Source organism: Halomonas sp. FeN2 (genome assembly GCF_020595105.1).
In the GTDB taxonomy this organism is placed as follows: domain Bacteria; phylum Pseudomonadota; class Gammaproteobacteria; order Pseudomonadales; family Halomonadaceae; genus Vreelandella; species Vreelandella neptunia.
This window is the reverse complement of the sequence record NZ_CP074200.1, coordinates 4,487,671-4,545,341: the sequence shown is the minus strand read 5'-3', so window position 1 is coordinate 4,545,341 and position 57,671 is coordinate 4,487,671. Positions and strand designations below refer to the sequence as shown.

Annotated in this window: 51 protein-coding genes and 1 pseudogene (1 of these 52 running past the window's edge); 23 read left to right on the top strand and 29 right to left on the bottom strand. The window is 53.4% G+C overall.

Features of this window, described 5'->3' with window-relative positions; genetic code table 11:
* Positions 1-4 precede the first annotated feature (4 nt).
* Together KF947_RS20885 and KF947_RS20880 are read left to right on the top strand one after the other, a co-directional pair.
* On the top strand, positions 5-313 hold the full coding sequence (locus KF947_RS20885; RefSeq protein ID WP_227404993.1) for a hypothetical protein: 309 nt from the start codon (positions 5-7) through the stop codon (positions 311-313).
* Positions 306-1,439: an SLC13 family permease gene (locus KF947_RS20880; RefSeq protein WP_264478616.1), complete on the top strand. Its 1,134-nt coding sequence runs from the start codon at positions 306-308 to the stop codon at positions 1,437-1,439. The genes KF947_RS20885 and KF947_RS20880 overlap by 8 nt, the downstream gene beginning before the upstream one ends.
* A gap of 74 nt (positions 1,440-1,513) precedes the next feature.
* On the opposite strand, the gene KF947_RS20875 is transcribed toward KF947_RS20880, so the two are convergent.
* Positions 1,514-2,416, bottom strand: coding sequence for a LysR family transcriptional regulator (locus tag KF947_RS20875; RefSeq protein WP_133730597.1), 903 nt, complete (start codon positions 2,414-2,416; stop codon positions 1,514-1,516).
* Positions 2,417-2,629: 213 nt separating this feature from the next.
* Here KF947_RS20875 and KF947_RS20870 point away from each other — a divergent pair, with 213 nt between their 5' ends.
* The 4 genes from KF947_RS20870 (at position 2,630) to KF947_RS20855 (ending at position 7,009) form a co-directional block, all read left to right on the top strand.
* Positions 2,630-4,081 (top strand): M20 family metallopeptidase, encoded by a 1,452-nt coding sequence (locus KF947_RS20870; protein ID WP_227404992.1) that lies wholly within the window; start codon positions 2,630-2,632, stop codon positions 4,079-4,081.
* A gap of 1 nt (position 4,082) precedes the next feature.
* Positions 4,083-4,919 (top strand): tryptophan 2,3-dioxygenase, encoded by an 837-nt coding sequence (kynA, locus tag KF947_RS20865; RefSeq protein WP_027959205.1) that lies wholly within the window; start codon positions 4,083-4,085, stop codon positions 4,917-4,919.
* An 83-nt stretch (positions 4,920-5,002) separates the two neighbouring features.
* Entirely contained in the window at positions 5,003-6,232 is a 1,230-nt protein-coding gene (kynU, locus tag KF947_RS20860; RefSeq protein ID WP_133730595.1) for a kynureninase, read from the top strand.
* A gap of 12 nt (positions 6,233-6,244) precedes the next feature.
* Entirely contained in the window at positions 6,245-7,009 is a 765-nt protein-coding gene (locus KF947_RS20855) for an alpha/beta hydrolase (protein ID WP_133730594.1), read from the top strand.
* Here the strand turns inward: KF947_RS20855 and KF947_RS20850 are convergent.
* The 16 genes and pseudogenes from KF947_RS20850 to KF947_RS20770 all read right to left on the bottom strand — a co-directional run bounded on the left by KF947_RS20850 (position 7,004) and on the right by KF947_RS20770 (position 21,914).
* Positions 7,004-8,152 (bottom strand): GGDEF domain-containing protein, encoded by a 1,149-nt coding sequence (locus tag KF947_RS20850; RefSeq protein WP_227404991.1) that lies wholly within the window; start codon positions 8,150-8,152, stop codon positions 7,004-7,006. The two genes, KF947_RS20855 and KF947_RS20850, sit on opposite strands and share 6 nt — an antisense overlap.
* Positions 8,153-8,345: 193 nt before the next feature.
* Positions 8,346-8,777: pseudogene (locus KF947_RS20845) on the bottom strand (VOC family protein); the annotation flags it as partial.
* Between the two features lie 110 nt (positions 8,778-8,887).
* Positions 8,888-9,127 (bottom strand): hypothetical protein, encoded by a 240-nt coding sequence (locus KF947_RS20840; protein WP_035578737.1) that lies wholly within the window; start codon positions 9,125-9,127, stop codon positions 8,888-8,890.
* A gap of 69 nt (positions 9,128-9,196) precedes the next feature.
* Positions 9,197-10,498, bottom strand: a complete 1,302-nt coding sequence (locus KF947_RS20835) for a S8 family serine peptidase (protein ID WP_227404990.1) — start codon at positions 10,496-10,498, stop codon at positions 9,197-9,199.
* Positions 10,499-10,696: 198 nt separating this feature from the next.
* Positions 10,697-11,488 carry a type I methionyl aminopeptidase gene (map, locus tag KF947_RS20830; protein WP_227404989.1) on the bottom strand — a complete coding sequence of 264 codons (792 nt, stop codon included), beginning with the start codon at positions 11,486-11,488 and terminating at the stop codon, positions 10,697-10,699.
* Positions 11,481-11,687 carry a ParD-like family protein gene (locus tag KF947_RS20825; protein ID WP_088701665.1) on the bottom strand — a complete coding sequence of 69 codons (207 nt, stop codon included), beginning with the start codon at positions 11,685-11,687 and terminating at the stop codon, positions 11,481-11,483. The genes map and KF947_RS20825 overlap by 8 nt, the downstream gene beginning before the upstream one ends.
* Positions 11,688-11,834: 147 nt before the next feature.
* Entirely contained in the window at positions 11,835-12,236 is a 402-nt protein-coding gene (locus KF947_RS20820) for a DUF2784 domain-containing protein (protein ID WP_227406330.1), read from the bottom strand.
* Positions 12,237-12,245: 9 nt separating this feature from the next.
* Positions 12,246-13,472 (bottom strand): GGDEF domain-containing protein, encoded by a 1,227-nt coding sequence (locus tag KF947_RS20815; RefSeq protein ID WP_227404988.1) that lies wholly within the window; start codon positions 13,470-13,472, stop codon positions 12,246-12,248.
* A gap of 66 nt (positions 13,473-13,538) precedes the next feature.
* Entirely contained in the window at positions 13,539-14,336 is a 798-nt protein-coding gene (locus KF947_RS20810) for a M48 family metallopeptidase (RefSeq protein ID WP_133730586.1), read from the bottom strand.
* A gap of 275 nt (positions 14,337-14,611) precedes the next feature.
* Positions 14,612-15,412 carry a hypothetical protein gene (locus tag KF947_RS20805; protein WP_227404987.1) on the bottom strand — a complete coding sequence of 267 codons (801 nt, stop codon included), beginning with the start codon at positions 15,410-15,412 and terminating at the stop codon, positions 14,612-14,614.
* A gap of 296 nt (positions 15,413-15,708) precedes the next feature.
* Positions 15,709-17,400: a methyl-accepting chemotaxis protein gene (locus KF947_RS22195; protein ID WP_287018697.1), complete on the bottom strand. Its 1,692-nt coding sequence runs from the start codon at positions 17,398-17,400 to the stop codon at positions 15,709-15,711.
* A 390-nt stretch (positions 17,401-17,790) separates the two neighbouring features.
* Positions 17,791-18,285, bottom strand: coding sequence for an arsinothricin resistance N-acetyltransferase ArsN1 family B (locus KF947_RS20790; protein WP_227404986.1), 495 nt, complete (start codon positions 18,283-18,285; stop codon positions 17,791-17,793).
* A 97-nt stretch (positions 18,286-18,382) separates the two neighbouring features.
* Positions 18,383-18,970 carry an O-methyltransferase gene (locus KF947_RS20785; protein WP_227404985.1) on the bottom strand — a complete coding sequence of 196 codons (588 nt, stop codon included), beginning with the start codon at positions 18,968-18,970 and terminating at the stop codon, positions 18,383-18,385.
* A gap of 53 nt (positions 18,971-19,023) precedes the next feature.
* Positions 19,024-19,650, bottom strand: a complete 627-nt coding sequence (locus tag KF947_RS20780; RefSeq protein WP_133730581.1) for a LysE family translocator — start codon at positions 19,648-19,650, stop codon at positions 19,024-19,026.
* A gap of 318 nt (positions 19,651-19,968) precedes the next feature.
* Positions 19,969-20,721, bottom strand: coding sequence for a Crp/Fnr family transcriptional regulator (locus KF947_RS20775; RefSeq protein WP_133730576.1), 753 nt, complete (start codon positions 20,719-20,721; stop codon positions 19,969-19,971).
* 314 nt (positions 20,722-21,035) lie between these two features.
* Positions 21,036-21,914 carry an MBL fold metallo-hydrolase gene (locus KF947_RS20770; protein WP_227404984.1) on the bottom strand — a complete coding sequence of 293 codons (879 nt, stop codon included), beginning with the start codon at positions 21,912-21,914 and terminating at the stop codon, positions 21,036-21,038.
* A 167-nt stretch (positions 21,915-22,081) separates the two neighbouring features.
* Between KF947_RS20770 and KF947_RS20765 the strand changes: the two genes are divergently transcribed.
* The 3 genes from KF947_RS20765 to KF947_RS20755 all read left to right on the top strand — a co-directional run bounded on the left by KF947_RS20765 (position 22,082) and on the right by KF947_RS20755 (position 25,607).
* Positions 22,082-23,029 (top strand): GlxA family transcriptional regulator, encoded by a 948-nt coding sequence (locus tag KF947_RS20765; RefSeq protein WP_227406329.1) that lies wholly within the window; start codon positions 22,082-22,084, stop codon positions 23,027-23,029.
* A 76-nt stretch (positions 23,030-23,105) separates the two neighbouring features.
* The gene (locus tag KF947_RS20760; RefSeq protein ID WP_227404983.1) at positions 23,106-23,861 is read left to right on the top strand and encodes a phosphatase PAP2 family protein; all 756 of its coding nucleotides are present in this window, start codon (positions 23,106-23,108) and stop codon (positions 23,859-23,861) included.
* Between the two features lie 1,200 nt (positions 23,862-25,061).
* Entirely contained in the window at positions 25,062-25,607 is a 546-nt protein-coding gene (locus tag KF947_RS20755) for an invasion associated locus B family protein (RefSeq protein ID WP_227404982.1), read from the top strand.
* Positions 25,608-25,817: 210 nt separating this feature from the next.
* Here the strand turns inward: KF947_RS20755 and KF947_RS20750 are convergent, their stop codons facing one another.
* On the bottom strand, positions 25,818-28,748 hold the full coding sequence (locus tag KF947_RS20750; protein WP_227404981.1) for a hypothetical protein: 2,931 nt from the start codon (positions 28,746-28,748) through the stop codon (positions 25,818-25,820).
* Positions 28,749-29,415: 667 nt separating this feature from the next.
* Between KF947_RS20750 and KF947_RS20745 the strand changes: the two genes are divergently transcribed.
* Together KF947_RS20745 and KF947_RS20740 are read left to right on the top strand one after the other, a co-directional pair.
* Positions 29,416-29,931: a metal-dependent hydrolase gene (locus KF947_RS20745; protein ID WP_227404980.1), complete on the top strand. Its 516-nt coding sequence runs from the start codon at positions 29,416-29,418 to the stop codon at positions 29,929-29,931.
* A 70-nt stretch (positions 29,932-30,001) separates the two neighbouring features.
* The gene (locus tag KF947_RS20740; protein WP_227404979.1) at positions 30,002-30,514 is read left to right on the top strand and encodes a hypothetical protein; all 513 of its coding nucleotides are present in this window, start codon (positions 30,002-30,004) and stop codon (positions 30,512-30,514) included.
* Between the two features lie 1,089 nt (positions 30,515-31,603).
* On the opposite strand, the gene KF947_RS20735 is transcribed toward KF947_RS20740, so the two are convergent.
* A complete protein-coding gene (locus KF947_RS20735) occupies positions 31,604-32,992 on the bottom strand; it encodes a hypothetical protein (RefSeq protein ID WP_227404978.1) in 1,389 nt (462 codons plus the stop codon).
* A gap of 319 nt (positions 32,993-33,311) precedes the next feature.
* Here KF947_RS20735 and KF947_RS20730 point away from each other — a divergent pair, with 319 nt between their 5' ends.
* Positions 33,312-34,232, top strand: coding sequence for a ketopantoate reductase family protein (locus tag KF947_RS20730; RefSeq protein WP_227406328.1), 921 nt, complete (start codon positions 33,312-33,314; stop codon positions 34,230-34,232).
* A 521-nt stretch (positions 34,233-34,753) separates the two neighbouring features.
* Here KF947_RS20730 and KF947_RS20725 read toward each other — a convergent pair.
* The 9 genes from KF947_RS20725 to KF947_RS20685 all read right to left on the bottom strand — a co-directional run bounded on the left by KF947_RS20725 (position 34,754) and on the right by KF947_RS20685 (position 43,951).
* Positions 34,754-35,380, bottom strand: coding sequence for a glutathione S-transferase family protein (locus tag KF947_RS20725; RefSeq protein WP_227404977.1), 627 nt, complete (start codon positions 35,378-35,380; stop codon positions 34,754-34,756).
* Positions 35,381-35,575: 195 nt separating this feature from the next.
* Positions 35,576-36,469: a 3-hydroxyisobutyrate dehydrogenase gene (gene mmsB, locus KF947_RS20720; protein WP_227404976.1), complete on the bottom strand. Its 894-nt coding sequence runs from the start codon at positions 36,467-36,469 to the stop codon at positions 35,576-35,578.
* Positions 36,470-36,506: 37 nt separating this feature from the next.
* The gene (locus KF947_RS20715; protein WP_227404975.1) at positions 36,507-37,622 is read right to left on the bottom strand and encodes an enoyl-CoA hydratase/isomerase family protein; all 1,116 of its coding nucleotides are present in this window, start codon (positions 37,620-37,622) and stop codon (positions 36,507-36,509) included.
* A 53-nt stretch (positions 37,623-37,675) separates the two neighbouring features.
* Positions 37,676-38,830: an acyl-CoA dehydrogenase family protein gene (locus tag KF947_RS20710; protein ID WP_133730561.1), complete on the bottom strand. Its 1,155-nt coding sequence runs from the start codon at positions 38,828-38,830 to the stop codon at positions 37,676-37,678.
* A 183-nt stretch (positions 38,831-39,013) separates the two neighbouring features.
* Complete coding sequence (locus KF947_RS20705) at positions 39,014-40,006, bottom strand: branched-chain amino acid ABC transporter permease (protein WP_035566049.1); 993 nt, start codon at positions 40,004-40,006, stop codon at positions 39,014-39,016.
* Positions 40,007-40,008: 2 nt separating this feature from the next.
* The gene (locus tag KF947_RS20700; RefSeq protein WP_133730559.1) at positions 40,009-40,896 is read right to left on the bottom strand and encodes a branched-chain amino acid ABC transporter permease; all 888 of its coding nucleotides are present in this window, start codon (positions 40,894-40,896) and stop codon (positions 40,009-40,011) included.
* Between the two features lie 101 nt (positions 40,897-40,997).
* Positions 40,998-42,221, bottom strand: a complete 1,224-nt coding sequence (locus tag KF947_RS20695) for an ABC transporter substrate-binding protein (RefSeq protein ID WP_133730558.1) — start codon at positions 42,219-42,221, stop codon at positions 40,998-41,000.
* 183 nt (positions 42,222-42,404) lie between these two features.
* Positions 42,405-43,148, bottom strand: a complete 744-nt coding sequence (locus KF947_RS20690; protein WP_227404974.1) for an ABC transporter ATP-binding protein — start codon at positions 43,146-43,148, stop codon at positions 42,405-42,407.
* Positions 43,145-43,951 carry an ABC transporter ATP-binding protein gene (locus tag KF947_RS20685; RefSeq protein ID WP_022523811.1) on the bottom strand — a complete coding sequence of 269 codons (807 nt, stop codon included), beginning with the start codon at positions 43,949-43,951 and terminating at the stop codon, positions 43,145-43,147. The genes KF947_RS20690 and KF947_RS20685 overlap by 4 nt, the downstream gene beginning before the upstream one ends.
* A gap of 326 nt (positions 43,952-44,277) precedes the next feature.
* Between KF947_RS20685 and KF947_RS20680 the strand changes: the two genes are divergently transcribed.
* The 9 genes from KF947_RS20680 to KF947_RS20640 all read left to right on the top strand — a co-directional run bounded on the left by KF947_RS20680 (position 44,278) and on the right by KF947_RS20640 (position 54,732).
* The gene (locus KF947_RS20680; protein ID WP_227404973.1) at positions 44,278-44,745 is read left to right on the top strand and encodes a MerR family transcriptional regulator; all 468 of its coding nucleotides are present in this window, start codon (positions 44,278-44,280) and stop codon (positions 44,743-44,745) included.
* A 103-nt stretch (positions 44,746-44,848) separates the two neighbouring features.
* Complete coding sequence (locus KF947_RS20675; protein ID WP_227404972.1) at positions 44,849-46,018, top strand: isovaleryl-CoA dehydrogenase; 1,170 nt, start codon at positions 44,849-44,851, stop codon at positions 46,016-46,018.
* A 23-nt stretch (positions 46,019-46,041) separates the two neighbouring features.
* Positions 46,042-47,649, top strand: a complete 1,608-nt coding sequence (locus KF947_RS20670; RefSeq protein WP_227404971.1) for a carboxyl transferase domain-containing protein — start codon at positions 46,042-46,044, stop codon at positions 47,647-47,649.
* A gap of 12 nt (positions 47,650-47,661) precedes the next feature.
* Positions 47,662-48,486 (top strand): enoyl-CoA hydratase/isomerase family protein, encoded by an 825-nt coding sequence (locus KF947_RS20665; protein ID WP_227404970.1) that lies wholly within the window; start codon positions 47,662-47,664, stop codon positions 48,484-48,486.
* The gene (locus tag KF947_RS20660) at positions 48,483-50,537 is read left to right on the top strand and encodes an acetyl/propionyl/methylcrotonyl-CoA carboxylase subunit alpha (protein ID WP_227404969.1); all 2,055 of its coding nucleotides are present in this window, start codon (positions 48,483-48,485) and stop codon (positions 50,535-50,537) included. Before KF947_RS20665 ends, KF947_RS20660 begins: the two co-directional genes overlap by 4 nt.
* Positions 50,538-50,546: 9 nt before the next feature.
* Positions 50,547-51,452 (top strand): hydroxymethylglutaryl-CoA lyase, encoded by a 906-nt coding sequence (locus KF947_RS20655; protein WP_227404968.1) that lies wholly within the window; start codon positions 50,547-50,549, stop codon positions 51,450-51,452.
* An 85-nt stretch (positions 51,453-51,537) separates the two neighbouring features.
* Positions 51,538-53,259 carry an AMP-binding protein gene (locus tag KF947_RS20650; RefSeq protein ID WP_227404967.1) on the top strand — a complete coding sequence of 574 codons (1,722 nt, stop codon included), beginning with the start codon at positions 51,538-51,540 and terminating at the stop codon, positions 53,257-53,259.
* A gap of 6 nt (positions 53,260-53,265) precedes the next feature.
* A complete protein-coding gene (locus KF947_RS20645; protein WP_133730549.1) occupies positions 53,266-54,090 on the top strand; it encodes a class I SAM-dependent methyltransferase in 825 nt (274 codons plus the stop codon).
* A 78-nt stretch (positions 54,091-54,168) separates the two neighbouring features.
* Positions 54,169-54,732: a hypothetical protein gene (locus KF947_RS20640; RefSeq protein WP_133730548.1), complete on the top strand. Its 564-nt coding sequence runs from the start codon at positions 54,169-54,171 to the stop codon at positions 54,730-54,732.
* On the opposite strand, the gene KF947_RS20635 is transcribed toward KF947_RS20640, so the two are convergent.
* The gene (locus KF947_RS20635) at positions 54,729-56,621 is read right to left on the bottom strand and encodes a monovalent cation:proton antiporter-2 (CPA2) family protein (protein ID WP_227404966.1); all 1,893 of its coding nucleotides are present in this window, start codon (positions 56,619-56,621) and stop codon (positions 54,729-54,731) included. The genes KF947_RS20640 and KF947_RS20635 overlap by 4 nt on opposite strands.
* Before the next feature lie 97 nt (positions 56,622-56,718).
* Here KF947_RS20635 and KF947_RS20630 point away from each other — a divergent pair, with 97 nt between their 5' ends.
* Together KF947_RS20630 and KF947_RS20625 are read left to right on the top strand one after the other, a co-directional pair.
* Positions 56,719-56,997: a Trp family transcriptional regulator gene (locus KF947_RS20630; protein ID WP_027959142.1), complete on the top strand. Its 279-nt coding sequence runs from the start codon at positions 56,719-56,721 to the stop codon at positions 56,995-56,997.
* Positions 56,994-57,671, top strand: partial view of an anthranilate synthase component I family protein gene (locus KF947_RS20625; RefSeq protein ID WP_227404965.1) — the beginning only. The gene runs 744 nt beyond the window's last position; the window shows 678 of its 1,422 coding nt (coding positions 1-678); its start codon is at positions 56,994-56,996; its stop codon lies beyond the right edge, outside the window. The genes KF947_RS20630 and KF947_RS20625 overlap by 4 nt, the downstream gene beginning before the upstream one ends.

The window sequence follows — 57,671 nt, the reverse complement described above, 5'->3', positions numbered from 1 at the left end:
GATAATGTCAACAAAAGCCCGTTCACATGAACGTAGCTCCGACAACATAGAGCGCAAGAAACTGCCGATGCCGGACGTATTCGTCATCTTATTCGGCTTCATGATCCTGATTGTACTGGCTTCTTATATTATCCCCGCCGGCAGCTACGAGAGGGTCATCAATAATGGGCTCACCCAGGTAGATACCGATAGCTTTCGTTATATAAGCGCGGAGCCGCTGGGCTTTTTGGATCTGTTCACTGCCATTCATAAAGGGCTGGTGGGGCGCATCGAGCATTATCTTTTTGATTTTGGTGGTTGGCGGTGTGCTTAAAGTTATCGAATCAACGGGCGCTATTAGCTCAGGCATACACCGCCTGATTAATCTTGCCAAGGGCAAACAGAACATCCTTATTTTGGTTTTCTGCACCACCTTTGCGGTACTTTCCTCTGTAGGCATTGCGCCAAATTTAGCGATTGCTTTTATACCCATTGGGCTTTTGCTTGCCCGGTCGCTGAACCTGGATCCCATCGTAGGCATGGCCATGATTTTCCTGGGTGCCTATGCGGGCTTTGCTGGCGGCGTATTCGACCCCGTGGTGACCGTTACGGGGCAAACGCTTGCCGAGCTACCGCTGTTTTCAGGTTTTGTTTATCGCGGCGTTATCTTCATTACATTCCTGGCCATTACCACCGCCTATATCTGTCGCTACGCCGCCAAAGTAAAAGACAACCACACAAATAGCTTTATGGGGCAACACACCTTTACGAGTAATGACGCAAACACTCCTCTTGAGGAGCCCTCGACGTTCACGCTTTCCCACAAGCTGGTGCTGGGCTTATTTGTCGGCTTTATTGGCTTTTTTCTCTATGGAGGCTTCAACCTGGGCTGGGGTATTACCGAACTTTCCGCCATCTTTCTTATACTCGGCGTCGTTACGGCCATTCTATGCAGAATCAACCCTAATGACTTCGTAAAGCGGCTGATGAGAGGCGCAAGCGAAGTGATGTATGGCGCACTGGTAGTGGGCGTTGCAGCGGCGGTTATCGTGCTACTCAAGCAAGCCCAACTGATCGATACGATTGTGCATAGCGTTGCCAGCTCTTTAGATGGCCACGGCCAAATAATGGCGATGCAGTTGCTGTACCTGTTCAACTTGACGTTTAACGGAATTATCACCTCGGGTACAGGCCAAGCGGCCATTGTAATGCCAATTATGGTGCCGATTGGCGATATGCTAGAGGTGACCCGTCAGTCTACCTTTATAACCTTCAAACTGGGTGATGCGGTGACGAACATTATCACCCCCCTTTCGGGCACGCTGATGGCCTGCTTGGCCATTGCACGTATCTCCTACGTAGAGTGGTTTAAATTTGTACTACCGCTGGTAATGATCTGGGTAGTGGTTGGCGGAGTATTTGTCGCTATTGCCGTCAGCATCAATTACGGCCCGTTTTAAGCCCACGGCTTGATGACAGAAACCCGCGTGTTCGTGAATGATGGTTCAATCGACCATGTCACAAGTACGCGGCTTTACTGAGCCGCGACTACCAATTGCTTCTCCAGAAACTCGACAAACGCTTCCAAGTGGGCAGGCAAATGACGCTCGGCCATCACTTGCACCTGAAGACTGCGAAGGGAGAGTTGAGACTCTTGAATCGGCTTCAGTACAAGGCCCTCTTGTTGAGTTTTACCGCTGACGGCCACGGCGCTGCACAGCCCAATCATATTAGGGTGCTCGCATACCATGGTGTAGGTTGCCCCCAGGGAATCACACGAGAAGCTAGGAAGCACTTTTATACCCGACAAACTACACGCCACATCAAATAAGTAGCGCATGGTCGAGCCATTTAGCGACATGGTTAATGGGTAGTGGCTTAAATCTTTTACCTGTAGGACATCTTTACTTGCCAGAGGATGACTCTTAGCCATCAGCGCACTGATCGCAGCATTATGGCTTGAGATCACCTTCACGCCGATATCCGGTGAAAGGCTAAAGGTTAAGGCAATATCGGCCTCGCCCTCTTTCACCAGCTCAGAGGCCCGGGTTGACTCGACCACGTGTAGATCAAATCGGGTATCAGGACATTGAACAATAAAGCTGGATATAACGCTGGGAAGGAAGTGCCAGGCCATACCATCCGGGCATGCCACGGTAATTTTGCGCATTTGCCGCGTCATTACGTCCTGCATTTCCGCAATCACACTGCTGACTTCCAGCTGATTACGCAATGCATAGGCCTGCAGCACCCTGCCCGCCTCCGTTAACTGCATCCCGCGCGGCTGTCGGTTAAACAGCTTGATAGCCAGCCGTTGTTCCAAATTGGTAATTTGGCGACTCACCGCTGAAACCGCAACGTGCAGTTCTTCCGCCGCGGCCGACAGAGAGCCCGTTTTAGCGACGCTTTGAAAGTAACGTAAATTGAGTTCCTGCATAGCGGCCTCTTTTTGCCCAACAACAAGTTTGAGCGAGTTACCTGCGCCACTTGATTGCGCCTGGTTTCTTATAATTAGAAAGATTATTTGAAATATTAATGATGGTTGCAAACATAGGCAAGGACTACTCTTTTTCTAACGACTTTCTTCCTACTATCTCCAAACACCATAGCTATCTCCAAACACCATAACGGTCAATAAAAAAGGCAGGCAATGGATACAACGCAGCTTTCAGGGCGTGAACTCGCTCTTCAACTGGCGAGCAACGAACTCTCCAGTGGCAACTTTTACCAGACGTTGGCAAGGCGCGTCGGCCTTAGAACGGTTAGCCAAGACCCTGAACACAGCGATACGCTACGTGACTACTTAACGGAAGAAATAGTCCCGCACCTCTCTAAATTAGGCTTCGACAGCCAAGTGATCGAAAACCCTAAATCCGATCACCCACCTTTATTGATCAGCCAACGTATTGAAGATCCCACGCTTTCTACACTGCTGCTTTACGGCCATGGAGATGTTACCGATGGGCAAGAAGATAAATGGTCTGACGGCATCGCCCCCTGGGAACTGACGTTTGTTGATGGCCGCGTTTATGGGCGCGGCACAGCTGATAACAAAGGCCAACACAGCATCAACCTGACAGCGCTGGAGGCCGTTATCAAAGCCCGCAAGGGTCAACTTGGCTATAACGTCAAGATCCTCTTTGAGATGAGCGAGGAAATAGACTCTCCTGGGTTAGAAGAAACCTGCAAAACTTATAAAGAAGCGCTTAAGTCCGATCTTTTCTTGGCATCTGACGGCCCTCGAATCCGCCATGACATGCCCACCCTGTTTCTCGGCTCTCGGGGCGTTGTTCAGCTCAAACTTGCTTTGAACACTGGCAATGGCGGCCGACATTCCGGCAACTGGGGTGGCATCATCACCAACCCCGCTGTAGTGCTGTGTAACGCGCTTAGTACGCTACTCTCCAGCGAGGGGAAAATTCTGGTCGACTTTCTTAAAGCACCCGCAATTCCTGACGAAGTAGCCCAATTGGTGCGCAATCTTCCGGTGGGCGGCGGCGACAATGACCCTGCCATCAATCCTGCCTGGGGTGAAAACCAACTAACCGACGGCGAGCGCCTATATGGCGCCAATACTTTGGAAATTCTGGGTTTGAGCGCAGGGAGAACCGACAAGCCGGTTGGCGCCATTCCTGAAAGTGCAGAAGCCATTTTGCAGCTTCGCTTCGTCAAAGGCACCGATTGGCAAGCGGTGGAAAAGAACCTGCGCCAGCATCTTAACGCCCATGGCTTTGAGGGTATTCAAATTCAGTTTATGGGTGGCTACGCCGCCACCCGGCTTGAACCCAGCCACCCTTGGGTTTCCTTTGTGGCCCAGTCGGCAGAGAACAGCTTGGGTCAGGCCGTGCATATCCTGCCCAACCTGGGCGGGACAATCCCCAACCACTGTTTTTCAGATGTACTCAACCTTCCCACGGTATGGTTGCCTCACTCCTATGCATCGTGCAATCAGCACGCCCCAGATGAACACCTGCTCGAAACGATTATCGAGCAGGGCTTGAAGCTCGCCGCCGGTATACTCTGGGACTTAGGTGAGCCTAAAGAACAGGCTTTCAAACAAACGACAACAACCACACATCGCACAGCCACCAAGGCAGAATAAAATGACGACTCCTGAAGAAAACAGCGTCGATAATGAAGCCATTCATTGGGATCAGGATATTAGCTACGGCCAGTACCTGGATCTGGAACCCTTGCTTGCTTGCCAAAATCCGGCTTCTGATGAACACGATGAATTACTCTTTATCGTTATCCATCAAGTATCGGAGCTATGGATCAAACTGTGCCTTCACGAAGCTCATGGCGCCGCAGCGCATATTCAAGAAGATAACCTGCGCCCTGCTTTCAAGATGCTATCGCGGGTTTCCAGAATTCAGGAACAGCTTATCAAGGCCTGGGAAGTGCTGGTCACCATGACCCCCGCCGACTATGCCAGCTTCCGAGACAGTCTTGGCCAAAGCTCTGGGTTTCAGTCCTATCAATATCGGGAAATGGAATTCCTGTTGGGTAACAAGAACGCCAAGCTAATCGAAGCCCACCGATCAAAGCCCAAACACTACCAAAAACTTCAGGAATCCCTCCACTCGCCCAGTCTTTACGATATCGTGCTGCAGCTGCTTGCCAAACGCGGTTTCAGCATTCCGGAAAGCAAAACCCAACGCGATTGGAGTATCCCCTACACCGCCAGTAGCGAGGTGGAAGCGGTCTGGACGGAAATCTACCGCAACAGCGAACAGCACTGGGATCTATACGAGCTTGCTGAAAAACTGGTGGATGTCGAATTCAACTTTCAGCGCTGGCGATTCAGCCATATGAAAACAGTCGAACGTATCATTGGTTATAGACGCGGCACTGGGGGTACGGCTGGGGTGAATTATCTGGTCAAAGCGCTGGATCTTCAGTTCTTCCCGGAACTGTGGAGTGTTCGGACGACGATATAAGCACTTGGCGCACTACTGCGCACCCAGTTTAACTACCGTCATGATATTCAAAACAGCGACATACAATTTTTCGGAGCAGCCATATGCCTGTAAGCCTGGATAGTGTTCGTGAGCGTGACCGCCAAGACCCATTGGCAGACTTTAAAAGCCATTTCGCCCTGCCCGAAGGCGTGCTCTATCTTGATGGGAACTCACTGGGCGCTCAACCGAAGGCCGCCAAACAGGCGGTCGATGAGACTCTGGATCAATGGCGCGATCAGTTGATCAAAGGCTGGAATCAGGGCTGGTTCGATGCTCCGGAACGATTGGGCAATCTACTAGCCCCGGTGATTGGTGCGCAACGCGGTGAGGTAAGCGTCACTGACAATATCACGCTAAATATCTTCAAGCTGCTGGGATATATCCTCGGCCAAGGCAAGGAGGGTCGCCAGGCGGTTCTTAGCGAAGGCGGCAACTTTCCGACCGATGGCTACATCGCCCAAGGCTATTGCCGGGTGAGTGGCGCCGAACACCGCTTCCTCCCCGAAGGAGGCAACTTGGCCGAACACCTCGACGGTGTAGCCGTGGTGGTACTGAGTCAGGTTAACTACCGTACTGGCAAATTACGCGATATGGCCACCACCACGAAACTGGTGCACGACCACGGCGCGGAAGTCATCTGGGATTTGGCCCATTCCGCAGGCGCACTGCCCATTGATCTAAACGGCTGCGGCGCTCGCTACGCCGTAGGCTGTACGTACAAGTACCTTAACGGCGGCCCTGGCGCACCAGCTTTTTTATACGTGCATAGCAATCACCAAGACAAAGGTTGGCAGCCGCTTTCCGGCTGGCACGGCCATGCATCGCCCTTCGCTTTTGAAGCGGACTACACCCCAGCGGGAGATATTTCCCGCTTTCGCACTGGCACCCATTCGGCACTGGCCTACGCCGCTCTGGAAGCCTCACTCGCCCTATGGAGCGAGGTGGACATGCAGGCGCTGAGAGCAAAAAGTCTGGCAATGAGCGACCTGTTTCGAGAGTGTTTAAGCGATATTTTTACCACTCATAATATTGACGATATAACCCCATCAGCCAGTGAGCGCGGCAGCCAGGTATCACTGGTGGATAGTCAAAACGGCTACGCTATCGTTCAAGCCTTGATTGCCCGAGGTGTAATCGGCGACTACCGGGAGCCCGGCTTAATGCGTTTTGGTTTTACCCCGCTATACCTCAGTTTTGAAGATGTTTGGCAGGCCGCCCAGCACTTCCGTGAGGTAATGGAAAGCGGTGAGTACCAGGATCCGCAGTTTCATGTGCGTGGTGCCGTTACCTAATAGAGGTACGTGATGACTGAAACACCCCTGAATCTCGCCTACTCGCCGAGCTATTTCGCTCGGGATTATGAAGCCACTTTAAGGCGCCAGGCAGCTTTAGGTATCGACCTGGTGGCACGCCACCAGCCGATTACCCTGCGCTACGGTGAAGATCCGGCGGCCCGCCTCAACCTGTTTGTTCCGGAAAATACCGCGGGCCCCTGGCCATTGATGCTATTTATTCACGGCGGTTACTGGCAGGCGCTTGATAACACCGCGACGGACTTTCTGGCTGAACGCTACCTGGCCCGAGGCATGGCATTCGCCTCACTGGGTTACGGCTTAGCACCGGAAACGTCCATTAACACCATGGTGAAGCAGTGCATTGAGGGGGTTGCGGCGGCATGCAACGCCCTCGCGGATAACGGTGGCGTCTGGTCGATTGTATTAGGCGGCCATAGCGCCGGTGCCCAGCTGGCTTACTGGGTAGCCGCCAGTGGTGATATACCCATTGATAAATTGATACTGGTGAGCGGCGTTTATGACCTAACCCCATTGGTGGATACCTACGTTAACGAAGCGCTGGAGCTCACCCCAACCCAAGCGCTTGCGTTAAGCCCTATATTTGCCGATTCGAGCAAACTACCCTCATGCCAAGTAGTGATCGCCGAAAATGATCCGCCCGCTTTTCGCCAACAAACACACGATTTCGTTGCAGCTTTAAAGACTAGCCATATCCAAGTCGAGCTCGTGGATATAGCTAACTGCGATCACTTTGATGTGTTAGATGCGTTATGAGTTTGAAGCAATTGCAGAAAACACCGTGCCCGATCTCTCGCCTGCCAGTACCGCACGGTTGCGGCCTTCTTGCTTAGCACGGTAAAGCGCCTTGTCGGCGCGGCTGATCACTTCGTCAATGCTCTCGGTCTGGCGGTGAAGCGCAACACCCAGGCTCAATGTAACCGCCAAGTTGCCTGCCGAGGTGGCAAAAGTCGGCTCAGCAACTGCTCGACGCACCTTTTCGGCGACGGCCATAGCGCTCTCAACGGTGGCGCTTGGAATCAGTAGCAAAAACTCCTCTCCACCCCAGCGGGCAACCCGATCACCACCGCGAAGCGTAGTGGTGAACCGAGTAGCAAGAATGGTGAGCACTTCATCACCCACTTCGTGGCCATACTGGTCATTAACTGCCTTGAAGCGATCCAAGTCGGCCATCAACACAGCAAAGCACTGTTCGCCGCGTTTAGCGCGGCTCCACTCTGACTGCAAGTGTGTATGCATCGAGCGCCGGTTGGGCAAGCCGGTCAGCGCATCGGTCAACGCACTATGCTCAAGTTGCTGGCTGGCAATAAAGGTGCGCTGGTGTTCCTGGTAAAGCATCGTAGCAATGACGACACCTATGCCCATCGCAGCGGGAATGAAGATCAAATGAATGGGGTTATCTGGAAAGGGGCTACCTGAAAACACAATAAAAGAGATTACTGCCATAAACGGCAAGCCGTATATCAAAACCAGATCTCTAACACCGTAGACGGTCGCTGTAGCCACAGCAATGATGGCCAAGGTGAGCCCTTGAGTGATGTAGAGAAGATGTCCACCCTGCTCCGAATAGTGCAATACGAACATGGCAGCCATCATTCCCACTATTGAAAGATTCAACGTCAGCAATAGCGGATAAGCCCATAAGCCTGGGTCTTTCTTACGATGGAGCAGCAAAAAAGTAATCGCCAGCATAGCGGCGGGCAGGCGAAGGAGAATATGTTTCCATACCGACTCCCCGTTAGAGTAGCCGACCAGCGTCGCATCCAAAATAGTGAAAACGGGTAACAACACCAACACCACGCCAGACAACAAGTAGCCAAGTCGGCGCGACCGCGAGTATTGATTAAGTAGAAAATCGGCCCACCATTCGGTGGGTATTGGCGCATGCTTTCTCATCATTACCTGTTTCCGGAACTGGATAGCTTTACACCACCCGCCACCTACCGGGAAACACCGGTTAGATCAGGATCTTCTGACGTGGCTAATGGGCAATTACATATTGTAACATATTGAGTTTCAATGCTCATCATGCCCAGGTTAAGCCGGTTTTCGAAATATTCTTACTTTAAACGAAGAGTCAACCAATCTTATCTCAACCGTGAAGCGCCGCCTCAATGTCCGCGATGTTGATTTTTCTCATCTGCATCATTGCGTCGAATGCTCGCTTTGCGACGGCAGGGTCAGGGTTGGTAACGGCGTTAATCAGCACAGCAGGCGTTATCTGCCACGATATTCCCCATTTATCCTTGCACCAGCCACAGGCGCTTTCCTCGCCACCATTGCTAACAATGGCATTCCAATAGCGATCCGTTTCGGCTTGGTCATGCGTTGAAACCTGAAAAGAGAACGACTCATTGTGCGTAACCCCAGGCCCGCCGTTGAGCCCAAGGCACGGAATGCCCATCACGGTAAACTCGACGGTCAATACATCCCCCTGCTTACCCGATGGAAAGTCTCCCGGTGCGTGATGAACCGCACTGACAAACGAATCAGGAAAGGTATCAGCGTAAAAGCGCGCTGCTTCTTTTGCACCACCATCCTACCAAAGGCAAACAGTGTTCTTTGCGGGGGTTGCCATATCACATCTCCACTAAAACCATAGCATCATCAAGCCCAGTGAAATATTTACCAAGCTTACCAAGTCTCCTCAGAGCCCGGTGGCCCCATATCGATCTGCATGTCAGGCGCTATATCCACTACGCCTTTGATCTTTTTCAGCCGTTCCGCCGTGGCATCGTCAGCCGAGCCGGTAATACAGCCGATCTCCTCCAGCACCTCCTGGATGGTTAACCCTTCAGCGCTGAGGCGCGTGGCCATCTCATTTATCGGTTGATCGCTGGAAATAGTGATCAACCATAGCGCTACCGTTGGCATCTGGCATATCTCCATAGTAAGAGCACTGGGCGGCCAGAAAGGAGCGCCTGCCCAGCGCGTCGTCTAACATTAGGGCGCCTGCACCAACCCTGCTCCCACGTCGGATTCAGGCAACGGCAGCTCTTGCACCGAAGCCACCAGCTGCTCCCATAGTTTCCTTCCCCGCAATGAGGCATCCGACTGCGCCCACAGTGCCGCGCAGCCTGCCACATGTGGCGCCGCCATGCTGGTGCCACTGATCGTCTTATGGCGAGTGGGCCGGGGCCACGAGGAGAAGATATCGCGCCCAGGCGCGGCAATCTCGATCTTGCCATGATTGGAAAAGCTGGAGGGCTGCAGGTTCGTATCGAGAGATGCCACCGATATTACGGTAGGCGAGTTAGCAGGCGCCCCTGTATTAGTTGCTGAATTACCCGCCGCAGCGATAACGAGGCACCCATTACGCAGTGCCGCTTCACCAGCATGGGTGTAAGCAGCCTGTACAGGGCTCTGGCTGCCAAGCGACATCGAGATCACCTCACAGCGGTTGGCGATGGCCCAGTTCAGACCAGCGAGCACGCCCGCCCCGGTACTGCTGCCCGAGTTGGTCAGTACCTTGCCGACGAAGACCTGCGCTTCATACGCGACCCCGTAACGGGGCGTGTTGCCGCCGGGTGATTGGGGGCCACAGGCCGTGCCGATACAGTGTGTTCCGTGCCCGTTGATATCCTGAACCGGCTCCCCGACGAATGAGCGGGTTACGAGCTCCCTTCCCTCAAAATCCGGGTGACCTAGATCCATCCCGGTATCCAGCACGGCAACTTTTATACCCGCACCGCTCCAGCTACTTTGCGGCACCTTACAGCGGTTTAGCCCCCAAGTTGGCCGAAGGGCGTCCTCTTCAAGGTTCTCTTCGCCCTCATCCAGCTCAACGCCCAGATCACGGGCGATGGTGCTGGCTGCCCGCAAAAAACCCCGTAGATATTCAGAATTTTCAGAAAAGGCGAAATACTCTGGCTCAATAAATTCGATGGGACTATCCGCAGTGACCTTACCCAGCGCACTCATGCCATGCTGCTGTAGGGCATCGCCGCCTACCAGTGCCACTCCAAGCTCCGGAAATACCATTGCCTCAGCATCTCCGGCATCTTCCAGGCTAACGGCTTGATCGGTGAAATCCCGCGCATCAGCGACCCGAAATTTTTGGGCCTTTAGCGCTCTGATCCCCTCTTCAACTCTTCCTTCACGGTAACTGATCAGGAAACGCCCAGTTTCAAGGCAGCTACCGCCCCGCTCTAAGGCTGCCAATAACAGTTGTTCGATTCCGCATGAAACAGTGGAGAGTGGCTCACCCTCTGGCGTGTTTCCGTTACCTGTCGGTTTTTTCGCCATCGTAGACATCCTTTTCGTTTAGCTGTTAAGCGATATGATGAGGTGCCTTACATAGACTCCATGTGATTGAAAACATGACTGTCTATACAGCGCCTATCATTTCAGCTTAACGCACCTGAGATGCTTCGCCAGATGAATTTCAGACTACGGTTCTTAAACAAATAAAGCGCTTAAACTAAGAAGGAGGGAGTACGATTGTTATTCGTTAATATCAGTTGGGGTACGCTCTTCATCACGCAGCGTTAATACTTCGAAACCGGAGGATGTGACGGCAATCGTATGCTCCCACTGAGCAGACAGTTTCTTGTCACTGGTCACTACTGTCCAGCCGTCCCGCTTGGTTTTTATTTTGGCCCTGCCCTGATTAATCATGGGCTCGATGGTAAAAACCATCCCTTCTTTTAAAACCAAGCCCCTGCCTTTCTTTCCGTAATGCAAAACCTGGGGCTCTTCATGCATTTCTCGGCCTATTCCATGGCCGCAATACTCACGTACAACAGAGTAGCCGTACTTTTCGGCATATTGCTGAATTGCGTAGCCTACATCACCCAACGTGGCACCGGGCTTAACCGCTTGTATCCCTTGCCATAGAGCCTCGTAGGTTTTATCCACCAACCGTTTGGCATAGGGAGTCACATCGCCGATTAGATACATCTTGCTGGAGTCAGCAATAAAGCCGTCTTTCTCCAGGGTAATATCGACATTGACGATATCGCCTATTTTGAGTATTTGCTTGTCGGATGGAATGCCATGGCACACCACGTGGTTGACTGAGGCATTCAATACGTACTGGTAATCGTATTGCCCCTTACTGGCCGGGCGAGCCTGCAATTGATCGACGATATAACGCTCGGCCCAATCGTTAATAGCCATGGTGGATACGCCGGGCGCTATCCGTTGGTCGAGATGACTGAACACCAATCCGAGTAGCCGTCCGGCTTCCCGCATCAAACGCAACTCCTCCTCGCTTTTTAGCGTCAGCTCACTCACCGACCACCTTCCTTACTTCAACGTCGGCTTGCTTCATTTGCTCACGCATGATGTCAGAGAAGGTCATGCCTGGATTGGCCTCGGCAAGCATGCCCACCTTTATCCAGTACTCAGCCTGGGCATTGATAGAACGCACCATCACAGAACTGGCTTTGCGGATGTCTTCATGCAACTGATCATTGATTTTTACGATACCCATCACATCACCAATATATGAAACGAATACATACCATATACGAATCATATATAAACTGTGGTTGGGCTACAAGCCTGCACTCCAGTCGCATAGAGCCCCAGGCCAAGCAAAGTGCCTACTCAAATAACGTTCTGAGAAGATAGAAAGTAATCAGCTAGCACGCTTATACGGCTTCACCACAAACCAACTGGCCAACACCAAGCCACCGAATAGTGTGTACACCACCACAAACACCCACTCAGGCAAGGTATAATAGAGCAGGCTATGCAGCCAGTACTGAATAAATGAGCCCGAATAGGTAGCGGCGCCCGCCTCTGCTCTCAGCGCCATTTCCCAGTTAGTTAATGGACAAACCACCCCGAGCCAAGCCTGAACCACCACATAGCCAATGGCGCAAAGATGTACGATGCGCAAGGTTTTATTGCGAACCCACCGCCAGTTGAAGAAATAGCCTGCGTAAATTGTGACCAGACCTAACACCACGAAGGCCACAAACAACACGTGGAGAATTAGAAGGGTGTCGGCGAGCATTAGCAGCAGTGATGGGGGCAGAGGAAAGCGCTACTTGTTGCCAACGGGTGAATCTGGTGTTTCGACGACATCGCTGCAGACGACGACTTGGTTCCTCCCCCCACGCTTGCCAACATAAAGCATCTCATCCGCTCGTTTAATCAAAGACTCCAGATCGGCTTTCTCTGAATCGGTAGCCGCCACGCCAACGGTGACGCTTGGGCGCAGCTTGCCCATCTCTTCTGTTAATGAAAGCTCAGCTACCTTCTTTTTCAAACGCTCTGCGACCAGTTGCGCATCGCCCGAGCTGGTGTCCGGGAGGGCGACGACAAACTCTTCACCACCAAAACGTCCTATCACATCCGTTGGGCGCAGCGACTCTGCACAGACTTCGGCAATTTTGGTTAGCACCCAATCCCCGTGGCTATGCCCCCAGGTGTCGTTAATGTGTTTGAAGTGATCCACATCGATCATAAACAGGCTAAATGGCACCTTGTGGGACTGCGAGTGCTGCAACAGATCCTTAGCCAGTTTTATAAAATGGCCGCGATTATTCAGGCTGGTTAGCGCGTCCTGCTCAGCGACTACCCTCAGCTGTTCTTCCAGTGATTTTCGGTGCGCGATCTCTTTGTGTAATTGGTGGTTATTCTCTCGCTCTTCTTGAAGCAGTGCATATTGCTTACGCTGCAGGCATTCCAAGCGCAGCAGGGCGAAAAAACCTACAACGCTTCCCATAATCAGCAACAGTGCGACCAGTAGCGTCGCTATCGGGGCAAGACTTGCGAACAGCACCGCAGCCACTAAAAAACCAATATTCAAATAGAGGCTGGCCGCTGTCACGACTGTTAACGGATTGGGAATCAGAAGATAAAACGCCATGGTAGCCACCACCACCGCGGTGATTTGAGTGGGGAGGCTTTCGGGTCGTAGGGGGACAATCAATATAATGCCCGTGGCAAATACCCACAGTGGTAAGGCGTGCAACCAAGCACGATAATCATTGCCACCCCAGCGCCGTACAACGAGTGCCACCAACAGGCAAATGCTCACCACCACTATTCGCATGGTAAGCAGCAGATAGAACTCCCTGGTAAGGCCCAGCAGGTAGTAATCCGCAATCGCGAACATGCCAAAGACACATGCCGCAACGCTCACAGCAAAGCTAAATTCAAGCCGCACGCTTTCCTGGATAGAGCGGCGATACATCAACTCACGGCTGGTATCGCAAAACTGCCCGGTTAACCTATGCACCTGATACTGTTGTTTCTGTAATGGCACAGCCCCACACTCCCGACGCCACGTGGCAATTTTTCTTATTTTATCAATACCGCGATACCACTCACCTCAACATTCAGCAGGCGTAACCGCACGATAGCTGGCCGTGGCTTTTTCCAGCCCTTGTTGTAGTGCCCGAATGCGCGATTCATGGGCAGGATGCGTAGAAAGAAATTCAGGGGGCTGACCACCACCGCTAGCAGCCATGTTGCGCCACAGGGCCACGCTCTGCTGCGGGTCAAACCCCGCGCGGGCCATAATTTCCAAGCCCATCAAATCGGCTTCCTCCTCATGGGTGCGGCTGAAAGGCAGGCTAATACCCAACTGGGCACCAATACCCAAGGCCTGCATCAATTGCTGGTTGCCAAATTCCTCTTCCCCTAATAACCCCACCACCAATAACACGGCTTTAATGCCAAGCTGCTGGGTAAGCCGCTCATTGCCATGATCCGCCAACACATGCCCCACCTCGTGCCCAATCACCGCCGCTAGCTGGGCTGGCGTCTCAGCCACTCGCAGTAGCCCGCTGTGCACCCCGATGCGTCCCCCCGGCAGAGCAAACGCATTGGGGGAAGCATCCTCAAATACCACCACTTCCCAGCGTTCAGGGAAAGCAAGCCCTGGGTAGCTCGCCTCAGCGCCAGCCACCACTTTTTCGGCCACGCACTGCACCAATTGATTAGCCTGCGTATCGCGATTGATCGGCTGGCTATTGCGTAGCTGATTAAAAGCGTCTTCCCCCATGTCAGCCATTAACGCGTTCGGTACTAACGCCAATTGGGAGCGCCCAGTGGGCGTTTCCCCGCAGCCAGCCAAAGAGGCCATCAGCCCCAAGAGAAAAACAGGTAATAGAAATCGCCGATGCATCGGATGGTGTCGCCTGGATTAAGAAACGTGCAGTAGAGTGTAAAGTGCTTCGCAGGCGTGGCGCTCGTCGCGTTCATCAACGCTACCCAGCCCAAGGTACCGGTCGTAATCGTAGGCCACAAATAGGCGGACATAATCCAACTCGGTATGAAGCTCTAGCGAACCTACCACTCCTTGGCGGAGCAGTAGATATCGTCTAGAACCTCCCCGTTAAAGTAACGGGGAGACACGTCTAGAGTTCTTCGCTGCGAGGTATTATTGGTTAAGGCTGTAAATCACTCAGGCGTTTGCGCTTCGTCGCGCATCACTTCGAGGGAAGTGATTTCAACGGTGAGTGCATCACGCGTTGTTTCTAACTCACTTACCTGCTCACCGACCGCTGAAAGTTGGTTATTGGCCTCTTCTATCTGAGTATTTAGCGCTTCAAGGTCAGCTTCAACCTGACTGCGGGCATCTTCTGCCTCTTGACGAGCCTGTTGCGCGGTATCGCTGGCGGCTTCGGCTTCTTCAATCTCTGTGTTGAGCGCTTCAAGATCTGCTTCAGCCTCGCTGCGAGCGTCTTCGGCGTCTTGACGAGACTGTTGAGCGGCATCGCGGGCGGCTTCAGCTTCTTCTTTCTCTTTTTCTACCTCGGCGTAGATCTCATTCAGCTCTTCAAGGCTGCTCTTCCGGTCTTCGAGCTGCTCATTGAGAGTCTCCACTTCTTCTTCGCGGGTTTCACGCTCGCCCCGTAAAGCGGTCAAATCTTCTTCAGCATTGGCGATATCTGCGCGCGTTGAAGCAAGGGCGGCTTCAGCTTCGGCTTGCTCAACCTCAAGGCCGCTCATTCTCTGCTGCAGTGTTGCCAAGTCCAGCTCCGCGGCTTCAACTTCAGACATCTCCGCCTGAATCTGCTGATGCTCTCGCTCAGTTGCAGCCAGCTGCGCTTCGAGCGCTTCCATACTGTCTTCCCGCGACCCAGCAATGGTATGCGCCACAATAGCCCAGACCACCGCGATAATCGCGATGACCAAGAGCACCTTTACCCGGTTATCGCTCAACAATGCTGTCGTTGATGGTTTATTAGTCCCTGTCATTGGTGCAATCCTCTCGCTTAGCGGCTATCGCTAATATGGTAGCTAACGTTTGCAAGTCAGCAAGGTATCATCTGTCCCGATGTTAATATGGAGGAAAGTTACTCGTTGAGCTAGCAGCTGTCATTCATAAAAAATTTGATCTTAAAACACGTGTGTTTGTATTAAACGCTACTTCACGATGATCACCATGGATCCACTCTTCTAGGTGTCCCGTTTTTTATAAGGCGAAACCCGGTCACAGCGACCGGGTTCACATCACGGTAGAACAATGACTAAAGCCTGAAATAAGCGTTTAATCAGAACTCCTCCCATTCATCTTCTGCTACGCTGGATCTAGCAACCCTTCCACTTGCAGGCCGAACCTGTTTTATAGAGGCAACAGCCTTTGGCACAGAATTACCAATTGGAAGAGCACTTCGACGCTCCCCCTCAGCCAATTTGAAGGTTGCCACAGCTAATTCTAGTTGGGCGGCCTGCTCTTCGAGTGAAGCAGCAGCTGTAGCAGCTTCTTGTACGAGGGCTGCGTTCTGCTGGGTTACCTCATCCATCTGCGAGACCGCTTGATTGACCTGTTCGATACCGTCACTTTGCTCCGAGGAAGCAGCGGAGATTTCATCCATAATATCGGCAACACGCTTCACGGAAGCCATTATCTCTTCCATTGTTCGGCCAGCCCCTTCCACAAGATTAGAGCCCTGCTGAACCTGGCCCGCTGATGTTTCAATTAATGCTCTAATCTCCTTGGCTGCATCGGCGCTACGGCTCGCAAGATTGCGCACTTCTGTCGCCACAACGGCAAAGCCTCGACCCTGCTCCCCAGCACGGGCAGCCTCAACAGATGCATTAAGTGCCAGAATATTAGTCTGAAAGGCAATCGAATCGATCACACCGATGATGTCGCTAATCTTTTTAGAGCTTTCCGCTATACCGTGCATTGTCGCAACCACTTGACCTACGGCTTCCCCACCACGTGCTGCCGTTGTAGACGCGTCACTCGCTAGAGTGCTGCCCTGCCGCGCATTATCTGAGTTTTGCTTCACGGTTGCCGTGAGCTGTTCCATGCTGGCAGCTGTCTCTTGTAGTGAAGCGGCCTGTTGCTCTGTACGCGATGAGAGATCAGCATTGCCTCCGGAAATTTCTCTCGAACCAATATGGATGGAACCACTGCTATCCCGCACGGATGAGACAGTTTTTGAAAGACCTGTCTGCATATATTTCATAGCCGCGAACAGCTGGCCAATTTCGTTCCGTCCCCGATCTGCGATTTTATGCGACAAGTCACCTTGGGCAATGCGCTCAAAATGATGGACGGCTTCCTCAATAGGACGAATGACAACTCGCATCATGCCCATTCGAACGAAAGCGACACAAAGGAAAACCAGAATCAGTGCAGCCAATCCTACATAACCAGATGTTGTCATGGTCGATTGGTAATCGGCCATCAAATTTTGACCACGTGTGCTGGCATAGTCGTTGAAGGCTACATTCGCCTGAATATAGGCTAGGTTCAACTGGTCACCTTCACGTTTGGCTGTACGAAAGGCACTTTCATTATTATTCAGTAGGGCCTCGTATTGTGGTTCTAAACCACGGGACACAAGTTGAGTAAAGGCGGTTTCTATCGCATCTGCAAAGGGTTTTCCTTGCTCAGACTTTGGTGCCGATGCAAATGCTTCAAACTGCTGCTGAGCCCTTTGCAGCATTTGTCCTGCTTTTTCTAGATGGGCTTCTGCCAACGCCTGCTCCCCTTCGTTCAATGCGTCGAGGTGATTTAGGAAAAACAGCTGGGTATCAGCGATATTTACTTGGGCACGGTTAAGCGCGTTCAGTTGCTGAACATTAATACGATTAAGTTCATCTATCGAACTTGCTCCAAGACTACTGGATTGGTAGCCCAACGCCGCGACAAGAAGGATCAAAGCTGTAAACAAGCCCAAAACAGCCGTTAAGCTTGCCTTAACAGTTAGGTTTTTCAATAGGTTATTCATCTTTTTCTCTTGTATACAGGATCAGTCGATAATGAATGAATCCAGCCGTAGGGAAGGTCTCACCCTATAACAAGCAAGCAAAGTGCGTATTATGAGGAAGTGTCCTAAACTATCGGCAGCAGTAACCCATCTTTTAGGTCGTTAAAAAATATAATTTTAAACTCTTGATCCAGGTCAGTTTATTAATTGACCCTGCTGAGAGTGACGATGGCTCTGGTTTAGCAACAATCAAAGACTTAACAAATCAATAGCGTGCTAAATAAATATCTCCCGCCATCAAACATTAAGCTAAAAGGTTGATATTAATAATAAACAAAGTTTTAGAAATGAGAAAAAATATAGTTATTTTGTCTAAACTATTATTCGATGCTGGTTATTCGTGGTGAGTGATCATTCGTTATCCAAACTTAACTGCCAGTAGCCAACGTCGTGCCACTGATCGAACTTAAACCCTACCTTTTCAAAATGGGCCACTTTTTTCATGCCCATTTTTTCATGCAGTGCAACGCTGGCAAGGTTGGGAAGCGTTATGCCGCCCATCACCGCATGAATCCCGCCCTCTTTGAGCGTGGAAAAGAGTGTTTCGTACAGTTTTGCACCCAAGCCCCTACCGTGAGACTGGTTGGAAAGGTAGACGCTGACTTCGACTGAAAAGCGATAGGCGCTTCTCTCTTTCCATTTGGTAGCGTAGGCATAGCCCACCACAGCACACTCTTCCACTGCTACCAACCAAGGCAAACCTGCCCCCTGAACGTTTTCAATCCGACCTTGGATGTCTGAACCCAATACTGGCTTTTCTTCAAATGAAATAGCGGTATTTTCGATGTAGTGGTTATAAATGTGCGCTATGGCTTCCGAATCACCCTTTACGGCATCTCTGATCATCATCTATTCCATTGATATTCTGACTGTTTAGGTCACTGATTAAAAAATCGCCTTCCGCTTTCTGGGTCAGCTAGGGCGTCTTTACGCTAAGCAGGCGTTACATGAGCCGCGTTGCCAGAAACTCGCCATTGCCAACAGGTACGGTGCACGTGGTGAAACCGGGATCTGCCGATACCAGCGCCATAAAATCAGCCATTTCATCTGCATGAGAAGTGGCGTTATCCACCACAAGCAGTCCGCCCTTGCGTAAAACTCGCTGGATATTCGGCCACCACTGCACGTAATCAGAGCGCTTTGAGTCTAAAAAGAGCAGGTCGAAACAGGCATCGTCCAGCCTCTCAAGAAAACCACCCGCCTCCCCTCGATGCTGAGTGATGACATCAGAGAGGCCTGAGCGCTCAAAATTTCTCAAGGCCATCTCCAGCTTGAATTCGGAGAGCTCAACGGTGGTAACGTGCCCACCAATCCTCTGCACTGCCTGAGCCAGCCATAAGGTGGAGTACCCATTGGAAGTGCCAATTTCCAGCACTCGTTGGGCATTGGTTGCTTGAACTAATACCGATAGGAACTCCCCCGTATCGCGGGTGATATTGAGCATTCGTCTTGGGCGCTCAGAAATGGCAGCATCGTTTTGTTGGCCAAATTGCTCAAGTTCCGTTAGCAATTCTTGAAGGGTTTCACTCACAGTTGTCTCCCGCTAGGCACAGCATTTTCATCATCAAATTTCCTGGCCTTTGCTTACGCAGGCCGCTTGGCAAGCAGCGCCCAGACACCCGCTGAAGAGAGTAACGCTCCGCCAACCAAGTTGAAGCGACGCTGGGCACGACGCGATGCCAGCATCTTGCGCACCGACGTTGCGAATACGGCATAGAGAGTGGCATTCAGCGTTGCCAACACCACGAACGTGATCGCAAGTATCCATAGCTGCTGCCCCGCATCAGCATTAGGGTTGACGAACTGCGGCAAAAAGGCGACGAAGAAGATAATGCCTTTCGGGTTAAGCGCAGAAACGAGATAGGTATTGGTGAAGAGCTTCCAGCGCGAACCCGATACCGCCGGTGTTACTGGCTGCACCGACGATATACCGGCTCGCAACAGCTTGATGCCCATATAGAGCAAGTATAAACCGCCGATCCACTTGATCACGGTGAACCAGAATGCCGAGGTGGCTAACACCGCTCCCAAGCCAAGCAGTGAAAAGAGCAGCGCCGTTGAGTCACCCAATGCTACCGCAGCGACAAGCGGAATATTGGCGCGCCTGCCTTGTGCAATGGAGTAGCTAACCACGGTCAAAATCGTTGGCCCAGGGATAGCGAGCAACGCCACCGACGCAAGAGCAAAGGCGAACCAGATTTCAATAGACATGAAAAGCTACCTCACAGGTTGTTAATGCTAAGTTAGCATAAGCTCAACAATGATTGGAGTGCTCTGCTAGAAGCTAAGCGGCTCTGTCTATCACGCTTGCACAAGCCCAGCTGAACAGCGATCCAGCGCCCCGGTGCCAGAGTAGTGGCCCAGCGTGCGCCCTGGCACACATTGCGACTTGGACAACGCCTTACCGAAACCTGGGTGGAATGGGTCGATGATGTGATGGAGGAAGATTAACTTTTGGTGAAACCAGCTTCTCTTGGAAGCTGGGGGCTTGGTGGGGGCTGTGATCAGCCAATAGAGGCTGCCAGCGCTTTACGGGCTTGCTTTTAAAAGTTCAGAAAACGAGGGAGGTAGGAACTCATCGATATAGCTATCATTGAATTCGACAAATCGCGCCAACGCTTCGGGGTCGGGCAGCTTCACGTGTTGGCGGTTGCGGATCACCAGCCCTTCCTCACGCAGCATCGAGAAAGTCCGGCTCACGTGTACCGGGCTCATCCCCAGCGCGTCGCTAATCAACTCCTGAGTGAGCGGCATGAGAAAGCTATTGTCCTCAACGGCATTGATCCGTTTCAGTCGCAGATAGATTTCGTAGAGAAAGTGCGCCAGCTGCTCGTGGGCTGAGTACTTGCCGAGGTAGATCAGCCGCTCGGAGAGTTGCGCCTGCTGACGCATCGCAGTCGCCATGATACCGACGGCTAGGTTTGAACGCCCAAAAAGTTCAAAAAGCTGCTGATAGGAGAACGGATAGATCACACCTTCATTAATCATCGCCGCACTTGCCAGGCGTCGAGTGAAGCCAAAATCGCGAATGCCGATGATATCACCAGGAAGGTAGAACTTGAGGATCTGCTTTGAGCCATTTTTCAAGTTGCGATAAGAGTATGCCCACCCTTCCTTAACCACGCAGAACAGATCAGCATCCGCGCTCTCAAGCCATAGCACCTCGCCTGCAGGCATGGATCGAGGGCTAATCTCAAGGCCCAGTAATAGCGCTTTGTCTTCAGGCGACAGAGCACCTTGGGTACTTAGGCCCCGCATCACCACTGTGTCGATGAGAGCCACTACGCTACCTCGCAGGCAAATGATTTATTAACAGCATTCTAAAACATATGCTTACATTTCTAACTTAACATATGTTATGAATAATCCGCATTATCAATCAGTTGCGTCAATCTTTACTGATTTCTGTCAAAAAGAACCGTGTTGGATCGCATTCGGCAAAAGGGATCTCTGGATCTGCAGACTCATGCTGCATATAAACGACGATCTCGTTTGCCGATAGAGCATACTCAATGACTTTGGCTGCATTCGTTACTGCCTTTTCGATACCTACTACTAGCGGCAGCGGGCCGTCACAAAAGAAGCGGCCCTAGGAATTAAAAGGAGATGACTTCGCCATCGGAAGGAATCAATACGTGATCTTGAATTCCATCTTCCCGCACGTAATCGGCGAGCTCATCACGGCTTAACGTTATATGATTCACAGCATCCATATGCACCGCGATGATAGTGGCATCTGGGGCCGCCCGATGAGCTCGCAGCGTGTCTTCCTTACCCATAATAATGGGGTCACCTTCAAAGCCGGTGACCTCGGCAGCACCTGTATTCAACACGATCACCTGCGGATTATATTGCTCCAGGGCCCGCTCGACCTCGTCACGCCATACGCTATCGCCGACCACATAGGTAGTATTTTCTCCTGGCACTTCAAAGACCACGCCCATGACGTCACCTAGCAATTGCGCCAATTCAGGAACCGCATAGAGGGTATCGGAGCCATGCTGGCCGCCTGTCCTGTGAAGCTTCACTCCGCCGAACTCAGCGCTACCATCAAGGATGCGCACATCGCTGAAACCCTGTGAGCGAATCAGCTCGGCATCGGCGGCATTCTGAACAAACAGGGGGATATCCTTCGGTAGCAACGCTTGAGCGGCATCGTCCCAGTGATCAAGATGAGTGTGAGTGACGATGACGGCGTCAGTACCGTCGATCACCGCCTCTGCCGACATGGGTAATCCAACCAGGGGATTACGTAGCTCGCTACGGTAGGTACCCTCAAAGCCCGGATAAGCTCCCTGTTCGGCCAGCATAGGATCGATCAAAAAGGTGGTGTCGCCATAGGTGATCTTCACCGTAGCGTTACGAATTTGCTGCACCTGATGCGTTGCTTCTTGAGCGTTCGAAGCCGCAGAGGCGCTACCGGTAACAAGTGCAGTGGTAAGACCAAGGGAACTGGCTAAGGTTTTAAATAGCATCTACCTACTCCTTAAATACAGTGTTGGGTTGATAGCAAGCAGTGTAGAGGGCTTCAAATCACTAAAAAATTGGCCTGAAAGCCATAGATCGATACTTTTGGGCCAACATTTTTTGGGGCAGCATAGTAGTATTGAGCGAAGAAAACGTTAGGAGCCAAGCCTTGTCCGTGCCCCGTGTCGGAGTAATTCTCCACCCCCGCATCACTCCCTTCCATTTCTCGGTGCCTTATACGGTGTTCGGTATGGCCTTACCCGAGCACCCTTTGTTCGATCTTTCCATCGTAGCAATGCCGGGGGAACCGCCGGAAAGCGAGCAAGTAGTGACGGTAAGACCCGACGGCGGTCTGGAACTGCTGGATAGCGTGGATATTGCGGTGGTGCCTGGCTGGCATGACCTGAACGAAGCCCCGCCGCCCGAGTTGGTTGAAGCGCTCGTTCGCTGTCATGAACGGGGCGCCCATGTGGTGGGGCTCTGTTACGGCACCTATGCCCTAGCCTATGCCGGGCTGCTTGATGGCAGGCGGGCATCAACGCACTGGATTGCTGAGCAGGACTTCATTGCCCGCTTCCCCAAGGTCAAGCTGGACACCAATGCGCTCTACGTGGAGGAGGATCGGCTGGTGACCTCGGCGGGCACGGCCGCTGGCCTGGATTGCTGCTTGTTCCTGGTGCGCAAGTATTACGGCGCGCAGATCGCCAACAAGATTGCCCGCGTCATGGTGGTTCCACCGCATCGGGAAGGTGGGCAGGCGCAGTTCATTGAACAGCCGGTTGCCGTCTCCACCCAGGATGCCCATATCAATCGCCTGCTCGACTACCTGCGCGAACATCTGGCGTCATCGCACACTATCGACGAACTCGCCGCCCGAACGGCCATGAGTCGGCGAACCTTCACGCGCCATTTTCATAAGGCCACCGGCATGACGGTCGTGGAGTGGCTGGTAAACGAGCGCTTGCGACGCGGACGCGAGCTGTTGGAAACCACCTCCTTGTCGGTAGAAGCCATTGCGGAAAAGAGCGGCTTTCACACGGCGACTTCGTTTCGGCAACATTTCAGGCAGCGCCATCAGGTCAGCCCCCGGGACTGGCGCAAGACCTTCGGCGACAATGCCTGACTATCCTGCCAAACTGCTCGTGTCAAAACGTCAGAATTGGCGCTGCGTACCCCTTCTCAAAGCAAAGGAGTTGCAAATGAAGCACCATGAAAAACTTGGACAAGTTGGGCGCAAAAGCTTTTCCCTACTGGCTAGGCTCGGCCGCTACGAACTGGCGATGCTGCTATGCGTCGCGGTACTTTCCGGTGGGGTTTGGGGGTTCGTCGCGCTGGCCGAAGAAGTTATCGAGGGGGACACCCATAGCATCGATGAGAGCCTGCTGCTCGCCCTTCGCAACCCCGCAGATCTTAGCGACCCAATCGGGCCGGGCTGGGTTGAGGAAATGGGCCGGGACTTCACTGCTCTGGGCGGTGTCGGCGTGCTGGTACTCATCACATTGGGCGCCCTGGGCTACCTCTTACTTGCCAGACACTATCGCGCGGCCCTCTTCGCCTCAATCGCGGTGCCCGGTGGCATACTTCTCAGCACCGTGATGAAGCTGGGCTTTGACCGCCCTCGCCCCGATCTCGTGCCTCATGAAGCAATGGTCTACACCGCAAGCTTTCCCAGCGGCCACTCAATGATGTCTGCCGTGACCTACCTCACCCTGGCAGCGCTACTCATTCGCGTACAGCCCGCGCTGAGGCTAAAGGCTTACCTGCTGATATTGGCGATATTGTTGACCCTGCTGGTGGGCATAAGCCGCGTTTACCTTGGGGTTCATTGGCCGACCGATGTACTTGCCGGCTGGACGGCCGGGGCAAGCTGGGCAGCACTGTGTTGGATTGTGATGCGCTGGATGCAGCGGCATGGGCAGTTAGAGCCGGAAGAAAGCAGCTCCGGCACCGAATAACGTGGCTCAAGCAGCGCTGGGCAACACAGTGGATGTTGCCCAGCCACCTGGAAGAACGAATATTTAGCTTGAAGCGAAACAAGGTGCGGTCTGCCAGTCACCTTGCTACTTCTTGAAGATTCCATAAGGCCAGGGTGAGGCCAGCTTTTACGTTTTAGTAGGGTATTAACTATATACAATGCGCGTCGACACTTTATGCGCTAACATCAGCTCACGGAAGCTGGTTTCATACAGCTTAACGGGTCACTAATGGATTAATAGAGGCAAATAGCATGAGCAAAGGAAAAGACAGTAAAAAAGACACTAAAAAGAAACCCCTTCTAACAGCCAAAGAAAAGAAAGCTGCTAAATCATCAAAGAAAAGCGAAACCAACGTACTAGGTAACTAAGCCAACCTAACTAAGCACTACCGCCTCCTGCTAAGACTAATAGCAAAATGCAGTAGTGTTAGGCTTAGCTTATGATAGAACGAAACTTCCTTACCTTACATAATTTCAAATAGCCCCTTCACACTCTTGCCTTTCACTTTTAATTGACCACTACACAAACCAAGCCAATAAAAACTGCAAAGGTAAGCGAGCATATAAATATAGCCTGGGTATATCAGAATATTGCTCAGGGTATAGTGCCAGATTTATATCGGCAGGATATCTGACGGTGCTTTTTAGCTTAGGGAGACCCAGCAGCAGTTGCACCGCTACACGCCTGCCTAGCGCCCGGTGTAAGCCTTAATCGCCACTCCGGAGCTCACCTAGATAGCGAATGATTTCACACATAAAAATCTGGCTCTTCGTCATTCGGTATGGAATTATTTCTGACAGTCTGACAGTTAACCTGTGGGAGGTAGCTTTAGCTCGCGACCGTTTAGGCTGCCACCCTAACAATACCGGGGTACCTTCGGTACCCTTCGCCGAAGCGTCGGACCACCGCTGGAAGCGGCCTCCCACAACAGACAGTTGGCTTGGCGGTTTGTGTCTGAACCGTGAGAAATATGCCGGTTAATACTAAATCCACAGTAGATGACGAATAACCAAAAATCTACATTTACCTTAAACACTTAAGCGCTCAGGAAAACTGGGTGGAAAGGAAGATAAAACGCCCAACCACGCTCTCGTAAATCAAGGGCTCGACCTCAAGCGAACAAGCAGGCATGGTGAGTATTATTATCCACCATCAGCGAACCAACAGGAGGTTACGCCAATGCCGCACTCTCTTACTCAAAACCTGTCTCAAAACCTATGCAGGATGGGGCTATTATCGCTCTTGGCGTTATCCCCCAATGCCTTCAGCCAACAACAACCTGGGGCAGCCTCCGGTAATGATATCACCACTGAGTCGTTCCAGGACTGGGAAGTCCGTTGCCAGAGTAATGCCGAGGGCCCGAGCCCTTGTGCGATGTCGCAATTGATCACTCAACCTGACAGCGACCAGCCCTTGATGCAGGTAATTCTCGACTACCCGCCCCAGATCGATGCTCCGGTGATGAGCTTCTTCGTGCCACTGGGGGTACGTCTGGCCCCGGGCTTGCAATTCAGTGTGGATAACGGTGAGCCAGTCCAATTCCCCTATCAGGTCTGCCAGGAGCAAGGGTGCCGTGCTGACGTGCCCATTGAGTCGTCGATGTTGCAGCAACTCCGCAGTGGCAATACGGCAACCCTCAGCATGATTAGTCCACGCGGTGAACGCATGGACATAGATATTTCTCTGATCGGCTTTACCGCTGCCAGTACCCGCATCGCTCCCTGATCTTAGGGGCCTTGCACGACAAAGCCGGCTTAAAAGGGTCGGCAAGCCTACTCAGCCGTTGCCAGCAGGCATATGTTTACGCCTGTTGCCTCGGGGCCATGCAAAACTGCGCTCTAGCACTTAGCATTTTAGCCACATGGAGCGACGCGCCGAGGAAATCGATAAGTGCTCAATAAAGCCGCGTAATGGATAGAGCATCAGCCTCATGAATCAAGGTGTTCCGATTGCTCTGCAATGGTCAAGCAGCGGCGCAAGTGTCGTGTTGACGCGTCCCCCGTCGACTCCAGCATCCAGATGATAATTCCCATTTGGCATTGGCACTGCGCTGATGAAATTGGATGTCGGTCGAAGTCCTGCAAAGGTGCTTTCGTCGACGGCCATCCGCCCACGGAACCGTGCGAAGGTAAATCCCTCATCGCCATTGATCTGGCTCTCCAGGCGAACGGGAAGCGTCCACTCCCCATCCATTCCGTAGGCGCTATAGGTCATTACATAGGTCGCATCCGGATCGAGATCGTTGGGCTGTGTGCTGGACAAAAACTGACTGACGTCGAGCTCTCCGTTTTCGGCGCAGGTCATCATCAATCGCACAATGCGGCCTGGAACTCGTTCGCCGGGCTTTAAGCCGAAATAGCTGGAGTCGAAAACAACAGCCGGCATGTCGTCGATAAGGAGGAGATTCAACTCTCCCGGCGACCTGTCGGCGTTATCCGGCATGTCGTGAAGAAGCGACAGCCTGGGATCGATCCCTTTGGCAGCCTCCTCTATCAGCATCACGGTTGCATCGGCATCGGCGTAGACGTATGCACTCTCTCCCGTGCCAACGGATTGATCACTGGAGCTGAAAAGCCGTTCGTTTTCTGGGCTGACCCAGGCGGGGCCCCCACCACTATTGAAGGCGATCATATTGGCTTCGAGATGCTTTCGCATCTCGGAAGCGCATGAAAGCTCCTCAATTGCGCCATCGACAAGGTCACGTGAGTAGATGCCGGGCGTGATATCCTCGGCTTGATCTACGATATGATAAAAGGCAGCTGGAACCGTTACTTGCTCGTTGTAGCGTCCGATTTCCCGGGACATGATTTCGGTGCCATAGCCGTTGCGTGTCGTCTCGGTTTCGATATAGGTGCGTGAGATGGGGATCAATCGATCTCCGCAGGAGCCCAGAACCTGAACCCGACGGATGATGTAGGACGTGATTAAGGCATTCATCGGGCTGAAGTTGTCGCTGGTTCTGAAGCCCCATTCGTAGAAATCTGCGACCGGGTTGAAGCCCGACGGCCCCATCGCCCGAATTTGCCTTACCGCTTCGTCGGCCGACTTGCGATGCTCTCGGCGTGCAGCGCCGAAGTCTCCGCGGGCGATGTATGACAGCATCCTGCCGCCATAATCGCTCCCCAGAGGAAACAACCCGGCATCAGAGCTGCTAACAACTCTCGACCTTTGCATGCTGTCCGGATCGTAGGGTGCGTCGAGCATCACATTCATACTTCGCGCGCCGGTGACGCCCTGGAAATAGATCGAAACGGTGGTTTCACCCTCACTGATCGTCATCTGGGGAAGATGCTCAGACAATGCAGCGCGAAGCGCTCCAGCCAGTTCAGAGCGGCATCCTTCGCGCGCAAGGATCTCGGCGAAGGCGGCCTCGTTCTCCTCATCGGTCTGAGTACGGATCGCGTAAACCTCAGGAACGGCAGCGTTCGGATCCCTGCTCCCGAAATCCTTTATTGGATCCTCCTCATACTCTGCAATAACAACCGGCACCAACGACGAAGCGGCAAGATAGAACTCCTCGAATTCCGAAGGAGAGAGCCTAATTTTCTCCTCCTCGCGAAGAGCAAGGCGGTCACTTTCGCGCGTGAAAGTATATTCCTCCCAATCATCCGTCATCTCTGCATGACAGGTTGCGTCGTATGCCCGGTGAAATGCGATATAGATACCAATCTTGTTGGCAGCCGAATTGCCGGTCGATTTGTCACCTTCAATTATCCGCGTAAAGTAGCGCCTCTGGCTACGAGGCAGATAGCCTAGCTCCGGCCCCGCCTCTGCTACCACCAAGACAGCGTCTTCTGAATCAACCGAGGCAGGCGCCTCAGTGGCAGCCACCTGTCCAGGAAACTGCGTCGCCATCACCTCAAGCGCCAAGCCGAGCGTCTCTGGACAAGCGTTGACGGGCGGCCCGATGACAAGTAAGGGATGCAACCCTGACTCCGGCACCTGAAATGCACGCAGTGCTTCAGGCCCGATTGCCGCGGGAACAGCGCCAGACCAGAATGCAAGGTTAATGCTCCGCGAAGATGTGAGGTAATCCCGGTCGTCAGCCGGAGCGGCAGAATATTGATCATATATACATCGAAGCACCGGGGGAGCCTCCGCGATCGCCGCCATCACAGGATCAGTGAAGAGCCTCGCGTACCGACTTTCTTCATAGAGAACGTTTTGCCAAGCCTGGTTTAATGCCCCACCCTGCGGTGCATCAGAGGGGTCGAGAAGCGTGGCGACCGGTTTAAAAAAATTCCTTAAGAAGACAGCAGGATTCGTCAGCGACACTTCTTGTACGAACGAGTTTTTGGCGTCATAAACGAAGTTGTAAAACCGGTAGTCACTAATGATCGACCTCTTGCCAGAGGGCGGCTCTTCGAGCGCCGGAAAACTCAGAGGGACACGGCCTACAAGCTGAGGAACCTCGGTGAGCGCTCCGTGAGCATTGATGAGATGATAGCCTCGGGTTGCCAAGTAATCTAATGCACGCTCCCGGCTGTGTGAATTTCCGGCTGCGGCACTAATGTAATGTGCGTCATCCCGCGAAAGCTCTCCTGGCGGCAGACCGAACATGTTCTGCACACACGCTATAGAATCGTCTGCATCGTGCAAGTCGCCGTCTATCTTCGGCACAGCACACCCTAACAGCGTCAGACCATATTCCAGGTAAATCCGGTTTTGTAGGGCCGCTTGATAATGGAAACTGGCGGGTGTGCCGTTTTCATTCAAACATGTCAGTTTACTTTCTTCGCCCTGCACCTCCACACTGCAAGTAAAAGCTGTCTCTTGTGACAAGGCGGGAAATCCCAAGAGAGCACCCGTCATCATAAATGCAATGGTTGCGCCTAATCGCAAATAATTTATTGAGACATTATTCACTGCACCACTCCTCACGCCAATTTATTAGAAAACAGTCATTTAGAGATCTTAATTTTTTAGATCATCGCATCTCAGCATGAAGCTACTTATGGGAGGGCGCAGTTCAGCAATCTGACTCTGCCGCGAGTATAACGGTGCGTTGCAAAAGCTATTTCTAGTCTTCTAGTCGCAAATATATTGATAAGGTTCGTTTATTTAAATGCTGAGTCAATATGAAAAACCTCATCAATTAAAGCTGAGATTTATAATTCAGCACCGACATCACCTCCAGATCGAAGCGCTATACTTTAGAACCTGATCTTATGGGTAAGGAGATTGAACATGAAAAAGCGTTTGAGTGAAGAACAGATTATTGGCTTCCTGGGCGAAGCCGAGAATGTATACTAGAAAAGCTGCTCACCGAATCACTACTAGAAATAGAGGTCACTCACCAGGCCAATTAGAAAAAACGGGGGTAGTGGTCATGCGTTTCGCTAACAAGCGCCCCCTGATAGCAAAGGCTCTGAGTGATCGCATTGCTGCCTTGGCACATCGGTGTCGTCGCAATGGTGCTGGCATAATCTAACTGAAACTGCATAATGCGCACTGCTACGCAGCCAACGTGCAATCGTAGGAGGCTCGTAAACTTCCGCACGTGCACGCAACGATAACATTACACGGAGAGTGTATGCCATTCACTCCTTTTCACATGGGACCAGGAGTAGTGGTTAAATCTCTGCTCCAAGGTAGTTTCAGCTTAATGATTTTTGGCTGGGCACAGATTGTAATGGATATTCAGCCCTTGATCGTCTTAATCTCCGGCGACGGGCATCTCCACGGCTTTACTCATACGTATGTCGGAGCCACAATCTTGGCTATATTTTCAGCCTTGTCAGGGAAATACCTGGCTGAAACCGGCTTGTTTTTATTAGGTTTAAACAGCAAGTGGCAGGTCAATATCAAATGGTGGGTATGCTTTTTCTCAGCATTCATAGGCACATTTAGCCATGTGCTATTAGATAGTATAATGCATGCTGATGTTGCCCCATTCTTTCCATTCGCAGCAGAAAACTCGTTACTTTCATTAATATCTGTTAAATCACTACATAAAGCTTGTTTGTATAGCTTTTTAATCGGGAGTGTACTTTATTTTGTGGTTATTTCAGTTATGAGATCTTACAAACCAAAAAACTTAGAGTCTTAACTGCCATCAGAATCCAGCACTATAAAAGCAATATTCGCAACTCAATCCTCAAGAAATCAATAGGCACACCATGAAATATATCATCACATTGATACTTATATCATTTTCTCAATCCACAATGGCTGACAACACATTAAGATTTTCTGACTACACAAGCAATCTTCGCGTTATAGAAATAGACAACACCCAAAGCGTGGTTCGCTTTTCTGGAGAAGTCGAAGTTTCTGGAACAATAGTGTTTAGATTGGATATGTTGTCAGAAACAGAATATGGCGAACCATTATTTGTAGATTTTATTCCTGCCCCAAATCAGACATCTTTATTTCCAGAGGTGATTTCTGGATTTTACGCTGGAAGCTTAAAACAGATATCCTTACTAAATACAGATGAATTATATACACGCCTGTTTGGTTCTGAAAGTGAACACAAAAGCAGAGAGCTGCGTATAGCAGGAACCCTTAGACTCAATTCATTTTCTACACGTGTTGAGTGTGACTCACGTCAATACTCTGCGAACTTAGTGAGTTTTAGTCAAAATGAGTCGATGTCCGCTATAAATCGTCAGCCCATTTATGGCTGCTAAGAGCTACCTTCATGCCGAGCTTTAGTTCTTTGAAATCAAGTCATAAGCACAGCATTTGCAGTGTTTAAGGCTCCTGAATGTTCGGACGCCAGCCTTCGCGGCGAGTGTATCGTAACTGCGATCACGACCGTGTTCGAGCATGTTAACATGCCAAAAATAATCGTCGAATTACTCTGGTTACTATGTTCACCTTCATCAACCAAGATACGTTTAGGTTATGCAAAGCCGCATCTGACATCCTGAAAGCTGACCTTGAAGATAATGAACACCCGCAACCCGAAAACCACTTTCAACAACCAGTTTATGTGAAAGGATTTAACGAAAAATGTATACATCCAGCTCCGTGGTGAAAGGAAAGTGGTATCAAACTTTAACAGGCAATGTAGCCTGCCTGCTTTTGAGTCATTTACTTCCAGCTCCTATCCATCAGCGCCGCCTAAAATTCAGCATCTGGGCAAGAGCGGATGTTAAAGAGTTTTCAGATTAATGATGTTCACAACATCTATTCCACGCCCCCTTCTCTAAAACGCGGAGCGTGGCGGGCTGGGAATGTCAGTTTCCGTCCTTGAATTTTGCTTTACAATTGCCGCTCATGCACATAGTACAGTAGTGCTCTCTATCCTCATGCTGGGTACCCTCAGCGATGATAATGCCGCAGCCGTTGCAAAACAGGGTGCCAATCCCGTCTTCGAATTTCACAATTGCATGTTCGTAGTCCATAAAGTTCTCCGCGATGACCCAATCCTGCAAGAACGGGTAGTAATAGCTTGTCAGCAAAAGCCGACCTTTATCTGATATATCCTTCGATGGCGCTATCAGGCGTCAGTTCAATTTCCTCTCGACCATCAGGTTGATACAGATAATGACAACACACCTAAACAGCACAGGCTAAGCAATTCTCTCCCTGGTAACAGATGCATTCAGTGCCATGATTCTCGGATATGCAACTCTGCATCACCAAAGTTGGCTTGGCCGCTATCGGCCAGGAGCGGTCTTTGAGGTAGTGCTGATATAACGTCGGAGCGCACCGGCACACGTAAGTGTGTCCGAGTGACGCGATTAGGCCCCGTTGCGCCATATGCCTCGAATTTAGCTTGCTGCATCAAATACATATTTTTTGACGTTCTCTACGTAACCACGTTGCAACCACTCGTCCCTTCCAGAGTGCAATTCGTCGCCGGAAATTTTGAGTCCTAGAATACAGTGCACAAGTCGCTCGTTTAACAACGATAAGTGGAGAGTCGCAACGGCTAGCCCTTGGTGATGGACCCGCCCGGGACCTCGGTGAGCTAACTTATTCCTGATATTTACAAGGCCTTTGCTTCCACTGACCTCCCAAAGATCAGAGCTATAAACAGTATATTTTTGAAACAAACTGCAAATGTTCTCGGTTACAGGTGGAACTCCTCCCTCCACTTTTTTAGCAAAGCCGTTGATACGCTCCGACATCTCGGAACAACCCTCTTTTAAAGAGTCTGCCAGGTGGCGCAACTCATCTACCGCTCTAGTTTCGCCCTGACTAAGTGGTTGCGGGGATGCGGATTTACCAGCGATCGATTCGAGGTCTCTGAACATCGCCATAAACCACTCACCATCACCGATTTTGGTGACTGGACGAAGGCTATAGCTCAAATCATCGACAAATTTCCGCTCCAGATCATCTAGTTCGTGGTACGCCGCGAGCGCAGCCTCCATCCGCTCGGACAGAGAGCTGATGCTAACCAAGTACCGCTTTGGCTCGACGCTGACGTAATTCGTTCGAGACGGCTCCAATGGATATTGCCAAAATCGCTCTTGCTCCCCCTCGTGAAGGGATTCCCACCCAAGAACCATGATTTTCTGACGGAAAAACACGGATATCAATTCCAAGACGGAATCGATGCCTCCCAAGATGTCCTGCGGAGCTAACTTGCCACTTGACGGTGTGGCCTCAAGCAAAAACCCCGTTCTCGATAATAAACCTTCTGTCCCGTTAAGACCGGCTGACGCCCAATAGCGTTTTAATCGGATAAGCCCAAGCTTCGGGCAACGAAAAACCGCCAATTCATCGAGCATTTCCTCACTGGGCTTCCAACTACCAACATTTTTCAACATGTCCGGACTAGAGATGTAAATGTTGAAGAGACTCGTGGACTGTGAAAATTCTCTCACAACCCGCATGCTCGAAATATGCGTCAGTTTGATTGGCGCTGCCCCGTGAAGCCTTGAGGGATATACCGAAGTGGGTAAATTCCGATACCAGAGATCACTGAGTTTGACTCTGAACACAGGATCGCTGCAGACTAGGTTTAGTTCGCAGGGGTTCTCAAAACCTCTGATTGGCATCACGGAATGAGGGACGGCTACTTCAATATCAGCCTTATCCCCCCATATCGTTGGCAACACAACCTTGCAGTCAACAGATATTTTTCTGCCATCCGAATCCGTCATATCAGCATCGAAAGAAAATGTTTCTTTGTGGTGGCTTAGGTCTTTCATTGATTTTGGGTCCGAGGCCTAACATAGATTATCGTGCCAGCTACATAACACGTCTGAGTCAGCATGCCGCTTTCGCCGTAAGGGCCGCTTTGGGTCGAAAGCAGCCATCTAATAATGCCTCATGACAACATCAGGCATAACACGCCGTCACACATTGACAACTTCATCCACCAAATTCACTTAGCCTCAAACTTATCAAACATTGTTTACCACCGTCACTAGCCATTAGTCCCCTTTGCTCGTGCTTTTTTCACCTTCGCGCCTCTAAAACAAACGCGGTAAGCTTGGCGGCAACGACGCTGCTGAGTACATGCTTGATATGACAACTCACTGGATACTCGGCCCGGGTGCCATTGGCCGCCTACTGGCCCATTCGCTTTCACCTATAGCGGCCACCACGCTAGTTGGTCGCCGTGCGCTGCCTGCGTGGCAGATGCTGACCACACCGGAAGGCGAACAGCGTGTGGTGCCGTTAAACTCGTTAACGATAGCTCATCTTGCATCAAACACGCCTGAATCGCCCGCCTTTGTGCATATCACTACCAAGGCCATGGTGGCTGAGTCGGCGCTGGCTGGCATTACTGACTGTATTTCCCCTGCTACCCCGCTGGTGCTGTGGCAGAACGGTTTTTTGGCGCAGCCGCGTATTACCCAGGCGTGGCCGGGGCCGGTGTTGTGCGCGACAACAACTGAGGGCGCTTATCTAACCGGTGATGATGGCGTGGTGCATGCGGGGAGTGGGCATACCTTTGTGGGTGATTTGCATAACCAGCACGGTGCGCTGGCAGAAGAACTGGCGCAAACATTAACTCAGGCAGGGCTCGCCGCTACAAAGGTGTGTGATATTCGCCAGCGCTTGTGGCAGAAGCTGGCGGTGAACGCGGCGATTAATCCGCTGGTGGCGTTGAACGGTGTGCGTAACGGGGAGTTGCGGGGTGAAGCTTATGCAGGCCGTATGGTGGCGGTGGTAAAGGAAGTCGCGGCGATTATGTTAGCCGAGGGCATTGCGCCGCCCAATGATGGCAACGGTGAAGGTGCGTGGTTGGCGCTGGTGTGGCAGGTAGTGGAGAACACCGCGAACAATAAGGCTTCGATGTTGCAGGATGTAGAGGCCAAACGCCCCACCGAGCGTGGGGCGATATTGGAGCCGTTGGTTGGGAGTGCTCAGCGCCATGGGTTAGCGTGCGAGGTGTTGAAGGGGTTGGATGATGAGATGGCGGAGCTAGAGGCTAGTTTTTAGGCAGCTTCGCTGCCTATTCGCGCGCTGAAGCGCCCTCCCACAATAGTGATAAATCACTGTGGAATATTCAGGTGCTAACCCAGTCGAACGGTTACCAGTTATTTATAAATGATAGCCGTTTGTCTGGATTGAGTTCCGCATGATGCCAATGCCAGCGTCGCTGCCTATTCGCGCGCTGAAGCGCCCTCCCACAATAGTGATAAACCACTGTGGAATATTCAGGTGCTAACCCAGTCAAACGGTTACCAGTTATTTATAAATGGTGGCCGTTTGTCTGGATTGAGTTTCGCATGATGCCAATGCCAGCGTCGCTGCTCGCGCGCTGAAGCGCCCTCCCACAATAGTGATAAACCACTGTGGAATATTAAGGTGCTAACCCAGTTAAACTGTTACCAGTTATCTATAAATGGTGGCCGTTTGCCTGGATTGAGTTTCGTGCATGATGCCAAGGCCAGCGTCGCTGCCTATTCGCGCGCTGAAGCGCCCTCCCACAAAATGCATGAGTGAGATCAGTGCATCTTTCACGTTACAGGAATCACGACCACTTTTTGGTAGGCGGGGCGTTCAGCGATTTGTTGGTACCAGCGCTCTAAATGGGGGCGTGGCTGCCAGGTTAAGCCGATATGCCATAAGTTGTAGATAAAGGGGGCAACGGCAATATCACCCAGGCCAAACTCATTGCCCGAGAAGAACGCTTGCTTGGCCAGCACCTTATCCATCAACTCAAACAGCTCTTCACACGCCTGCATACCCGCTTCAAGGGCAGCATTATCGCGTTTTTCGGGTGTGGTTCTGACGTAGCCCATCAGGATCGTGCGGTGCCTGGGTGACAGGGTGCTGTTCGACCAATCCATCCACTTTTCAGCCTGCGCCCGTTCGGCGGGGGCTTCGATCCATAGCTTGCTTTGCCCGTACTGCGCGGCAAGGTAGCGAATAATCGTATTGGACTCCCACAGCACGCTGTTGGTGGCGTCATCTTTGAGTAGCGGCACTAGCCCGGTGGGGTTCATGGCCAGGTATTCCGGCGTATTGTTAACCCCGTGCTCAAGCCCCGCCTGGATCTGTTCGAACGGTAGTTCCAGCTCTTCTAGCACCCAGCGCACTTTTTTGACGTTGGTGGAGTTATTGCGGCCCCAAAGCGTGATCATGGTAGTCCTTGTATATGAGCAAGAGAGAAAGTTGAGTTTGCATCGCACAGGTTGGGGTGGCAAGTTGGGATAGGCACCGATCAGAGGTCGCGAGCTAAAGCTGCCCCCACTAAACCAGTGCCTACCAAAACAGATCGCGAGCTAAAGCTTCCTCCCACAAAACCAGGCTTTATTTGGCATCACACACCTCACCGCTCACTCTTTATCCTGATAGAACTGCATCAGGCTTGAGAAGTCGAGTTTACCGTTGCCTTTGGCTTTATGCAGGGTGAACAGTGAGCGGGCGGCGGAGCCCATGGGGACTGCGGAGGCGCTTTGCTGACTGACATCCATGGCGAGGCCTAAGTCTTTGATCATCAGGTCGACCTGGAAGCCGCCCTGGTAGTTTTTGGAGGCCGGTGCGTTTTCCATGACGCCTGGGTAGGGATTGTAAACATTTAGCGCCCAGTTACCGCCGGAGCTCTGCTTCATGATTTCCGAAAGCACCGCGGGATCCAGGCCGTTTTTGACGCCCATATTGATCGCTTCGCAGGTGCCTGCCATCAGGATAGAGAGCAGCATGTTGTTGCACACTTTGGCCACCTGCCCTGCGCCATGGTCACCGGCGTGGAAGATGTTTTTGCCCATGGCTTCCAGCACCGGCTTGGCCTGCCTGAACTCGGCCTCGCTGCCGCCCACGATAAAGGTCAAGGTACCCGCTTGAGCGCCGCCCACGCCACCGGAAACTGGTGCATCGACAAAGCCAATCCCCAACTTCTCGCCCTCTTCTGCAACGCCTCGGGCAGTGGCCCCGTCAATGGTAGAGCAGTCGATGACCAGCGCCCCCTGCTTGATCACTTCAAATAGCGGCGCGTCGTCTTCAATATATAGCCCGCGTACATGCTTTCCTGCGGGCAACATTGAAATGATAAAGTCGGCATCAGTGGCGGCTTCCTGGGCCGAAAAAGCCACTTCGCAGCCGTTGGATTTGGCGATCTCCAGCGCGTCTTCTGAAAGGTCAAAAGCGCGAACGCTGAAGCCTGCTTTGGCTAGATTGGCGGCCATCGGGCCACCCATATTGCCCAGGCCGATAAATGCGATGGTGTTCATTTTATTATCCTTATTAGCCGGTAATGGGAAGATTATATTAGCGTAGATCCGCCAGCGGATTTTGCGACCATGCGGAAGATAGTAGCTCGTTGATAAAGCTCTCCTCTACCGAGGCCACATCGGGATACGTCCAGTTCGGTTGCCCGTCTTTATCGACCAGCAGTGCGCGCACGCCCTCGGGGAACTCACGGTGTCGGCAGCACTGTACCGAGAGCGACATTTCGGACTGGAACACCTCTGCCAGCGACATATGCTTGGCCCGCTTTAGCTGCTCATCAATCAATTTCACTGACACCGGGCTACCGTGGGCCAGCGTTTTCTGTGCCTTGCCAAACCACTTATTGTCGCTTTTTACCGTCTTAATAGCGGCGACAATTTGCTCCACGCTGTCGTGATCCATCAACTCGCGAATCAGCGGTGAGTGCTGGTATACGGGCGCTTCCATCTCAGCAAATACAGGCTGGGATGTTTGCTCAAGCTCACGCATGATGCGGTTAACCACACCGTTGGCATCGGTATTCTCACCGGCTCCCCACTGTGCGTCGGTCAGTTGCTGCAGCATGGCATCACGGTGGTGGCTGGCGATACAGCGGTCAGCCAAACCTAGATGAACGGCATCTGGCGCATTGATCTGGCAGCCGGTCATGGCTAGAAAGCGCCCTGCGCCGTTGGGAAGCCGGTTTAAAAACCAGCTGGCACCAACATCCGGGTAGAGGCCGATAGTGACTTCCGGCATAGCCAAACGCGATGTCTCGGTCACGACACGGTGGCTACTGGCGCTTAACAGCCCCATGCCGCCGCCCATCACAATACCATTGCCCCAGCAGATCACCGGTTTGGGGTAGGTATGGAGTAGAAAATCGAGCCGATACTCGGTTTCGAAAAAGCGCTCGGGGAAGCTGGGGTCGCCCTCGCCGGTAATCGTTTTATACAGATTCACCACGTCGCCACCGGCACAAAACGCTTTTTCGCCTGCGCTATCCAGCAGCACCGCGACCACCCGCTCGTCGGTGGCCCAGTCGCGAAGGCGCGGCAACATCTCTTCACACATCTCAAGCGTTAAAGCGTTCAGCGAGCGCTCGGCATTGAGCTTAACCTCAGCAATCACGTGGCCGTCTTGGGTGGCGTGTTCGGTAAACAGTACGCTGCTCATTGGCATTCCTTATCCGTCGCTATCGTTTCCACCGTTATCTTATTCATCGTCATTTACAGCTCGGTGGCGCCGTCTGCCAGCACCCGGCGGGAGATAATCAGCCGCATGATTTCGTTGGTGCCTTCAAGAATCCGGTGTACCCGGGTATCGCGCACGTAGCGCTCCATGGGGTACTCCTTGATATAGCCATTACCGCCGTAAAGTTGAAGCGCTTCGTCGCACACCTTGAAGCCCACATCGGTAGCAAAGCGTTTAGCCATGGCACAGTAGGTCGGTGCATCGGCGTGGCCTGCGTCCAGCTTGGTAGCGGCCATGCGCACCAGCTGCCGTGCAGCGACCAGCTCAGTGACCATGTCGGCCAAGCGGAACTGCAGCGCCTGGAACTCGGCTAAACGCTTACCGAACTGTTTGCGCTCCAGCATATATTCCCGCGCTTTGTTGATTGCCTGCTGGGCGGTGCCGATAGAGCAGGTAGCAATATTGATACGCCCGCCGTCGAGGCCCTTCATGGCGATTTTAAAACCGTCGCCTTCATTGCCGAGCAGATGGTTGGCGGGTACTCGCACGTCTTCAAAGGTGATCATGCGGGTTGGCTGGCTGTTCCAGCCCATTTTCTCTTCCTTGCGCCCATAGCTAATGCCGTCACTCTTGGCATCCACCGCAAACGCCGAGACGCCGCTGGCGCCCTCACCGCCGGTGCGCGCCATCACCACGAGAAAATCGGTGCTCCCGGCGCCGGAAATAAACATCTTGCTGCCGGTCAACACATAATGGTCGCCGTCGCGCTTGGCAGTGGTTTTCAGCGAAGCGGCGTCGGAGCCTGAGTTAGGTTCGGTTAAACAGTAAGAACCCAGCAGCTCGCCTGTGGCCAGCCTTGTGCCCCACTGCTCTACCGCTTCCGGCGTACCGAAATCCGCCAGCATCCAGGTGACCATATTGTGAATGGTTAGGTAGGCCGTGGTAGAGGTGCAGCCCATGGAGAGCTGTTCGAAAATGATGCTGGCATCCAACCGCGAGAGGCCTAGCCCCCCCACGCTTTCCGGTGCATAAAGAGAGCAGAAGCCCAGCTCGCCCGCTTTGCGAATCACATCGACGGGGAAGAAGGAGGTTTGATCCCACTCGGCGGCGTGAGGCTCTAGTTCGTTCTGGGCAAACGCCCGCGCCATATCGGCAAAGGCGACCTGGTCTTCATTGAGCTCAAAATTCATGGCTATCTCCGCAAATGTGCGTACACACAGGCTGTTGTCGTTGTAATTGACGTTTACGTTAACTTATCTATTTAGCCGACTACAAGCAACATAACAGCGCTTGCGACCTTAGGTGTAGGCCTAAATAAATGAATAAAAAAAGGGCGCCAAACGGCGCCCAACATCGGACAGAGAGGGAGGGTACTACTTAAAGTTTTTGCGATACATCTTGTCCAGTTCACCGATTATTCCGCTACGGAAACTGAGTACACAGACCACAAAGATGATACCGAGAATAACGCTAACCCAATTCCCCAGCGGCGACTGCGCCAGGATATGCTGCAAGCTGACCACAATGCCTGCGCCCATTAACGGGCCCAGCAAGGTGCCCACACCGCCCAGCAGGGTCATTAGAATTACCTCACCGGACATATGCCAGTGCGCATCGGTCAACGAAGCCAGCTGGAAGACCACGGTTTTGGTCGAACCCGCCAAGCCCGCTAAACCTGCAGAGATGACGAACGCCACTAGCTTGTAGGCATCGGTGTTGTAGCCCAGCGATACGGCGCGGGGCTCGTTTTCACGAATCGCTTTTAGCACCTGGCCAAACGGCGAGTGCACCGTGCGCTGAATCAGCGCGAAGCCGAAGATGAAAATCGCGAACACAAAGTAGTACATCGCCAGGTTGCTGCTCAGGCTGATAAACCCAAACAGTTCGCCACGGGGCACGCCGTGCAAGCCATCCTCACCGCCGGTAAACGGCGCCTGCACAAACATGAAGTACACCAGCTGGGCGATCGCCAAAGTCACCATGGCAAAATAGATGCCCTGACGCCTGATGGAGAGCACCCCAAACACCACCCCAAGCAGCGTAGCCAGAACAGTCCCGGCGATAATACCCAGCTCCGGGGTTAATCCAGGGTAGCTCGCCAACAGGTAGCCGGTTACGTAGCCACCGGTGGCCAAGAAAGCCGCATGGCCGAAAGACAGCAGCCCCGCATAGCCCAGCAGCAGGTTGAACGCACAGGCAAACAGCGCAAAACAGAGCACTTTCATCAAGAACACGGGGTAGGCCAAAAACGGCGCTATCAACCCCACCACGATTAGCGCCAGATAGAACATATTGCGGCGAAACTTGGCCCGCTTCTGACGTTCCAGTACCGCGGATGGCGCCGCCATTGATTGAGATTCTGCCATGTTCATGCCTCCTTACCGAACAGCCCAACGGGGCGCAACATGAGCACGAGGATCATGACAAGAAAGATCACCGTGTTAGCGGCTTCGGGATAGTAGACCTTGGTCAACCCTTCGATAATGCCCATACCGAGACCGGTAATAATGGCGCCTAGAATCGAGCCCATACCGCCGATGACCACCACTGCAAACACCACGATCAGCAAACTCGACCCCATGGTCGGCGATACCGGATAGAGCGGCGCTGCCAACACGCCGGCAAAGGCAGCCAGCCCCACCCCAAATCCATAGGTGAGCGTAATCAGCAGCGGCACATTAACGCCAAAGGCTTGCATCAGTTGCGAGTTCTCAGTACCCGCGCGAAGGTAAGCACCCAAACGGGTACGCTCAATCATAAACCAGGTAAACAGGCACATCGCCAGCGCTGCTACCAGCACCCAGGCGCGATATGTCGGTAGGAACATAAAGCCCAGGTTCAAACCGCCCTGGAAGATTTCCGGTGTCGCGTAGCGCGCCCCGGAAACACCGAAGAAGTTGACCAGCGTGCCCTCAAAAATGAGCGCTAAGCCGAAGGTGAGCAACAGCCCATAAAGGTGGTCCAAATGGGCAATACGGCGCAGCAAAAAACGCTCCAGCAGCACCCCAAAACCACCAACCAATAGCGGCACTAACAGCAGCGCCAGCCAGTAATTAATCCCTAAATAGCGAAAGCCTAATAGCGCGGCGAAGGCCCCCAGCATGTATTGCGCCCCATGGGCAAAGTTGACGATCTTCAACAGGCCGAAGATGACCGCCAGGCCCAGGCTAAGCAGTGCGTAAAAGGCGCCATTCACAAGACCCAGCGTTAGCTGGCCCATGAAGACGGCCATTGGCACGCCGAATATCATCGTCATAACGCGACTCTCCTCGCCCTCAAACAGTTGGCGGCAACTTGCCGCCAACCGGTTCTACACATCACTTGCGGTTGCTATCTGGCTCAAGCGCAGCCTCGAAATTAGTTTTGCACCAATTTGCACTGGCTTTCAGATAGCGGGCGGTAGGCTTCTTCGGCGGGAATGGTGCTGAGGATTTCGTAAAGATCCCACTCACCGGTGGACTCATCCGGTGTTTTCACCTGGGCCAGGTACATGTCGTGGATCATGCGGCCATCTTCACGAATGCTGCCGTTACGGGCAAAGAAGTCCTCAATAGGCATCTCGGCCATTTGCGCACGTACGGTTTCAGGGTCGTCGGTGCCCGCGGCTTCAACGGCTTTCAGGTAGTGCATGGTGCTGGAGTAGATACCTGCTTGAACCATGGTCGGCATGCGGCCTACTTCATCGAAATAGCGCTGTGCCCATTCGCGGGACTGCTCATCCATATCCCAGTACCAGCCAGTAGTTAGCAGCAGGTTCTGAGTGGCTTCCAGGCCAAGGGCGTGAACGTCATTCAAGAAAATCAACAGGCCTGCTAGCTGCTGGCCAGATTGAGTCAAGCCAAACTGGCTGGCCGTCGTGATCGCGTTAACGGTATCGGCACCGGCGTTAGCCAAGCCAATAATTTTCGCGCCGGAGCCCTGGGCCTGAAGAATGTACGAAGAGAAGTCGTTAGTCGGGAAGGGATGACGCACGCCGCCCACAATCTCACCGCCGCTCTCTTCCACTACTTTGGTTACGTCGCCCTCCAATGCATGACCAAAGGCGTAGTCAGCAGTCAACATAAACCACGTATCCCCGCCCTGCTCTACAACGGCCTTGGCGGTACCGTTAGCCAGCGGATAGGTGTCGTAGACCCAGTGAATATGGTTAGGAGTACAGTGTTCGTTGGTAATGCTAGAAGCCGCCGAGCCGGACACGATGCCCAGACCATTGTTCTCTTCCAGCACTTTGGTCACTGCAATGGACACAGAAGACGCTACTAAGCCGCCAACCATATCGACGTTATCCTGGTCGATCCAACCACGCACGGTATTCGCGCCGACGTCAGCGCTGTTGCGATCATCTGCACTGGAAATAACGATGGGCGCGCCATCTACACTGCCGCCAAAATCGGCCACCGCCATCTCCATGGCAGTTAAGCCGCCGGGGCCTGCGAGGTCGCGATAAGTGCCGGACATATCGGCCAGGTACCCAATGCGGACTTCACCATCACTCATATCAGCCTGGGCGGTAGACACGGCGAGGCTTGAAGCGGCCGCGACGGCGATGCTGGCGGCCAGCGTTTTTTTCATAAAGGTCATATTCGTCTCCTGGCCCGGAGGCCATTGTTGTTGTGTTGTTTTTGAGCTGTTGTGTTGTTCTTGAGCTGTTGTGTAGTCTTTGAGCTGTCGTGAAAGTGAGTACTGCAAATTACTGATTAATATTGTTGTTTTGTGAGCAGCGAAACTGTTGGCGGAATGAACATTTAAGTGTCTAGCCGTGTGTTATACCCCTAGCATTGAGTTGAGATGTTCCCGACGCGATGGCAACTGCGCGGCGCTGATTTCTTCGACAATCTGACCGTGATCCATCACGAAGTGGCGATCCGCAAGCGGCGCCGCAAAGCGAAAATTCTGCTCCACAAGCACAATGGTCATACCGCGCTCTTTCAACTGAACCAGCACTTCGGCAAGCTTCTGCACTATCACCGGGGCCAACCCCTCGGTAATTTCATCGAGCAGCAGCATGCGCGCGCCGGTGCGCAAGATGCGCGCCATGGCTAACATCTGCTGTTCCCCCCCGGAAAGCCGCGTCCCCTGGCTTCTACGCCGTTCATAAAGGTTCGGAAACATGGCGTAGATTTCGTCCAGGCTCATACCGCCGGAACGCACAGTGGGTGGAAGCAATAGGTTCTCGTGCACATCCAAGCTTGCAAAAATACCGCGTTCTTCCGGGCAGTAACCCACCCCGAGACGAGGGATATGGTGCGGCTTCATATGCAGCGTTTCATTACCGTTCATCACAATAGAGCCCGTTCTGCGCCCCACCATGTTCATTATCGATTTCAATGTAGTGCTACGCCCGGCGCCGTTGCGCCCCAGCAGCGTTACCAGCTCGCCACGCTTCACATCAAAATTGACGCCGTGCAGGATGTGCGACTCGCCATAAAAGGCGTGTAGATCCTGCACCCGCAGCATTTCCAGGCTCTGCGTGTTTTCAACCGGCGCGTCGGCCTCAGCGATATTCATACGGCAGCTCCCTCTTTTTCAGAACCATCCTCTTCCGCAGCGTCGCTGCCCATATAGGCTTCGCGTACCAATGGATTCCGGGAGACAGCGTCGTAATCGCCCTCAGCTAAAACAGCGCCTCGCGCCAACACGGTGATGCGATCACACAGGCGGCTAACAACGCTTAGGTTATGCTCCACCATTAATACAGTACGCCCTTGGGAGACACGCTTAATCAGCGCCACGATACGGTCAACGTCTTCTGCGCCCATACCTTGAGTCGGTTCATCCAGCAGCATCATGGTGGGATCGAGCGCTAGCGTGGTGGCCAGTTCAAGCGCTCGTTTACGCCCATAGGGCATCTCTACCGTTAGCGTATCGGCGTACTCGCGCAGCCCCACTTCTTCCAGCAGTTCAAGGGCACGTTCATTAAGGTGATCCAGGGATTTCTCAGATTTCCAGAAATGAAACGAGGTACCCAGTTTGCGCTGCAGGGCCACTCGAACATTCTCCAACGCGGTCATGTGGGCGAATACCGCAGAAATCTGAAACGAACGCACCAACCCTAACTGAGCTATTTCGTTGGATTTTTTACTGGTGATTGAGTTGCCGCGATACAAAATATCGCCGCGGGTAGGCGGCAGAAATTTAGTCAATAAGTTAAATACGGTGGTTTTACCAGCACCATTGGGGCCAATCAGTGCGTGAATATGCCCTTCCTGTACCTGGAGATTGACATCGTCCACGGCGGTGAAGCCGCGAAACTCTTTGGTCAGCCCTCGGGTTTCGAGGACAGGTCCCTGAAGGACATCGTTTGCACTCATAGAGTGGCAAGCCTCTTATTGTTGTTGTGCTAAATCTTTACAGGCATGGCAAAAGCGGCTGCTACTGCCTTACCTGAACGTAAGGTGTATGTGCAAACTAGCAACTGTCGCTATAGCAATACAATTACAACTTTGGTCTATTGACGACATTCTTCTGAATTAACAACTGCCTTCAAAACATAAATATCAACAACTTACAGGATTTCAACGCTTTTCAACTGCTCGCAACAATAGCTTTACGTTAACGTAAACTTGTTTTAGCCTCAGTGGCAGTGTTCCATAGGCGTCATATGTTGGGAACAACGACTTTGTGAGAGAACGTCACCATGAGCAGAACTTACTCGATCAGTGAACTAGCCAACGAGTTTGATTTAACCACCCGTAGCATTCGCTTCTATGAAGATCAGGAGCTGCTCCACCCTACGCGCCGCGGGCAAACCAGGGTTTACAGCAGCAAAGACCGTGTACGGCTGAAGCTCACCATTCGCGGTAAGCGGCTAGGGTTTTCATTGGCAGAGATACGCGAACTGTTCGAGCTTTGGGACGAAACCCGCAGCGGCAGTAAAAAGCAGCTGCACCTAATGCTTAGCAAAATAGGCGAGCGCCGTGCGGCGCTGGATCAACAAATGAAAGACATCACCATGGTTCAGCTAGAGCTTGAAAGCGCTGAGATCCGCTGCCGCCAAGCGCTCGAAGAACTACTCGAAAAAGAGCCGCAAGAAACACAGAACGAAGAAGAGAAGGCGAGTTCGGCCGATAAAGCCTCAGCCCCCTCTTCCGCCACTATGCACTGACTCATCGCGCGACATAACGCCAGCTCGATTAGCCGACACAGCTACCCAGCCCAGATGGCTAATACAGATAGCAAACACAAATAATCAGCACAGGTGATTGACCATGTTTTCACACTACTCAGAACTCAATTTTGGCCTCGAAGACGAACTGAATATGTTGCGCGAGCAGGTCAACGCCTTTGCCGCTAGCGAGATTGCCCCCCGCGCCGCCGAAATCGACCGCAACAACGAGTTTCCTAACGACCTGTGGAAGAAGTTTGGCGATATGGGGCTATTGGGAATTACCGTCTCGGAAGAGGATGGCGGCAGCGGCATGGGCTATCTCGCCCACTGCATTGCCATGGAAGAGATCTCCCGGGCCAGCGCTTCGGTAGCGCTCTCTTACGGCGCTCACTCCAACTTGTGCGTTAACCAGCTCAAGATCAACGCCTCCCCCGAGCAGAAAGCCAAGTACCTCCCCAAACTGATCAGCGGCGACCACGTGGGCGCTTTGGCCATGTCGGAACCCGGCGCAGGCTCGGATGTGGTGTCGATGCAGCTGCGTGCCAAGAAGAATGGCGATCACTACATCCTTAACGGCAATAAAATGTGGATCACCAACGGTCCCGATGCGGATGTGCTGGTGGTGTACGCCAAAACAGATCCAGAGGCCGGTTCCAAAGGCATCACCGCGTTTATTATTGAAAAGGGCATGCCAGGTTTCTCCACCGCCCAGAAGCTCGACAAGCTGGGTATGCGCGGTTCCAACACCTGTGAATTGGTATTCCAGGATTGCGCCGTGCCTGCTGGAAACATTCTCGGTGAAGAAGGCAAAGGCGTACGCGTACTGATGAGCGGATTGGACTATGAGCGTACCGTACTGGCCGCAGGCCCGATTGGCATTATGCAGGCCGCCATGGATGTGGTGATGCCCTATATCCACGAGCGCAAGCAGTTCAACCAGTCAATCGGTGAGTTCCAGCTGGTGCAGGGCAAAGTGGCGGATATGTACACCACCCTGAACGCCTGCCGCGCCTATTTATACGCCGTAGCCGGTGCCTGCGACCGTGGCCAAACGTCCCGCAAAGACGCTGCCGGGGTGATTCTCTACTGCGCCGAAAAGGCCACTCAGGTCGCACTGGATTCCATTCAGCTACTGGGCGGCAACGGCTATATCAACGAATACCCCACCGGGCGCCTGCTGCGAGACGCCAAGCTGTATGAGATCGGCGCGGGCACCAGCGAAATTCGCCGGATGCTGATTGGTCGCGAACTGTTTACTGAAAGCCTTTAACAACAAATAAGCAAGGTCGCGCCATGAGCACTGTGAATAGCCAAGTCAATCCGCGCAGCGATGTGTTTCAAACCAACGAAGCCTCAATGCTCGGTGAAGTGAACAAACTGCGGGAACTGACCGCTGCCGTCGCCCAGGGTGGCGGTGCCAAAGCCCGCGAACGCCACGAAAGCCGGGGCAAGCTGTTTGTCCGCGACCGCATCGATCACTTGATTGATGAAGGCTCGCCGTTTTTAGAGTTTTCCGCCCTTGCGGCGCACAAAATATACGATAGCGAGATCCCTGCCGCTGGGGTGGTCACCGGTATTGGCCGTGTTTCCGGCGTGGAGTGCGTGATCGTCGCTAACGACGCCACGGTGAAAGGCGGTACCTACTTTCCCCTCACGGTGAAAAAACATATTCGCGCCCAGGAGATTGCCCGCAAGCATCGTCTGCCGTGTATCTATTTGGTCGATTCTGGCGGTGCTTTCCTACCCCGCCAAGATGAAGTATTCCCCGACCGCGACCACTTCGGGCGCATCTTCTATAACCAGGCGACCATGTCGGCGGAAGGCATTCCGCAAATTGCCGTGGTAATGGGCTCCTGCACCGCGGGCGGCGCTTACGTACCTGCCATGGCGGATGAGTCGATTATCGTTAAAGAGCAGGGCACGATTTTCCTGGGTGGCCCGCCCTTGGTGAAAGCCGCCACCGGTGAAAGCATTAGCGCTGAAGACCTGGGCGGGGCAGATGTTCACGCCAAGGTCAGCGGTGTCGCCGACCACTACGCTGAAAACGATGCCCATGCGCTGCAGCTAGCCCGCACCTGTGTGTCGCGGCTGAACTGGCAAAAGCGTGGCAAACTCGCCATGCAGGCGCCCAAGCCACCAAAGCTCGACCCTGCTGAACTGTATGGGATTGTCGGCACCGACCTGAAAAAGCCCTACGACGTTCGTGAAGTCATTGGCCGCATCGTCGATGACTCCGACTTTGACGAGTTCAAGCGCTACTACGGTGAAACCTTGGTCACCGGCTTTGCGCATATCCATGGCTACCCGGTGGGGATCGTGGCCAACAACGGCGTACTGTTTTCCGAAAGCGCCGTGAAAGGCGCGCACTTTATCGAGCTCTGTGCCCAACGCAAGATTCCGCTGATATTTCTGCAGAACATCACCGGCTTTATGGTCGGCTCCAAGTACGAACACGAAGGCATTGCCAAGCACGGCGCCAAGTTGGTCACCGCCGTGGCCTGTGCGAAGGTGCCCAAATACACCGTTCTGATTGGCGGCAGCTTCGGCGCCGGTAACTACGGTATGTGTGGCCGCGCTTACGACCCCAACCTGCTGTTTATGTGGCCCAACGCGCGCATTTCAGTGATGGGCGGCGAGCAGGCGGCGGGCGTGCTGGCCCAGGTTAAGCGCGAGCAGCATGAGCGCGAAGGCCGCGAGTGGAGCAAAGCGGACGAAGAAGCCTTTAAGCAGCCCACTCGCGACCAGTACGAGCATCAGGGCCACCCCTACTACGCCAGCGCCCGATTATGGGACGACGGCGTGATTGATCCGCTGCAAACCCGCGATGTGTTAGGGCTTTCTTTAGCTGCCGCGATGAACGCAGAAATCGAAGAGACACGCTTCGGCGTGTTCCGGATGTAAGGGGGTCTTACCATGGCTTACTCAACACTGACTATAGAAGAGGGTGTGGCGCGCCTGACCTTAAACCGCCCCGAGGTGCATAACGCTTTTGACGACAGCCTGATCGCTGAACTAAACGCGCACCTTGACCAGTTGCATACGTTGGCCGAATCAGGCGATGTGCGCGCGGTAGTGCTGGGTTCAGAAGGCAAAAGCTTCTCGGCCGGTGCCGATCTGAACTGGATGAAGCGCATGGTCGATTACGACCTGGAAGATAACCTCGCCGATTCCCGCAAGCTCGCCGCGCTAATGCACGGCCTGGATACACTGCCCTGCCCTACCGTCTGCCGTGTGCAAGGCGCCGCCTTTGGCGGCGCGGTGGGTTTGGCCGCTTGCTGCGATGTAGTGATCGCCTCGGGCAAAGCCAAATTCTGCCTTTCGGAAGTCAAAATTGGCTTATCGCCCGCGGTCATCAGCCCCTACGTGCAGCGGGCCCTGGGCGAGCGCCAGATGCGGCGCTATGCGTTAACCGCCGAAGTCATGGACGACGAAATAGCGCTCGCGCTGGGTTTAGTCCATCTGGTGGTGGAGCACGATAAGCTAGACGACGAAGTGGACGCCATGCTGGCCACTCTGTTAGCCGGCTCACCCCAAGCCCAGCGCGCCACCAAGGCGCTGATGGCCTCGGTCGCTCAAGCGCCTGACAGTGACGCCACCCGCGAACATACCTGTCAGGTGATCGCCAAGCTGCGAGTAAGCCAAGAAGGGCAAGAGGGTTTATCCAGTTTCTTTGAAAAGCGCCGCCCCGTCTGGGCCGATTCTAATAACACACCCCACGCTTCGGAGCGTCGCTCATGAAAAAACACGAAAAAGCCGCTCGCACGACGCCTTTTGACACGCTTTTAGTCGCCAACCGCGGTGAAATCGCCTGCCGCGTCATGCGCACTGCCCGCCGTATGGGCCTGAAAACCGTGGCGGTTTACTCCGACGCCGATGCCAGCGCACGCCACGTGCGTGAAGCCGACGAGGCCGTGCGCCTAGGCCCTGCCGCTGCCCGGGAAAGCTATCTCAATATCGATGCGGTGATCGAAGCTGCCAAGCGCACCGGCACCGGCGCGATTCACCCCGGTTACGGCTTTCTTTCCGAAAATGGCAGCTTCGTCAAAGCCCTTGAAGAAGCAGGCATTACCTTTGTCGGCCCACCTGCCTCGGCGATTGCCGCCATGGGTGACAAATCAGCCGCTAAGGCGCGCATGGCCAATGCGGGCGTGCCGCTGGTGCCGGGCTATCACGGCGATGACCAGAACGACGCTCTGCTGCGCAGCGAAGCCGACAAAATTGGCTACCCGGTGATGCTCAAAGCCAGCGCCGGTGGCGGTGGTAAAGGCATGCGCGTGGTTGAATCTGGCGATAGTTTTCAAGCCGCATTAGATGGCTGCCGCCGTGAATCCAAAGCCGCTTTTAGTGATGACCGGATGCTGATCGAGAAGTATCTGGTGCAGCCCCGCCATGTGGAAGTGCAGGTATTCTGCGACCGCCACGGCAACGGCGTTTACCTGTTCGAGCGAGATTGTAGCGTTCAGCGTCGCCATCAAAAAGTGATCGAAGAAGCCCCGGCCCCCGGCATGACGGCGGAGCTGCGTAGCGCCATGGGCGATGCTGCCGTACGCGCCGCCCAGGAGATCGGCTATGTGGGCGCGGGAACCGTCGAGTTTCTTTTAGACATTGATGGTTCGTTCTACTTTATGGAGATGAACACTCGCCTCCAGGTCGAACATCCCGTCACTGAGATGATCACCGGCCAGGATTTGGTCGAGTGGCAGTTGCGCGTCGCCATGGGCGAACCACTGCCCTGCTCTCAAGATGAGCTGACGATTACCGGCCATAGCTTTGAAGCGCGTATCTACGCCGAAGACCCGGATCAGGATTTCCTGCCCGCTACCGGCCTGCTCACTCGCTTTGCACTGGATTTGGAAGGCGCGGGTCTGAGTGCTGATCAGGTACGCTTGGATAGCGGCGTAGAGAGCGGCGATACGGTGTCGATGCACTACGACCCAATGCTCGCCAAGCTAATCGTTCACGGCGCCGATCGTGATGCCGCGCTGGCTACCCTTAATCGTGCGCTGGCAGCTTTAGATGTCCAAGGAGTCGTGACTAACCGCGCCTTCTTAATGCGCCTGGCGACTCATCCCGGTTTTAAGAACGTGGAGCTGGATACCCGCTTTATAGAACGCAACGAAGCTACGCTGTTTGCTCCCCGCACTTACAGCATGGAAGCGTACGCGAGTGCCGCGCTGATTGGCCTGAACCAACTTGCCCAGGAGTGCGAAAGCGACTCGCCCTGGGATCGCCACGACGGCTTTCGCCTCAACGCGCCGCACACTATTCGCATTGCCCTGTGTGACCCGTCAAGTGCGCAAGCGCCGGACAGCGATGAAGCGGTGGTGATTGTTGAAGGTAAACGCAGCGCGGGCGAATCGCTTTGGAATCTCACCATTGGTTATGAAACCCTTACCGCGAGTTTGCAGCCGCTCACCGGCGATGCGGTAGCGGTTACCTTGAATGGCCACCGCCGTCGCTTGCAGGCGCGGCGCGATGGTCATGTAGTGGTCATGGCCGACCCAAGCGGTGAAACCCGCCTGTTCTGGCGGCGCATTGATGCCATTGATCATGGTCACCACGAAGCAGAGTCTACGCTGACGGCGCCCATGAATGGCACGGTGGTTGCATTGCTGGTAGAGCCTGGCGCTGTCGTCGAAAAAGGCATGCCGCTAATGGTCATGGAAGCCATGAAAATGGAGCACACCATGACCGCCCCCGCCGATGGCAGCGTGGAGACGTTCCACTTCCAGGCCGGCGACACCGTCAGCCAAGGCGCCATACTGCTCGACTTTGCGGCCAACGAATAGGAGTCACTGATGCCATTGCCTACCTCTGTAAAGCTGTTTGAAATGTCGCCCCGTGACGGCCTGCAAAATGAGCCGGGGGCCATTGTGCCCACCGGGACTAAGATTGCTCTGATCGAGCGGCTTGCTAAAGCAGGTATCACCCATATCGAAGCCGCCAGCTTTGTATCACCCAAATGGGTGCCACAAATGGGCGACGCCGTTGAGGTCATGGCGGGCATCACACGCCAGCCAGGCGTGGTGTACTCCGCGCTGACGCCCAACCTAAAAGGGCTCGAAAACGCGCTAACTGTGGGCGTTGAGGAGGTCGCGGTATTTGGTGCGGCGTCTGAGGCTTTTTCACAAAAGAACATTAACTGCTCCATTGCTGAATCACTGACCCGCTTTGAGCCGGTGTTAGAGCGCGCCCGAGAAGCTGGCGTGCGCGTTCGCGGCTACGTCTCTTGCGTATTGGGCTGCCCCTACGAAGGCGAGATAGCCCCCGCCAAAGTGGTTGAAGTGGCCAAGGCGCTTTATGAGATGGGCTGCTACGAGGTGTCCCTGGGCGATACCATTGGTGTCGGCACGCCGCTGGCTGCTAAACGCATGATTGAGACGACGCGCCAACAGGTGCCCATTGAGTTTCTGGCCGCTCACTTCCACGACACCTACGGCATGGCGCTGGCCAATCTTTATGCCGTCCTAGAAGAAGGCGTTAGCGTTATTGATGCCGCTACCGCGGGGCTTGGCGGCTGCCCCTATGCCAAGGGCGCTTCCGGCAACGTAGCCACTGAAGACGTACTCTATCTGCTGGAAGGGCTGGGGATTGAAACGGGCATCGACCTACAGGCCGTGATCGAAACCGGCTACTGGATCACCCACGAGCTAGGCCGCAAGCCCAGCTCCAAGGTGGCCCTGGCAAAAGGCGCTAGCCGTTAAATGATACGTTAATAATAAAAATTAAAAGCAGCGAGTTATCCCCTGCCTTCCCGTTCGGACAAGAAAAATATCGGAGAGATACATCATGGCATCACCTGCTCTTACACAACCCAGTTACTCCAGCAGCATGGCTGACAAGCCGCTTCTTGGCATGACGATCGGCGATAAATTTGACCAAATCGCGACGCAATATGCTGATAATGACGCGCTGATTGTACTGCATCAGAACATTCACTGGAGCTATCGCCAGCTCCAGGAAGAGGTCAACCGCTGTGCCCGTGCGCTGCTCTCCATCGGCGTCAATAAAGGCGACCGTGTGGCCATTTGGGCACCCAACTGCAGCGAATGGACATTGACTCAGTTCGCCACTGCCAAAATTGGCGCCATCCTGGTCAACATTAACCCCTCTTACCGCACCCACGAATTGGAGTACGCGCTAAACCAATCCGGCGCGCGCTTCTTGGTCACCGCTAACAGCTTCAAGAGCTCTGACTACAGCGCCATGCTGTATGAGCTGGCACCCGAGTTAAAAGCCAGTAACGATGGCGAGCTGAAGTCGCAAAAGCTGCCCGACCTTGAGTGCATTATTAATTTAAGCAGCGAAAAACTGAGCGGCATGTGGCGCTGGTCTGACCTGATGAAAGAAGCCAATAAGGTTAGCCAAACCGATGTTGACGACCTGCAGGCAACGCTGCAGTTTGATGATGCGATCAATATTCAGTACACCTCGGGCACCACGGGCTTTCCTAAGGGCGCGACGCTTTCCCACCACAACATTCTCAATAACGGCTTCTTCGTGGCGGAGAGCATGGGCTTTACCAGTGAAGACCGCCTGGTGATACCTGTACCGCTCTATCACTGCTTTGGCATGGTCATGGGCAACCTGGGCTGCATGACCCATGGCGCCACTATGATTTACCCGGATGAGGGCTTCGATCCCGGCAAAGTACTTAAAGCGGTTCACGAGCAAAAAGCCACCGCGCTCTACGGCGTGCCCACCATGTTTATCGCCGAGCTTGAACACGAGGGCTTTGCTAGCACTGACTTCTCCACACTGCGCACCGGGATTATGGCGGGCTCGATCTGCCCTGCGGAAATCATGAAGCAGGTGATCAACAAGATGAACATGAAAGGCGTACAGATCGCCTACGGCATGACTGAAACCAGCCCGGTATCCACCCAAACGGGTGCCAACGACAGCATTGAGAAACGCGTTTCCACCGTGGGCCGTACCCAGCCGCACCTGGAAAGCAAAATCGTCGACCCCGGTAACGGCGGTATCTTGCCACGTGGTGAAATAGGCGAGCTGTGTACCCGCGGCTACAGCGTGATGCTCAAGTACTGGAATAACGACAAAGCTACCGCCGAGGCGATTGACGAAGCGGGCTGGATGCACACCGGCGACCTGGCCACCATGGATGAAGAGGGCTACATCCAGATCGTTGGCCGTATCAAAGATATGGTCATTCGCGGCGGCGAAAACGTCTATCCCAAAGAGATCGAGGAGTTTCTCTACGCCCATCCGGCGATTTCAGAAGTGCAGGTCACCGGCGTCCCCGATAAGAAGTATGGTGAAGAGCTGATTGCCTGGGTGAAGCTCAACAGCACCGCGGGTGATGTCACCGGTGAAGAGCTGCGCGAGTACTGCAAAGGTAAAATCACTCACTTCAAAATCCCACGCTACTTCAAGTTCGTCGACGAATTTCCGATGACCGTCACCGGCAAGATTCAGAAATTCAAAATGCGCGAAATTTCGATTCAGGAGCTAGGTTTAGATCCAGAAGCAGGCTCGGATCAAGAGTCATAACGGGCGATGACCGACTCCAGCCATTTGGCAGACCATTATCAGCGCGCCCTGCGCGCTGATGAGGTATTGGCGCAGATTGATAGCCACTACCCCGCAGGCCCCACGCTGCATCAACTGGCTCCCTTGGATCAGCTGCATATTGGCGGTGTAGCGGCTTCCACAAGGCTGCTGAAACGGCTCAATCCTGACACCCACGGTAAGGTGCTGGATATTGGCGCTGGGCTGGGCGGGCTAATGCGCCAGGGTGCTTCACTTGGTTTTCAAATGACGGGGCTGGATATCACCCACGGTTTTAGTGCGCTCAATAAATCGCTGAGCTTACGGGTCAGTCAGCCAGACTCCCCACCGCTTGCCTGGGTAACGGGCGATGCTAGCGCTCTGCCCTTTGCGGATAATAGCTTTGATGCTGTGCTGTTTCAGCACAGTCTAATGAATATGCCCGATGTTCCCGTGGTAATCGCTGAAAGCCACCGTGTTCTACGCCCAGGCGGGCAGATAGTGATGCACGAAGTCGTCAGCGGCCCCAGCGTGACACAACTTCGCTACCCAGTGCCTTGGGCAGCCTCCGCCAAGCACTCCCATCTACTTACCTTGGTTGAGCTGACTGGATTGCTGAAAATGGGCGGCTTTCAACTTGAACACGTGGACGACTGGAGCGAAATGGCCTTGGCGTGGCGCCAGCGGCAACGTCAAAAAGAGCAAGCGCCACACCAAGCGGTGCTGTCCCCCCAGTGGGTATTTGGCGAGCGCTTTATCACTATGGGTAAAAATTTAGTCGATAACCTAGCCCAGGGCGCAATTAAAGTGGTGGAAATCCAAGCCAGTTGCTAACCTGAATAGAATTGCTTTTTCCTCTCTACCCATGGCTATACAACAATATTTGGGTATGAACCGATAGGTGTACGAGAAATGCCAATCAAACGCTTGGCAAGCACCCTGATCTGCTGCTCTGTTCCCTGGTTTAGCAGCTATGCCGACGACACTCCGCCGGTGATGGCCTATACCGCCCCCAATAGCGAGCTCATGCAGCTGGATAACGGCGTTATCTTAGAAGGCAGCGATCTCCAAAGCCTTGATAACTATACCAGCGGTTTTCGTGTAACCGCAGGCTACAGCCCCTGGCGCCTCCCCCAAATCGATATTGGCGCTGAAATTGCCTACCGGGAAAGCGACGAAATCTCCACTTCTTCCGATGTTAATCCGCTCATCATGGATACACTCAGTTTAGGTGGCGCCATCGTTGCCGGAGTTCGCATGGGTGCTTTCAGCATCTATGCGAAGTCCGGCATCACAGAATGGCGCGGTGAAAGCGACCTGGAAGGCGCCGATGAAAGCGGTACCGCATTGCTGCAAGGTTTCGGCGCCACGGTAACGATTAACCGACTCGTCAGCCGCCTAGAGTACGAACGCATCGACGCCCCAACCCTCAGCCACCTCAATATGCTAAGCGCCTCGCTGCATCTTCCTTTTTAAACTGCATCGCGATGTTGGTCTGGCGGTGTCCAAATAGGCACATCTTCCTGTTGCGGCTCTGGCCAATCCTGCTGCATTGCGTTGTTCAGCGATTCTTCCAGCTTCATAAATAGCTCACCATAGCGGGGGCTGAAGCTAATGCCCTCTTCGATCTCTTTCCAGGCTTCAAACAGTTCATCCTCATGGGCATCTTCGTTCTGTACAAAGGCCCAGGTCATCTGCTTAGCGCGCATGGGGTGCACGCCCATGGCAGTCAGTGCGTGTCCGCCCAGTTCCAGCGCTGAATGATAGGTTTCACTGATAACGTCGTCGGCACCCGCGTCACGTAGCTGATAGCCATGCCCACGGTCGAATGCACGGGCCAGCACCCACACTTGAGGGTAGGCATGCTTCACATGCTTAACCATCTGCACGGCACGCTCACGATCGTCTAACGCGATAACCAGTAATCGGGCGTGCTCGATCCCTGCGGTCTCTAGCAAGTCGGAGCGACTGGCATCGCCAAAGTAGCTTTTGATGTTAATTTTGCGCAGGTTCTCGATCTGCTCAATCTCCAGATCCAGCGCCACGATGGGGATATTATTGGCGCGCAGCAAGCGGCAGATAATTTGTCCAAACCGCCCTACCCCCGCAACGATCACCGGTGCCTGCTCCTCAATAGCATCGGCTTCGCGATCATCGTTTTTAGCGATAAGGTAGCGCGGTAGCACCAGCCGGTCATAGGCAATAAATAGCAACGGCGTTAAGAACATCGATAGCGCCACCACCAGTGAGAGAACCTGAGAGATATCAGTAGGAATCACGTTGTTTTGAACGCTATAGGTTAGCAGCACAAAGCCGAATTCACCGGCTTGGGCAAGGCTTAAAGTGAATAGCCAACCGTTGCTCCCATGCACCCGAAATAGCAGCGCCAAGCCCAGCAGAATCACTCCTTTAACAACGATAACCGCCACGCCTAACGATAGCACCGTGCCCCACTCTGCGGCTAACACCGAGAAGTTGATACCCGCCCCTACGGTAATAAAAAACAGCCCCAGTAGTAGTCCTTTAAAGGGCTCAATATTGGCTTCCAGCTCGTGCTTAAATTCACTGTTGGCGAGCACCACCCCCGCCAGGAAGGCCCCCAGGGCGGGGGATAAATTGACCACACTCATCAGGGCGGCGATGCCAATCACCAGCATCAACGCTGTAGCGGTAAACACTTCACGCAGGCCAGAGCCAATTACATAGCGAAACAGCAGCGGCATTAAGTAGTAGCCGCCAGCGATGACACTCACGATGGCACCCACGACCACTAAGGCGTGCGCCCAGCCGGGCAAGTGGGCTACCAGGCTTAAGCTGGCGTGGCCATCATCACCGCCCGCCCCCATTAATTCAGGCAGCGCTAGAAGCGGGATCAGCGCCAGCATGGGGATCACCGCAATATCCTGAAACAGCAGCACCGAGAAAGCGCTGCGACCACCCTCCGTTTTGGCAAGCCCCTTCTCATTGAGTGTTTGCAGCACAATCGCCGTGGAGGAGAGCGCAAAAATCAGCCCCACCGCCAGGGCGGTTTGCCAGACAAGCCCCAGCCACCAAACGATAGCGGTACCAGCGGTCGCCGTGAGCACTACCTGCAGCCCGCCCAGACCGATCAGCCGAACCCGCATCGCCCAAAGGCCCTTGGGGTCAAGCTCCATGCCGACCAAAAACAGCATCATCACCACGCCAAACTCGGCAAAGTGCTGAATGGTGGTGGTCTCCTGCCCCACCAGCCCCAGGATTGGCCCAATCACTACCCCGGCGACCAAGTAACCCAGCACCGACCCCAGCCCAAAACGCTTGGCCAGAGGTACCGCGATCACCGCGGCAACAAGATAAATAAAGGCTTGAATGAAATAACTGGTCATCGGGTTCCCTTAAATTGACAGGCGCTGCTTGACTTCCCAGAGCAATCAGGTAGCGTACTAGTACGTTAGTACATCACTAATTACTCGGTAGCGAACTATGCCTTCAAACGGCCACTATCAGGCTGAGCTAATCGACCACCTACTCTCCATTGATTCACCTGAAGCAATGGATAGAGCGCTGGCGAGCCTGCTAACGCCAGCAGAGTACCAAGAAATCAGTAAACGCCTACAAATTTTTAAGCTGCTGCGTGAAGGTGTGCCCCACCGCAAAATTGCCGAAACCCTGGGCGTGGGCATTGCTACGGTTTCACGGGGTTCCCGCGCGCTGACCACGTTACCCTCTTCAAGCCCTTCTTCACGGAATGATGCATCATGACCACTGCCAATACACATGCCTCATCAGGCCCGCAGCCATTTACGCTGCCGCGCAAACCTCACTATGTGACCTTGGCGGCGGACTGCGACTTCTTTGCCCTATTTCAAAAAATCGAGCGACAGTTTGATACCTGCTACATGCTGGAGTCATTGGGCGAAGATAGCCATATGGCGCGCCACTCAATTATCGGCTTCGACCCCGAGTTCACGCTCTACGCCAATGGCAACACGCTGACCATTGAAGACCGCGACGGCAATGCCAACCACTACCCCAGCGACAACCCGTACGAACTGCTACGTAGCCTGATCCCGCAGAATATTATTTCCCGCAAGTACGCTGGCGGGCTAAGCGGTTATCTCGGGTACGATGCCATGCAGTACTTCGAGCCATCGCTTACGTTAAAAGCCAGCGATGATTTCGATACCTTCCGCTTCGGGCTCTACAAAGATGGCCTGATTCTCGACAAGATGACCGGGGAAGTCACCTACTTCTACTACGACAACAGCCGCTATGACTTTCTGCAGACGCTGATCAATGCAGACGACGAGCCAGCAGGCCCGCTGCAAATCACCGCGCTGGGCGACACCATGAGCCAGGCAGAGCACGCCGAGGCGGTGGCCAAGGTGAAGCAGGATATTATCGACGGTAAGGTGTTCCAGTGTGAAGTCGGCTTT

Excerpts from the sequence above, each read along its gene's own strand:
- KF947_RS20885 (WP_227404993.1), top strand. The coding sequence starts at position 5 with ATGTCAACAAAAGCCCGTTCACATGAACGTAGCTCCGACAACATAGAG.
- KF947_RS20875 (WP_133730597.1), bottom strand. The coding sequence starts at position 2,416 with ATGCAGGAACTCAATTTACGTTACTTTCAAAGCGTCGCTAAAACGGGC.
- KF947_RS20870 (WP_227404992.1), top strand. The coding sequence starts at position 2,630 with ATGGATACAACGCAGCTTTCAGGGCGTGAACTCGCTCTTCAACTGGCG.
- kynA (WP_027959205.1), top strand. The coding sequence starts at position 4,083 with ATGACGACTCCTGAAGAAAACAGCGTCGATAATGAAGCCATTCATTGG.
- kynU (WP_133730595.1), top strand. The coding sequence starts at position 5,003 with ATGCCTGTAAGCCTGGATAGTGTTCGTGAGCGTGACCGCCAAGACCCA.
- KF947_RS20855 (WP_133730594.1), top strand. The coding sequence starts at position 6,245 with ATGACTGAAACACCCCTGAATCTCGCCTACTCGCCGAGCTATTTCGCT.
- KF947_RS20850 (WP_227404991.1), bottom strand. The coding sequence starts at position 8,152 with ATGATGAGAAAGCATGCGCCAATACCCACCGAATGGTGGGCCGATTTT.
- KF947_RS20840 (WP_035578737.1), bottom strand. The coding sequence starts at position 9,127 with ATGCCAACGGTAGCGCTATGGTTGATCACTATTTCCAGCGATCAACCG.
- KF947_RS20835 (WP_227404990.1), bottom strand. The coding sequence starts at position 10,498 with ATGGCGAAAAAACCGACAGGTAACGGAAACACGCCAGAGGGTGAGCCA.
- KF947_RS20825 (WP_088701665.1), bottom strand. The coding sequence starts at position 11,687 with ATGGGTATCGTAAAAATCAATGATCAGTTGCATGAAGACATCCGCAAA.
- KF947_RS20810 (WP_133730586.1), bottom strand. The coding sequence starts at position 14,336 with ATGCATCGGCGATTTCTATTACCTGTTTTTCTCTTGGGGCTGATGGCC.
- KF947_RS20805 (WP_227404987.1), bottom strand. The coding sequence starts at position 15,412 with ATGACAGGGACTAATAAACCATCAACGACAGCATTGTTGAGCGATAAC.
- KF947_RS22195 (WP_287018697.1), bottom strand. The coding sequence starts at position 17,400 with ATGAATAACCTATTGAAAAACCTAACTGTTAAGGCAAGCTTAACGGCT.
- KF947_RS20790 (WP_227404986.1), bottom strand. The coding sequence starts at position 18,285 with ATGATCAGAGATGCCGTAAAGGGTGATTCGGAAGCCATAGCGCACATT.
- KF947_RS20780 (WP_133730581.1), bottom strand. The coding sequence starts at position 19,650 with ATGTCTATTGAAATCTGGTTCGCCTTTGCTCTTGCGTCGGTGGCGTTG.
- KF947_RS20770 (WP_227404984.1), bottom strand. The coding sequence starts at position 21,914 with ATGCTATTTAAAACCTTAGCCAGTTCCCTTGGTCTTACCACTGCACTT.
- KF947_RS20760 (WP_227404983.1), top strand. The coding sequence starts at position 23,106 with ATGAAGCACCATGAAAAACTTGGACAAGTTGGGCGCAAAAGCTTTTCC.
- KF947_RS20755 (WP_227404982.1), top strand. The coding sequence starts at position 25,062 with ATGCCGCACTCTCTTACTCAAAACCTGTCTCAAAACCTATGCAGGATG.
- KF947_RS20745 (WP_227404980.1), top strand. The coding sequence starts at position 29,416 with ATGCCATTCACTCCTTTTCACATGGGACCAGGAGTAGTGGTTAAATCT.
- KF947_RS20740 (WP_227404979.1), top strand. The coding sequence starts at position 30,002 with ATGAAATATATCATCACATTGATACTTATATCATTTTCTCAATCCACA.
- KF947_RS20735 (WP_227404978.1), bottom strand. The coding sequence starts at position 32,992 with ATGAAAGACCTAAGCCACCACAAAGAAACATTTTCTTTCGATGCTGAT.
- KF947_RS20730 (WP_227406328.1), top strand. The coding sequence starts at position 33,312 with ATGACAACTCACTGGATACTCGGCCCGGGTGCCATTGGCCGCCTACTG.
- KF947_RS20725 (WP_227404977.1), bottom strand. The coding sequence starts at position 35,380 with ATGATCACGCTTTGGGGCCGCAATAACTCCACCAACGTCAAAAAAGTG.
- mmsB (WP_227404976.1), bottom strand. The coding sequence starts at position 36,469 with ATGAACACCATCGCATTTATCGGCCTGGGCAATATGGGTGGCCCGATG.
- KF947_RS20715 (WP_227404975.1), bottom strand. The coding sequence starts at position 37,622 with ATGAGCAGCGTACTGTTTACCGAACACGCCACCCAAGACGGCCACGTG.
- KF947_RS20710 (WP_133730561.1), bottom strand. The coding sequence starts at position 38,830 with ATGAATTTTGAGCTCAATGAAGACCAGGTCGCCTTTGCCGATATGGCG.
- KF947_RS20705 (WP_035566049.1), bottom strand. The coding sequence starts at position 40,006 with ATGGCAGAATCTCAATCAATGGCGGCGCCATCCGCGGTACTGGAACGT.
- KF947_RS20700 (WP_133730559.1), bottom strand. The coding sequence starts at position 40,896 with ATGACGATGATATTCGGCGTGCCAATGGCCGTCTTCATGGGCCAGCTA.
- KF947_RS20695 (WP_133730558.1), bottom strand. The coding sequence starts at position 42,221 with ATGACCTTTATGAAAAAAACGCTGGCCGCCAGCATCGCCGTCGCGGCC.
- KF947_RS20690 (WP_227404974.1), bottom strand. The coding sequence starts at position 43,148 with ATGAATATCGCTGAGGCCGACGCGCCGGTTGAAAACACGCAGAGCCTG.
- KF947_RS20685 (WP_022523811.1), bottom strand. The coding sequence starts at position 43,951 with ATGAGTGCAAACGATGTCCTTCAGGGACCTGTCCTCGAAACCCGAGGG.
- KF947_RS20680 (WP_227404973.1), top strand. The coding sequence starts at position 44,278 with ATGAGCAGAACTTACTCGATCAGTGAACTAGCCAACGAGTTTGATTTA.
- KF947_RS20675 (WP_227404972.1), top strand. The coding sequence starts at position 44,849 with ATGTTTTCACACTACTCAGAACTCAATTTTGGCCTCGAAGACGAACTG.
- KF947_RS20670 (WP_227404971.1), top strand. The coding sequence starts at position 46,042 with ATGAGCACTGTGAATAGCCAAGTCAATCCGCGCAGCGATGTGTTTCAA.
- KF947_RS20665 (WP_227404970.1), top strand. The coding sequence starts at position 47,662 with ATGGCTTACTCAACACTGACTATAGAAGAGGGTGTGGCGCGCCTGACC.
- KF947_RS20660 (WP_227404969.1), top strand. The coding sequence starts at position 48,483 with ATGAAAAAACACGAAAAAGCCGCTCGCACGACGCCTTTTGACACGCTT.
- KF947_RS20655 (WP_227404968.1), top strand. The coding sequence starts at position 50,547 with ATGCCATTGCCTACCTCTGTAAAGCTGTTTGAAATGTCGCCCCGTGAC.
- KF947_RS20650 (WP_227404967.1), top strand. The coding sequence starts at position 51,538 with ATGGCATCACCTGCTCTTACACAACCCAGTTACTCCAGCAGCATGGCT.
- KF947_RS20645 (WP_133730549.1), top strand. The coding sequence starts at position 53,266 with ATGACCGACTCCAGCCATTTGGCAGACCATTATCAGCGCGCCCTGCGC.
- KF947_RS20640 (WP_133730548.1), top strand. The coding sequence starts at position 54,169 with ATGCCAATCAAACGCTTGGCAAGCACCCTGATCTGCTGCTCTGTTCCC.
- KF947_RS20635 (WP_227404966.1), bottom strand. The coding sequence starts at position 56,621 with ATGACCAGTTATTTCATTCAAGCCTTTATTTATCTTGTTGCCGCGGTG.
- KF947_RS20630 (WP_027959142.1), top strand. The coding sequence starts at position 56,719 with ATGCCTTCAAACGGCCACTATCAGGCTGAGCTAATCGACCACCTACTC.